This is a genomic window from Glycomyces endophyticus, assembly GCF_039531525.1.
GTDB classification, from domain to species: domain Bacteria; phylum Actinomycetota; class Actinomycetes; order Mycobacteriales; family Micromonosporaceae; genus Glycomyces; species Glycomyces endophyticus.
Genome location: NZ_BAAAQF010000002.1, coordinates 167,465 through 222,052, shown reverse-complemented (window position 1 = coordinate 222,052; position 54,588 = coordinate 167,465). Strand labels below are relative to the sequence as shown.

57 protein-coding genes and 3 tRNA genes (1 of these 60 running past the window's edge) are annotated in these 54,588 nt (G+C 71.9%); 37 read left to right on the top strand and 23 right to left on the bottom strand.

Features of this window, described 5'->3' with window-relative positions:
- A protein-coding gene (locus ABD419_RS01810) for an RNA degradosome polyphosphate kinase (RefSeq protein ID WP_344481012.1) crosses the window boundary here: on the bottom strand, window positions 1-126 show its 5' portion. 1,923 nt of this gene lie to the left of the window's left edge; the window shows 126 of its 2,049 coding nt (coding positions 1-126); it begins with the start codon at window positions 124-126; its stop codon lies beyond the left edge, outside the window.
- 187 nt (window positions 127-313) lie between these two features.
- Between ABD419_RS01810 and ABD419_RS01805 the strand changes: the two genes are divergently transcribed.
- Window positions 314-559, top strand: coding sequence for a hypothetical protein (locus ABD419_RS01805; protein ID WP_344481480.1), 246 nt, complete (start codon window positions 314-316; stop codon window positions 557-559).
- Between the two features lie 112 nt (window positions 560-671).
- Here ABD419_RS01805 and ABD419_RS01800 read toward each other — a convergent pair.
- A tRNA-Asp gene (locus tag ABD419_RS01800) sits at window positions 672-746 on the bottom strand.
- A gap of 89 nt (window positions 747-835) precedes the next feature.
- Window positions 836-908: transfer RNA gene (locus ABD419_RS01795), tRNA-Glu, on the bottom strand.
- A gap of 215 nt (window positions 909-1,123) precedes the next feature.
- Between ABD419_RS01795 and pheA the strand changes: the two genes are divergently transcribed.
- From pheA to ABD419_RS01775, 4 genes are all read left to right on the top strand, one after another.
- Window positions 1,124-2,041, top strand: a complete 918-nt coding sequence (gene pheA / locus ABD419_RS01790) for a prephenate dehydratase (protein ID WP_344481010.1) — start codon at window positions 1,124-1,126, stop codon at window positions 2,039-2,041.
- Between the two features lie 36 nt (window positions 2,042-2,077).
- Window positions 2,078-2,713: a GOLPH3/VPS74 family protein gene (locus ABD419_RS01785; protein WP_344481007.1), complete on the top strand. Its 636-nt coding sequence runs from the start codon at window positions 2,078-2,080 to the stop codon at window positions 2,711-2,713.
- Window positions 2,714-2,768: 55 nt separating this feature from the next.
- Complete coding sequence (locus ABD419_RS01780) at window positions 2,769-3,551, top strand: ArsR/SmtB family transcription factor (RefSeq protein WP_344481004.1); 783 nt, start codon at window positions 2,769-2,771, stop codon at window positions 3,549-3,551.
- Between the two features lie 111 nt (window positions 3,552-3,662).
- Window positions 3,663-4,985, top strand: coding sequence for an MFS transporter (locus tag ABD419_RS01775; protein WP_344481001.1), 1,323 nt, complete (start codon window positions 3,663-3,665; stop codon window positions 4,983-4,985).
- Window positions 4,986-5,078: 93 nt separating this feature from the next.
- On the opposite strand, the gene ABD419_RS01770 is transcribed toward ABD419_RS01775, so the two are convergent.
- The 5 genes from ABD419_RS01770 to ABD419_RS01750 all read right to left on the bottom strand — a co-directional run bounded on the left by ABD419_RS01770 (window position 5,079) and on the right by ABD419_RS01750 (window position 8,954).
- Complete coding sequence (locus ABD419_RS01770) at window positions 5,079-6,152, bottom strand: ABC transporter ATP-binding protein (protein ID WP_344480998.1); 1,074 nt, start codon at window positions 6,150-6,152, stop codon at window positions 5,079-5,081.
- Window positions 6,149-6,949, bottom strand: a complete 801-nt coding sequence (locus ABD419_RS01765; protein ID WP_344480995.1) for an ABC transporter permease — start codon at window positions 6,947-6,949, stop codon at window positions 6,149-6,151. The genes ABD419_RS01770 and ABD419_RS01765 overlap by 4 nt, the downstream gene beginning before the upstream one ends.
- Before the next feature lie 30 nt (window positions 6,950-6,979).
- A complete protein-coding gene (gene modA / locus ABD419_RS01760) occupies window positions 6,980-7,741 on the bottom strand; it encodes a molybdate ABC transporter substrate-binding protein (protein WP_344480994.1) in 762 nt (253 codons plus the stop codon).
- A 161-nt stretch (window positions 7,742-7,902) separates the two neighbouring features.
- Window positions 7,903-8,286, bottom strand: coding sequence for a TOBE domain-containing protein (locus ABD419_RS01755; RefSeq protein WP_344480991.1), 384 nt, complete (start codon window positions 8,284-8,286; stop codon window positions 7,903-7,905).
- Between the two features lie 326 nt (window positions 8,287-8,612).
- The gene (locus ABD419_RS01750; protein ID WP_425555876.1) at window positions 8,613-8,954 is read right to left on the bottom strand and encodes a metallopeptidase family protein; all 342 of its coding nucleotides are present in this window, start codon (window positions 8,952-8,954) and stop codon (window positions 8,613-8,615) included.
- A gap of 65 nt (window positions 8,955-9,019) precedes the next feature.
- On the opposite strand from ABD419_RS01750, the gene serS reads away from it, so the two are divergent.
- On the top strand, window positions 9,020-10,279 hold the full coding sequence (gene serS, locus ABD419_RS01745) for a serine--tRNA ligase (protein WP_344480989.1): 1,260 nt from the start codon (window positions 9,020-9,022) through the stop codon (window positions 10,277-10,279).
- A 128-nt stretch (window positions 10,280-10,407) separates the two neighbouring features.
- Here serS and ABD419_RS01740 read toward each other — a convergent pair whose 3' ends face one another.
- Window positions 10,408-10,773 (bottom strand): DUF488 domain-containing protein, encoded by a 366-nt coding sequence (locus ABD419_RS01740; protein WP_344480987.1) that lies wholly within the window; start codon window positions 10,771-10,773, stop codon window positions 10,408-10,410.
- Between the two features lie 130 nt (window positions 10,774-10,903).
- On the opposite strand from ABD419_RS01740, the gene ABD419_RS01735 reads away from it, so the two are divergent.
- The 4 genes from ABD419_RS01735 to ABD419_RS01720 all read left to right on the top strand — a co-directional run bounded on the left by ABD419_RS01735 (window position 10,904) and on the right by ABD419_RS01720 (window position 14,171).
- Window positions 10,904-11,755: an HAD family hydrolase gene (locus ABD419_RS01735; RefSeq protein WP_344480984.1), complete on the top strand. Its 852-nt coding sequence runs from the start codon at window positions 10,904-10,906 to the stop codon at window positions 11,753-11,755.
- Between the two features lie 61 nt (window positions 11,756-11,816).
- Window positions 11,817-12,644, top strand: a complete 828-nt coding sequence (locus tag ABD419_RS01730; protein ID WP_344480982.1) for an HAD family hydrolase — start codon at window positions 11,817-11,819, stop codon at window positions 12,642-12,644.
- Between the two features lie 152 nt (window positions 12,645-12,796).
- Window positions 12,797-13,969: a cytochrome P450 gene (locus ABD419_RS01725; protein WP_344480980.1), complete on the top strand. Its 1,173-nt coding sequence runs from the start codon at window positions 12,797-12,799 to the stop codon at window positions 13,967-13,969.
- A gap of 7 nt (window positions 13,970-13,976) precedes the next feature.
- On the top strand, window positions 13,977-14,171 hold the full coding sequence (locus ABD419_RS01720; RefSeq protein WP_344480977.1) for a ferredoxin: 195 nt from the start codon (window positions 13,977-13,979) through the stop codon (window positions 14,169-14,171).
- A 64-nt stretch (window positions 14,172-14,235) separates the two neighbouring features.
- Here the strand turns inward: ABD419_RS01720 and ABD419_RS01715 are convergent, their stop codons facing one another.
- On the bottom strand, window positions 14,236-15,894 hold the full coding sequence (locus tag ABD419_RS01715; RefSeq protein WP_344480975.1) for an ABC-F family ATP-binding cassette domain-containing protein: 1,659 nt from the start codon (window positions 15,892-15,894) through the stop codon (window positions 14,236-14,238).
- A gap of 32 nt (window positions 15,895-15,926) precedes the next feature.
- The gene (locus ABD419_RS01710) at window positions 15,927-16,598 is read right to left on the bottom strand and encodes an NAD(P)H oxidoreductase (protein ID WP_344480973.1); all 672 of its coding nucleotides are present in this window, start codon (window positions 16,596-16,598) and stop codon (window positions 15,927-15,929) included.
- Between the two features lie 108 nt (window positions 16,599-16,706).
- Here ABD419_RS01710 and ABD419_RS01705 point away from each other — a divergent pair, with 108 nt between their 5' ends.
- Window positions 16,707-17,630, top strand: coding sequence for an AraC family transcriptional regulator (locus ABD419_RS01705; RefSeq protein ID WP_344480970.1), 924 nt, complete (start codon window positions 16,707-16,709; stop codon window positions 17,628-17,630).
- A 148-nt stretch (window positions 17,631-17,778) separates the two neighbouring features.
- On the opposite strand, the gene ABD419_RS01700 is transcribed toward ABD419_RS01705, so the two are convergent.
- Window positions 17,779-18,705 carry an SAM-dependent methyltransferase gene (locus ABD419_RS01700; RefSeq protein WP_344480968.1) on the bottom strand — a complete coding sequence of 309 codons (927 nt, stop codon included), beginning with the start codon at window positions 18,703-18,705 and terminating at the stop codon, window positions 17,779-17,781.
- Window positions 18,706-18,829: 124 nt separating this feature from the next.
- Between ABD419_RS01700 and ABD419_RS01695 the strand changes: the two genes are divergently transcribed.
- The 11 genes from ABD419_RS01695 to ABD419_RS01645 all read left to right on the top strand — a co-directional run bounded on the left by ABD419_RS01695 (window position 18,830) and on the right by ABD419_RS01645 (window position 30,200).
- Entirely contained in the window at window positions 18,830-19,732 is a 903-nt protein-coding gene (locus ABD419_RS01695; RefSeq protein WP_344481458.1) for a Rossmann-like and DUF2520 domain-containing protein, read from the top strand.
- On the top strand, window positions 19,729-20,616 hold the full coding sequence (gene panC, locus ABD419_RS01690; RefSeq protein WP_344480967.1) for a pantoate--beta-alanine ligase: 888 nt from the start codon (window positions 19,729-19,731) through the stop codon (window positions 20,614-20,616). Before ABD419_RS01695 ends, panC begins: the two co-directional genes overlap by 4 nt.
- Window positions 20,609-21,031 (top strand): aspartate 1-decarboxylase, encoded by a 423-nt coding sequence (gene panD, locus ABD419_RS01685; protein ID WP_344480965.1) that lies wholly within the window; start codon window positions 20,609-20,611, stop codon window positions 21,029-21,031. The genes panC and panD overlap by 8 nt, the downstream gene beginning before the upstream one ends.
- A gap of 11 nt (window positions 21,032-21,042) precedes the next feature.
- The gene (locus ABD419_RS01680) at window positions 21,043-22,524 is read left to right on the top strand and encodes a S10 family peptidase (RefSeq protein ID WP_344480964.1); all 1,482 of its coding nucleotides are present in this window, start codon (window positions 21,043-21,045) and stop codon (window positions 22,522-22,524) included.
- 657 nt (window positions 22,525-23,181) lie between these two features.
- Window positions 23,182-24,945, top strand: a complete 1,764-nt coding sequence (locus ABD419_RS01675) for an L-aspartate oxidase (protein WP_344480962.1) — start codon at window positions 23,182-23,184, stop codon at window positions 24,943-24,945.
- Window positions 24,942-25,841, top strand: a complete 900-nt coding sequence (gene nadC, locus ABD419_RS01670) for a carboxylating nicotinate-nucleotide diphosphorylase (protein ID WP_344480960.1) — start codon at window positions 24,942-24,944, stop codon at window positions 25,839-25,841. The genes ABD419_RS01675 and nadC overlap by 4 nt, the downstream gene beginning before the upstream one ends.
- Window positions 25,842-25,844: 3 nt before the next feature.
- Window positions 25,845-26,606: a type III pantothenate kinase gene (locus ABD419_RS01665; RefSeq protein ID WP_344480957.1), complete on the top strand. Its 762-nt coding sequence runs from the start codon at window positions 25,845-25,847 to the stop codon at window positions 26,604-26,606.
- Between the two features lie 236 nt (window positions 26,607-26,842).
- Window positions 26,843-27,235, top strand: coding sequence for a hypothetical protein (locus tag ABD419_RS01660; RefSeq protein ID WP_344480955.1), 393 nt, complete (start codon window positions 26,843-26,845; stop codon window positions 27,233-27,235).
- Window positions 27,236-27,239: 4 nt separating this feature from the next.
- Window positions 27,240-28,907 carry an alpha/beta hydrolase gene (locus ABD419_RS01655; RefSeq protein ID WP_344480953.1) on the top strand — a complete coding sequence of 556 codons (1,668 nt, stop codon included), beginning with the start codon at window positions 27,240-27,242 and terminating at the stop codon, window positions 28,905-28,907.
- Between the two features lie 62 nt (window positions 28,908-28,969).
- On the top strand, window positions 28,970-29,608 hold the full coding sequence (locus ABD419_RS01650) for a hypothetical protein (protein ID WP_344480950.1): 639 nt from the start codon (window positions 28,970-28,972) through the stop codon (window positions 29,606-29,608).
- 199 nt (window positions 29,609-29,807) lie between these two features.
- Window positions 29,808-30,200 (top strand): hypothetical protein, encoded by a 393-nt coding sequence (locus ABD419_RS01645; protein ID WP_344480949.1) that lies wholly within the window; start codon window positions 29,808-29,810, stop codon window positions 30,198-30,200.
- Window positions 30,201-30,526: 326 nt separating this feature from the next.
- Here the strand turns inward: ABD419_RS01645 and ABD419_RS01640 are convergent, their stop codons facing one another.
- The 5 genes from ABD419_RS01640 to ABD419_RS01620 all read right to left on the bottom strand — a co-directional run bounded on the left by ABD419_RS01640 (window position 30,527) and on the right by ABD419_RS01620 (window position 37,375).
- The gene (locus tag ABD419_RS01640; protein WP_344480946.1) at window positions 30,527-33,214 is read right to left on the bottom strand and encodes an AfsR/SARP family transcriptional regulator; all 2,688 of its coding nucleotides are present in this window, start codon (window positions 33,212-33,214) and stop codon (window positions 30,527-30,529) included.
- A gap of 193 nt (window positions 33,215-33,407) precedes the next feature.
- On the bottom strand, window positions 33,408-34,340 hold the full coding sequence (locus ABD419_RS01635; RefSeq protein ID WP_344480944.1) for a 4-(cytidine 5'-diphospho)-2-C-methyl-D-erythritol kinase: 933 nt from the start codon (window positions 34,338-34,340) through the stop codon (window positions 33,408-33,410).
- A 10-nt stretch (window positions 34,341-34,350) separates the two neighbouring features.
- Entirely contained in the window at window positions 34,351-35,208 is an 858-nt protein-coding gene (rsmA, locus tag ABD419_RS01630) for a 16S rRNA (adenine(1518)-N(6)/adenine(1519)-N(6))-dimethyltransferase RsmA (RefSeq protein ID WP_344480942.1), read from the bottom strand.
- The gene (locus ABD419_RS01625) at window positions 35,208-36,839 is read right to left on the bottom strand and encodes a peptide chain release factor 3 (RefSeq protein ID WP_344480940.1); all 1,632 of its coding nucleotides are present in this window, start codon (window positions 36,837-36,839) and stop codon (window positions 35,208-35,210) included. Before ABD419_RS01625 ends, rsmA begins: the two co-directional genes overlap by 1 nt.
- An 80-nt stretch (window positions 36,840-36,919) precedes the next feature.
- Window positions 36,920-37,375 carry a GatB/YqeY domain-containing protein gene (locus ABD419_RS01620; protein WP_344480938.1) on the bottom strand — a complete coding sequence of 152 codons (456 nt, stop codon included), beginning with the start codon at window positions 37,373-37,375 and terminating at the stop codon, window positions 36,920-36,922.
- Window positions 37,376-37,400: 25 nt separating this feature from the next.
- On the opposite strand from ABD419_RS01620, the gene ABD419_RS01615 reads away from it, so the two are divergent.
- Complete coding sequence (locus ABD419_RS01615; protein ID WP_344480935.1) at window positions 37,401-38,297, top strand: metallophosphoesterase; 897 nt, start codon at window positions 37,401-37,403, stop codon at window positions 38,295-38,297.
- Window positions 38,298-38,420: 123 nt separating this feature from the next.
- A tRNA-Pro gene (locus tag ABD419_RS01610) sits at window positions 38,421-38,497 on the top strand.
- Between the two features lie 131 nt (window positions 38,498-38,628).
- Here ABD419_RS01610 and ABD419_RS24930 read toward each other — a convergent pair.
- Window positions 38,629-38,724, bottom strand: a complete 96-nt coding sequence (locus ABD419_RS24930) for an HNH endonuclease (protein WP_425555871.1) — start codon at window positions 38,722-38,724, stop codon at window positions 38,629-38,631.
- 7 nt (window positions 38,725-38,731) lie between these two features.
- Window positions 38,732-39,934 carry a sensor histidine kinase gene (locus ABD419_RS01605; RefSeq protein WP_344480933.1) on the bottom strand — a complete coding sequence of 401 codons (1,203 nt, stop codon included), beginning with the start codon at window positions 39,932-39,934 and terminating at the stop codon, window positions 38,732-38,734.
- A gap of 137 nt (window positions 39,935-40,071) precedes the next feature.
- On the opposite strand from ABD419_RS01605, the gene ABD419_RS01600 reads away from it, so the two are divergent.
- From ABD419_RS01600 to ABD419_RS01570, 7 genes are all read left to right on the top strand, one after another.
- Window positions 40,072-40,929, top strand: coding sequence for a CPBP family intramembrane glutamic endopeptidase (locus tag ABD419_RS01600; protein WP_344480931.1), 858 nt, complete (start codon window positions 40,072-40,074; stop codon window positions 40,927-40,929).
- Window positions 40,930-40,977: 48 nt separating this feature from the next.
- Entirely contained in the window at window positions 40,978-41,649 is a 672-nt protein-coding gene (locus ABD419_RS01595; RefSeq protein WP_344480928.1) for a response regulator transcription factor, read from the top strand.
- 91 nt (window positions 41,650-41,740) lie between these two features.
- On the top strand, window positions 41,741-41,932 hold the full coding sequence (locus tag ABD419_RS01590) for an excalibur calcium-binding domain-containing protein (RefSeq protein ID WP_344480926.1): 192 nt from the start codon (window positions 41,741-41,743) through the stop codon (window positions 41,930-41,932).
- Between the two features lie 10 nt (window positions 41,933-41,942).
- The gene (locus tag ABD419_RS01585) at window positions 41,943-43,217 is read left to right on the top strand and encodes a sensor histidine kinase (RefSeq protein ID WP_344480924.1); all 1,275 of its coding nucleotides are present in this window, start codon (window positions 41,943-41,945) and stop codon (window positions 43,215-43,217) included.
- The gene (locus ABD419_RS01580) at window positions 43,205-43,864 is read left to right on the top strand and encodes a response regulator transcription factor (RefSeq protein WP_344480922.1); all 660 of its coding nucleotides are present in this window, start codon (window positions 43,205-43,207) and stop codon (window positions 43,862-43,864) included. The genes ABD419_RS01585 and ABD419_RS01580 overlap by 13 nt, the downstream gene beginning before the upstream one ends.
- Complete coding sequence (locus ABD419_RS01575) at window positions 43,861-44,661, top strand: DUF4097 family beta strand repeat-containing protein (RefSeq protein WP_344480920.1); 801 nt, start codon at window positions 43,861-43,863, stop codon at window positions 44,659-44,661. The genes ABD419_RS01580 and ABD419_RS01575 overlap by 4 nt, the downstream gene beginning before the upstream one ends.
- A gap of 376 nt (window positions 44,662-45,037) precedes the next feature.
- Window positions 45,038-45,613 (top strand): hypothetical protein, encoded by a 576-nt coding sequence (locus ABD419_RS01570; RefSeq protein ID WP_344480918.1) that lies wholly within the window; start codon window positions 45,038-45,040, stop codon window positions 45,611-45,613.
- An 82-nt stretch (window positions 45,614-45,695) separates the two neighbouring features.
- Here the strand turns inward: ABD419_RS01570 and ABD419_RS01565 are convergent, their stop codons facing one another.
- Window positions 45,696-48,749, bottom strand: coding sequence for an ATP-binding protein (locus ABD419_RS01565; RefSeq protein ID WP_344480916.1), 3,054 nt, complete (start codon window positions 48,747-48,749; stop codon window positions 45,696-45,698).
- Between the two features lie 1,033 nt (window positions 48,750-49,782).
- Here ABD419_RS01565 and ABD419_RS01560 point away from each other — a divergent pair.
- Together ABD419_RS01560 and ABD419_RS01555 are read left to right on the top strand one after the other, a co-directional pair.
- Window positions 49,783-49,998 carry a hypothetical protein gene (locus tag ABD419_RS01560; protein ID WP_344480914.1) on the top strand — a complete coding sequence of 72 codons (216 nt, stop codon included), beginning with the start codon at window positions 49,783-49,785 and terminating at the stop codon, window positions 49,996-49,998.
- Window positions 49,999-50,166: 168 nt separating this feature from the next.
- On the top strand, window positions 50,167-50,493 hold the full coding sequence (locus ABD419_RS01555) for a MoaF-related domain-containing protein (RefSeq protein ID WP_091054074.1): 327 nt from the start codon (window positions 50,167-50,169) through the stop codon (window positions 50,491-50,493).
- A gap of 7 nt (window positions 50,494-50,500) precedes the next feature.
- Here the strand turns inward: ABD419_RS01555 and ABD419_RS01550 are convergent, their stop codons facing one another.
- Entirely contained in the window at window positions 50,501-51,163 is a 663-nt protein-coding gene (locus ABD419_RS01550; RefSeq protein WP_344480909.1) for a pentapeptide repeat-containing protein, read from the bottom strand.
- 121 nt (window positions 51,164-51,284) lie between these two features.
- On the opposite strand from ABD419_RS01550, the gene ABD419_RS01545 reads away from it, so the two are divergent.
- A complete protein-coding gene (locus tag ABD419_RS01545) occupies window positions 51,285-51,701 on the top strand; it encodes an ArsR/SmtB family transcription factor (RefSeq protein WP_344480907.1) in 417 nt (138 codons plus the stop codon).
- A gap of 2 nt (window positions 51,702-51,703) precedes the next feature.
- Entirely contained in the window at window positions 51,704-51,943 is a 240-nt protein-coding gene (locus ABD419_RS01540; RefSeq protein ID WP_344480905.1) for a hypothetical protein, read from the top strand.
- A gap of 481 nt (window positions 51,944-52,424) precedes the next feature.
- On the opposite strand, the gene ABD419_RS01535 is transcribed toward ABD419_RS01540, so the two are convergent.
- On the bottom strand, window positions 52,425-52,778 hold the full coding sequence (locus ABD419_RS01535) for a DUF397 domain-containing protein (RefSeq protein WP_344480903.1): 354 nt from the start codon (window positions 52,776-52,778) through the stop codon (window positions 52,425-52,427).
- Window positions 52,741-53,580 carry a Scr1 family TA system antitoxin-like transcriptional regulator gene (locus ABD419_RS01530; RefSeq protein ID WP_344480901.1) on the bottom strand — a complete coding sequence of 280 codons (840 nt, stop codon included), beginning with the start codon at window positions 53,578-53,580 and terminating at the stop codon, window positions 52,741-52,743. Before ABD419_RS01530 ends, ABD419_RS01535 begins: the two co-directional genes overlap by 38 nt.
- Before the next feature lie 253 nt (window positions 53,581-53,833).
- On the opposite strand from ABD419_RS01530, the gene ABD419_RS01525 reads away from it, so the two are divergent.
- A complete protein-coding gene (locus ABD419_RS01525; RefSeq protein ID WP_344480899.1) occupies window positions 53,834-54,166 on the top strand; it encodes a hypothetical protein in 333 nt (110 codons plus the stop codon).
- A gap of 67 nt (window positions 54,167-54,233) precedes the next feature.
- Window positions 54,234-54,443: a hypothetical protein gene (locus ABD419_RS01520; RefSeq protein ID WP_344480897.1), complete on the top strand. Its 210-nt coding sequence runs from the start codon at window positions 54,234-54,236 to the stop codon at window positions 54,441-54,443.
- Window positions 54,444-54,588: the final 145 nt, after the last annotated feature.

Here is a 54,588-nt window from a genome sequence, read left to right as displayed (position 1 = left end):
CAGCTCAGGGGACTGCGCCAGGCGCAGGACGCGCCCGTTGAACCGCAGCCAGCTCTCCTCGCGGTCGAGGAACCGGTCGGGTGGCAAACCGGCGTCAACGAGCGGAACAGGGTCGCTAATCGTCATACATCACAAGGTTAACGAAGAAAATGAACTCGCGGTGAACGCGCTTTGAAATCCGCTCATGATCGTGAGGTCACCGACCGTGACCACAGAGGAGGCCCCCAGGTGGGCGGCCCGCCGCCGTCTCGCGCGAACCCGTGCGCGGGAGCCCGACTCGGGGAACACTGGGCGCGAGAGCGAAGGAGGCGCCATGTCCGACGGCAACGATCCCTACGGGTACATCGACGACGGCGAGGAGGAGGACGAGGAGGTCGAAGCGGACATCCTCGACGCCCGCGACTACAGCGAGGCCGACCGGTGGGGCATGACCGCCGAGGAGGAGCGCCGCGGCGCCCCGCTCGCCGAGGAGCTGGCCGCCGAGGAGCCCGACGTCGGCGCCGGCGACGACCGCCCCGGACCCGGCGACCCGATCCCGGACGACCCGCCGTCCTGGTGACGCCCGGTCCCGCAGGCGCCGAGGAGGCGGATCGGGAACTGCGGACCGGGGGCAGCGAGCCGGGGACGACGAAAAAGGCCCGCCGACGAATCGGCGGGCCTTTCCTTCACTGCGGTCCCGACGGGATTTGAACCCGCGACCTCCACCTTGACAGGGTGGCGAGCACTCCTAGCTGCTCTACGGGACCTTGGTCGAACCCGTTCGGGCTCTGCAAGGTCGCAAGACCTCTTCATTTATACCATCCGCGTCCGTGTGACCGGGACCGCGTCTGGGTCGTACCCCCAACGGGATTCGAACCCGTGTTACCGCCTTGAAAGGGCGGCGTCCTAGGCCACTAGACGATGGGGGCGCACGGTGATCCTGGCACGCGACAACGAATGTCGCACTCCGTTTTCTCCGGCTCACCACCGCGGAATTCCGCTTGGGCTCGACAAGCATACGTGACCCCGGCAGGGCCCCGGAGGGAGGGTGGCCGTTGAGACCGCGGTCTCAACAGGGCCCGCCGCAGCGCCCCGGACGTGCTGCTCGCGGCCGCGCGGCGGCCCTCCTTGCTAGCGTTGGACCATGGAGTTCGCCTATCTGGGACCGCGCGGGACCTTCACCGAGGCCGCGCTCCGCCGGCTGCCCGCCGCCAAGGGCGCCGCCACCGTGCCCACCGCCTCGATCCCCGAGATCCTCGACGCCGTCCGCCGCGGCGAGGTCGACGCCGGCTTCGTGCCCATCGAGAACTCCCAGGAGGGCACCGTCACCCTCACCGTCGACGAACTCGTCGGCGGCGACCCCCTCGTCATCGCCGGCGAGGTCGTCCTCCCGGTCACCTTCGTGCTCGCCTCCGCCAAGGCCCCCGCCGCGATCGCCACTGTCGCCTCCCACCCCCACGCGATCGCCCAGACCCGCGGCTTCCTCCGCCGCGAACTCCCGCACGCCGTCGTCCACCAGGCCCTCTCCACCGCCCAGGCCGCCCAGCGCGTCGCCGACGGCGAGTTCGACGCCTGCGTGTGCGCCCCCTTCACCGCCGAGGCCGCCGGACTCCCCGTGCAGGCCTTCGACATCGGCGACAACTCCGGGGCCGAGACCCGCTTCGTCCACGTCGTGCGCCCCACCGCGCCCCCCGAGCCCACCGGCAACGACATCACCTCCCTCGTCGTCTACATCGACCACGACCGGGTCGGCGCGCTCCTCGCCGTCCTCACCGAGCTGGCGAGCCGCGGCATCAACCTCACCCGCATCGAGTCCCGCCCCACCGGCGAGGGCCTGGGACGCTACGCGTTCTTCCTCGACTGCACCGGCCACCTCGCCGAGGCCCGCATGGGCGAGGCCCTCACCGGCCTGCGCCGCGTCTGCGCCGACGTCCGCTACCTCGGCTCCTACCCCCGCGACCACTCCGACCGGCCCGTCCCGCCCCCCGCCGGGCTGAGCGACGCCGACTTCGCCGACGCCGCCGCCTGGCTCGACCGGCTCCGCTCCGGCGGCACCGCCTGAGACCCGCGCCGGGCCGGCCGCGCCTACGCTGAGGGCATGCCCGGACTCCCCGCCGCCCTCGCCCTCCTCGCGCACGACCCGGCCACCGGCCGCGACCGCAGCGGCGGCTACCTCGACCTCGGCCTCTCCGGTGCCGTCCTGTTCGAACTCGCGCTCGCCGGCCGGATCGACCTCGACGCCAAGAAGGTCCGCGTCCTCGACCCGGCCCCCACCGGGGACCCGCTCCTCGACGCCCGCCTCGCCGCCCTCGCCGCCGACCGGCCGCGCGCCCCGCACGCCGCCGTCGACCGCGGCGCGAAAGGCCTCACCAGGACCGTCCGGGACCTCCTCGTCGAAACCGGGGACCTCCGCCGCGAGCGCGGCAGGGCCCTCGGGATCTTCCCCGTCGACCGGTACCTGCCCCGCCGCGGCGCCGCCGACGACGCCCGCACCCGCCTCGCCTCCGCGTACCGGACCGGCCGCTCCCACGACGAGCGCACCGACGCCCTCCTTACCCTCGTCGCGGCCGTCCGCCTCGAGAAGGCCGTGTTCCCCGACCGGGACGCCCGACCGGACCGCAAGCGGCTCAAGGCGCTCGCCGAGGCCCACTGGGTCGGCGCCGCCGTCCGGAAGGCGATCGCGAACCGCCAGGGCGCTACCGCCGCCGCGGCCTCCGGCGGCGGCGGGGGCTGACCTCCTTCGCGCGGTCCTGGATGCGGCCGCCGCCGCGGCGTGGTTAGCTTGGGGCATGTCTGAAACATCTGCTTCGCATCCGGACGAGGAGCCTCCGCCGATCCCGCTCGTCCCGGGCCTCCCGCAGCCGCCCGTCCCGCCCGTGCCCGGCGCACCGGGCGTCCCCGCCATCCCGGTCCCGCCCGGCGTCGAGCTCCCGGACCTGCCGGTCCCGCCCGTGCCGCCGGAGCCGCCGCGGAAGCTCGACATGGACCACGTCAAGATCACCGACCCCGAGCGGATGAAGGCGCTGGCGCACCCGGCCCGCATGGCCGTGTTCGACTACCTGGCCAAGCGCCGGGCCGCGGGCTTCGACGGCGCGACGGCCACGGAGATCGCCGAGGTCGCGGGGATGACGCCGAGCGCGATGAGCTACCACCTGCGGACGCTTGCGAAGGCCGGGTTCATCGAGGAGGCCCCGAACCGCGGCGACGCCCGCGAGCGGGTGTGGCGGATGCTGCTGCACAGCTTCTCGATCTCGGCCGAGGAGGGCGCTCCGGAGAGCCACAAGGTGATCGAGCGGACCATGGGCGAGGCGTTCCGGGCGCAGCAGGAGCAGAACTACATGCGCTGGGTCGAGCAGGCGCCGACCGTCGAGCCGGCGCTGCGGCGAACGGCCATGACCCAGCAGGGCCACATGCGGCTGACGCCGGAGGAGGCCGCGGAGTTCACGCGCCGGTTCATGGAACTGGAGCAGGAGTACGTGGACCTGGGGGTGAAGCGGTCCGAGGAGGGCGCGGACCCCGAGGACGGGACGCACGTGTTCAGCGTGCTGTTCCGGTTCTTCCCCCGGATCTGACCTGCGGCGGGGCGGGCCCGGGAGGCGGGCCCGCCGGAAGCGTGAAAGAAGAACTTCAAAAAATCTGAAAAACCTCTTTCGCATCGAGGTGTGAAAGTGTATCTTCGAAATATGTCTTTCACATCCTTCGCCGACGGGACCCGCTGGTCCGACGTCTACACCTCCGCCGCCTGCGCCTTCCTCGCCGGCACGGCCATGTTCACGGCCGACTTCGCCCTCACCCTCCGCCTCCAGACCGACGGCTACGGCGCCTTCGCCATCGCCGCGCTCATCATCTGCGCCACCCTCCCGCTCGTCCTCCTCTCCCCGGTCACCGGCCGCATGGCCGACCGCTTCGACAGCCGCGCGCTCATGGCGACCTCCGGGCTCCTGCAGGCGGCCTCGATCGTCGCGATGGCGTTCACCGACGACCTCCTGGCGCTCTACGGCCTGGTGATCCTGAACGCCTGCGGCACCGCGATCAACCAGCCGGTCGTCAGCGCGCTGGTCCCGCTCATGTCCCGCCGCGAGGACCTCCCGCACGCGGTGGCGATGGTCCAGACCGGCACCCTCGTCGGCCTCGCCGCCGGCCCCGCGATCGCCGGGTTCGTCATCGGCGCCCACTCCGCCGGCGCGGCCCTCATGCTCGCCGCCGGCTGCGCGCTCCTGCGGGTCCTGTGCTGCCTCGACATCCGCACCCGCCGCGGCGGCATCCGCCGCGACCTCACCGCGGCGGCCGCGACCGCCAAGGCCGCGTGGAGCCTGCGCGGGGACCGCCTGCTCACCGCCATGGTCTTCGGCCTCGGCGCCGTCATCGCCGCGATGTGCGCCGTGAACGTCCTCAGCGTCTTCCTCGTCCGCGAGGTCTACGACGCCACCGAGAGCATGTACGGCCTCATCAAGGCCTGCTGGACCCTCGGCATGGTCGGCGGCGCCTGGATCGCGGCCGCCGTCATCCGCCGCCTCGACCGCGACGTGCAGCTCGCCTGGATGCTCATGGCGTGCCTCGCCGGCGTCGGCCTCATGTGCTTCGGGCAGGGCCTGCCGCTCTTCTCGGTCCTGCTCATGGTGCCGCTCAACCTCATCGGCGGCATCTTCAACGCCGGCGAGAACTCCGCGCTCGGCATCGCCCTGGCCCGCCGGGTCCCCGAGGCCTTCCGGGGCCGCGCCAACGCCGCGGTCAACGGCCGGGTCAACGCGGCCCAGCTCATCGGGTTCCTGCTCGGCGGCGCGATCTCCACGGTCATGGACGTCCAGACCGCGTTCCTCGCGGTCGGGGTCGTCTCGATCGCGATCGTCCTGGCCTGCCTCCCGGTCATCCGCCGGGCGGCCCGCGCCGACGAGACCGACGCGGCCGCGAAGGCCGACCTGGCCGCCGCCGAGGCCGCCCCCGCCGCGAAGCGCGAACTCGCGGGCGCGGCCGCGTTACACAGGATCCCTCCCCGCGGATGGTGAACCCGCGAACGGGAGGCGAAGCCCGCGACCGGGAAACCGAGGCCGGAGGCGCTGTGCGCCTCCGGCCTTCGCCGTCGCGCGCGCAGTACAGGGTCACGCCGGGTAGGCGCGGATCTCCGCGGCCTTCACCGCGGCCCAGACCTCCTGGCCCGGTTCGAGTCCGAGCTGGGCCGCGGCCGCGGGGGTGACGTCGGCGGCCGCGCGGAGCGGGCCGTCGAGCTGGACCCGCAGGTGGTCGCCGTGCCGGTGGACCCCGGCGACGACCGCCCGCCACGTGTTCCGCGGGCTGCCGTCCGGTTCGGTCCGGAACAGCGCCACCGCACTCGGCGCGAACGCCGCGAACGAGTCCCCCTCGAGCGCCTCCGCGGTCGCGAGCACCTCGCCCGAGGCGAGCCGGACCGTGCGGCCCGACGCCGAGCCCCGGTACAGGTTCAGGCCCACCAGGCGCGCGATGTAGTCGGTGCGCGGCCGGGCCGTGACGGACTCGCCGTCGCCCTCCTGCACCGCGCGGCCGTCCTCGACGACGACGAGGCGGTCGGCGAGCATGAGCGCGTCCACCGGGTCGTGCGTCACCAGCACCGCCGGGCCCGCGAGCCCCGCGAGGTGCCGGTGGAGCTCCACGCGCGTATCGAGCCGGGTGCGGGCGTCGAGGGCCGCGAGCGGCTCGTCGAGGAGCAGCAGCGCCGGATCGGTGGCGAGCGCCCGCGCCAGGGCGACGCGCTGCGCCTGCCCGCCCGAGAGCTGCCCGGGGCGGCGCTTCGCGAACTCGCCCAGGCCGACCCGGTCGAGCCAGTCCGCCGCGAGCGCCCGCGCCTCGGCCCGGCCGAGTCCGCGTCGGCGCGGACCGAACGCGATGTTGTCGGCCGCGTTCAGATGCGGGAACAGCAGGTAGTCCTGGAAGACGACGCCGATGCGCCGGTGCTCGGGCGGCGTCCACCTCCCGCCGGTGCCCGGCCGGTCGAGGAGGACGCCGTCGAGCGCGATGTGCCCTTCGGTGAGGGCCTCCAGGCCCGCGAGGGCCCGCAGGGCGGTGGTCTTCCCGGCGCCGTTGGGGCCCAGGAGCGCCACGGTCTCGCCGGGGGCCGCCCGGAGGCGCAGGTCGAGGCGGAACCCGCCGCGGTCGACCACGAGGTGCGCGTCGAGTCCGTGCGCCGCTGCGGTGCTCATGCGACCGCCGTCCAGCGCTCGCGCAGCGACGCGAGCACGACCACGGACACCGCGAGCAGGATCAGGCTGAGCACGATCGCGGCCTCCAGGTCGGACTGCAGGGCGAGGTAGACCGCGAGCGGCATGGTCTGGGTGCGGCCGGGGAAGTTGCCCGCGAACGTGATCGTGGCGCCGAACTCGCCGAGGGCGCGCGCCCAGCAGAGCACCGCGCCGGCGAGGACGCCGGGGGCGATCATGGGCAGCGTCACGCGCGTGAACACGGTCCAGCGGCCCGCGCCGAGGGTCGCGGCGGCCTCTTCGAACCGCACGTCGGCGCCGCGGAGCGCGCCTTCGACGGCGACGACGAGGAACGGCATCGACACGAAGGTCATGGCGAGGACGACCGCGGTGGTGGTGAACGGGATGGTGACGTCGAACCGCTCGTGGAGCCAGGAGCCGATGATCCCGCTGCGCCCGAACACGAGCAGGAGCGCGACGCCGCCGACGACCGGGGGGAGCACGAGCGGCACCGTGACGAGCGCGCGCAGGACGCTGCGCCCGGGGAAGTCGCCGCGGGCGAGCAGCCACGCGATCGGCACGCCGAAGAGCAGCGACAGGGCCGTCGCGAGGGTCGCGGTGAGGAGGGAGAGGCGGAGGGCGTCGAGCATGGCCGGCTCGGCGAGGCGGGCGGGCAGCTCGGTCCACGGGGCGCGGGCGAGGAGGCCCGCGAGGGGGAGGATGAGGAACGCGAGCCCGATGACCGCGGGCGCCAGGAGCGCGGCCGGGACGCGGCGGCGGCGGTTTCGGTTGGCGGGCATGGCGTTCCTCATCCTAGGCGTTCGGGTCCGTCAGGGGCGCTGGAATCCGGCGGCTTCGAGGACGGTCCAGGCGTCGTCGCCGAGGACGTACGCGGTGAACTCGGCGGCGAGGTCGGGTGCGGCGGCGTCGGCGAGGGCGGTGACCGGGTAGGTGTTCACCGCTTCGGCGGACTCGGGGAACTCGACGGCGTCGACCTCGTCCTGGGCGGCGATGGCGTCGGTGCGGTAGACGAGGGCGGCGTCGACTTCGCCGAGGGTGAGCTTCTGGAGGGTGGACTTGACGTCGGCCTCGTACGTGACGGGGGTGACCGCGGTGCCGGAGGCGTCGATCGCGGTCTGGGCGGCGGCGCCGCAGGGGACCTCGGCGGCGCAGGCGGCGAAGTCGAGGCCTGCGAGGTCGGCGAGGCCGGTGACGCCGTCGGGGTTGCCGGCGGGGACGGCGATGACGAGCTGGTTGAGCGCGAACGGCTGCGGGTCGACGGCGGCGCCGGCGTCGACGACCTTGTCCATGTTCTTCTGGTCGGCGGAGGCGAAGACGTCGGCGGGGGCGCCTTCGGTGATCTGCGCGGCGAGGTCGGAGGAGGCGGCGAAGCTCAGCTCGACGTCGACGCCGTCGTGCTCGGCCTCGAACCGCTCGCCGATCTCGGTGAACGCCTCGGTGAGGGAGGCGGCGGCGAGCACGGTGAGCGTGGTCGGCTCGGTCTCGGCGCCGGTGTCGTCGCCGCTGCCGCAGGCGGTGAGCGCGGCGAGCGCGAGGGCGGCGGTGAGGGCGAGGGCGGGTCTGGTGCGCATGTGGTGCTCCCGGAGTTCGGTCCGGCGCCATCGCGTCGCGATGCCGTCCGGTGGCGGCGGCGGTGTCGTGGCCCGGCGGCGCTACCGCTCGGCGGTGCTACTGCCCGGCGGTGCTACTGCCCGGCCGTGCTGCTGCTCGGCGGTGCTGCTGCTCGGCGGTGCTACTGCTCAACCACGACGTTGGTGGACTTGACGACCGCGGTCGCGAGGGAGCCGACTTCGAGGCCGAGTTCGTCGACGGCTTCGCGGCTCATGAGGGAGACGACCCGGAACGGGCCGACCTGGAGGTCGACCTGGGCCATGACCTGGTCCTTGACGATCGCGGTGACGATGCCCCGCAACCGGTTCCGCGCCGAGGAGTTCCCGGTGCCGTCCGGCGCGGCGGCCCGGTCGCGCGCGAACGCGGCAAGGTCGGCGCCGGTGATCGCCCGGTGCCCGTGCTCGTCGCGGTCGGCGGCGAGCCTGCCGGCGTCGATCCAGCGGCGGAGGGTGTCTGAGGAGACCCCGAGGAGCTCGGCGGCCTCGCCGATGCGAAACGTCGTCACCTGTCGAGCATAACCTTGCGAATGCGATGACAGTGTTGATGAACGCTTGCATTTGCGAACCCGATTCCGTGAATTCCTCGCGAATGCCGATCCGGGAACTGTCGGACCCGTATGGCACGGTTCTTGAACCGGGGGCCCGCGGATTGGGCGGTGCGCCCGGCGAAACAGCGGCTTGGCGTGCCCGCGAAACGCCCGCCCGGGCAGCGCGAGCAGCCCTCGCTTCCAGCGGAAACGTCGGACCCGTGTGGCATGGTTCTTGAACCGGGGGCCCGTGGATTGGGCGGTGCGCCCGGCGAAAAAGCGGTTTGGTGCGCCCTCCGGGCGGCTCAGCCCCAGCCGAGTTCGTGGAGGCGCTCCTCCTCGATGCCGAAGTGGTGGGCGATCTCGTGGACCACGGTCACGGCGACCTCCTCGACGACCTCCTCGGGGGTCGAGCACATGCGCAGGGTCGGGCCCCGGTAGATCGTGATCGTGTCGGGGAGGACCCCGCCGTACTCCCAGCCCCGGTCGGTCAGGGCCGTGCCCTGGTACAGGCCGAGGAGCTCCTTGTCGGGGCCCTCGGGCTCGTCGTCGACCAGGATCACCACGTTGTCGAGCATCGCCATCAGCTCGGCCGGCACCGAGTCGAGCGCGTCGGCGACCGCCGCCTCGAAGTCCGCCTCGTCCATATCCACCACCACACGCCCACAATATGCGCTGGGGAGCCCGCGGGCCCGGCCGGTAATCTGTGGACGTGATTGATCTGCGAGCACTGCGAGAGCACCCTGACGCCTACCGCGACAGCCAGCGCAAGAGGGGCGCGTCTCCGGACGCCGTCGACGCCCTCCTCTCCGCCGACGCCGACCACCGCAGTGCCCTCCAGTCCTTCGAGTCCCTCCGCGCGGAGCAGAAGGGCCTGGGGAAGAAGATCGCCGGCGCCGCCGCCGACGAGAAGCAGGAGCTGCTCGAGCGCACCAAGTCGCTCGCGGCCGAGGTCAAGGAGGCCGAGTCGCGGGTGACCGCGACGGCCGCGGCGTTCGACGCGGCCGGGAAGGCCATCCCGAACCTGGTCGCCGACGGCGCCCCGGCGGGCGGCGAGGACGACTACGTCGTGCTGCGCGAGGTCGGCGAGCGCACCGAGATCGAGGACCCGAAGGACCACCTGGAGCTCGGCACCGCGCTGGGTCTGCTCGACACCGAGCGGGGGGCGAAGGTCTCGGGCTCGCGGTTCTACTACCTGACCGGCGACGGCGCGCTGCTCCAGCTGGCGATGCTGAACCTGGCGATGCAGCAGGCGGTGGAGACGGGCTTCATGCCGATGATCCCGCCGGTGCTGGTGCGCCCCGACGCCATGGAGGGCACGGGGTTCCTCGGCGAGCACGCCGACGAGATCTACTACCTGGAGCGTGACGAGCAGTACCTGGTCGGGACCTCCGAGGTGCCCCTCGCCGCGTACCACTCGGGCGAGAACCTGGGCGAGCTGACGCGGCCGCGCCGGTACGCCGGCTGGTCGTCGTGCTTCCGCCGCGAGGCGGGCTCGTACGGGAAGGACACCCGGGGGATCATCCGGGTGCACCAGTTCGACAAGGTCGAGATGTTCTCCTACTGCCGGCCGGAGGACGCGGCCGCCGAGCACGAGAAGCTCCTGTCCTATGAGGAGCAGATGCTGCAGAAGATGGAGCTGCCGTACCGGGTCATCGACGTCGCCGCGGGCGACCTCGGGACCTCGGCGTCGCGGAAGTTCGACTGCGAGGCGTGGGTGCCCACGCAGGGCCGGTACCGGGAGCTGACCTCGACCTCGAACTGCACGACGTTCCAGGCCCGCCGCCTGAACGTGAAGTACCGGGACGAGCAGGGCCGCAACGCGGTCGCCGCGACCCTGAACGGGACGCTCGCGACGACCCGCTGGATCGTGGCGATCCTGGAGAACCACCAGCTCCCCGACGGGACGGTGCGGGTGCCGAAGGCGCTGCAGCCGTATCTCGGCAAGGAGCTCCTGGAGCCCCGGAAGTAGCGAGTGTNCGCCGACTCGTGGTCGGCGGCCCGCTTGCGGTTCGAAGGCAGGAGTCGAGCCGCCGGAGGCCGGGTTCCGGGCCTCCGGTGCACCACCCTGGCACGGGGGTCCGACACTCCCGGCCGGGGTTACGTCTCGAGCTGTGCTTCCAGCCAGGCCTTGAGGACGAGGGCGTGGTTGACCTCGGTGTCCTTGGCGGCGTAGAGGAGCGTGACCGGTCCGCGGCGGGCGGCGGCGAGGAGGGGTTCGGCGCGCTCGGGGTGGCCGTCGAGTTCGCCGCGGTAGCGGCTGGTGAACTCGTCGAAGCGGTCGGCGGTGTGGCCGAACCAGATGCGCAGGTTCGGCGAGGGCGCCGCGTCCTGGGCCCACTCGACGCCGTCGAGGTCCTCCTTGGCGACGCCGCGCGGCCACAGCCGGTCGACCAGGAACACCGCGCCTTCGCGGTGCGGGTCCTGGCGGTAGTCGTAGACGCGTTCGATCGTGATGTCGGACATGTACGCACGGTATGCCCCCGCGCCCCGCGATGGGTGGGTTTGGTGCGATTGCAGCTTTCATGAGGCCGGCCACGTGAGTTCAGCCGCTCGACACCCCGCCGTTCACCCCGGTGGGGCTACCGTTGAAGGCGTGTCAGACATCGCCCCGCCCCGATTGAGAGAGCAGCCTCCGAAGCTCGTCGCCGTCGACCTGGACGGCACCGTCGTCGACTACCACGACGAGCAGCTCACCACGCCTTCCAAGGCCGTGATCGAGGCGGTCGCGCGGGTCCGCGCGGCGGGCGTGCCCGTCGCCGTCGTCACCGGCCGGGCCCTGTGGGGCACCGTCCGCACGGCCGCCGACCTCGGCCTGGACGAGGGGTTCGCGTCCGCGAACCACGGCGCGGCCGAGTACGACCTGGGGCTCGGCGAGGTCTCGCACGAGGCGGTCGTCGACGTGAAGGCGGCGGTCGAGGCGTTCCTCGCCTCCGACCCGGCGGTCGAGTTCGCCGTCGCGCACGGCCTCGACGGCTGGTGGCACACCAAGGGCTTCAAGCGCGACTTCCACGCGAAGTGGGCCGGGGTCATCGACCTCGACGACATCCTGGACCGCCCCGCGGCCCGGATCGTCGCCCGCGTCGCCTCCGACAACAGGTACGGCGGCGCCTCGCGCTGCCCGCACGCGATGCGGCTCGCGCAGGGCGCCGGGCTCGACCCGCTCTCGTACCACGTCGAAGTCGGCTACAACGGCTGGGTCGACATCGGACCGCCCGGGGTCAGCAAGGCCACCGGCATCGCCCGCATCGCCGAGCGCTACGGCGTATCATCGGCCGACACCGTGGTCTTCGGCGACGCCCACAACGACCTGACCATGTTCGCGTGGGCCGGTCACGCCGTCGCCATGGGGCAGGCCGACCCGGACGTGCGCGCGGCCGCCGACGAGGTCGCGCCGTCGGTCTGGGAGGACGGCGTCGCGAAGGTGCTGTCCCGCTGGTTCCCCTGAGCCCGGCGGGAGTTCGACGAACGAGATGCGCGGCGGCGGTCGCGGTTACCGAGGAGGACGCATGATCCAACTGGCCCGGCTCCCGAGACTCGTCGCCACCGACCTCGACGGGACCGTCGTCCGCTCGGACGAGTCCGTCTCCCCCCGGACCATGGCCGCGCTCAAGCGCCTGGCCGCCTCCGGGGTCATCCTCGTCGGCGCCACCGGCCGCGGGCCGCGCCTGCTGGACCTGTGCCGCAACGACGTGCCCTCCGCGGACTTCCTCGTCATGGCGCAGGGCGCGTTCGTGTACGAGTGCCGCTACGACGACACCGTCGTCGAGCTCGCCGACCGGTCCGTGGACGGCTCGATCCTCCACGAGGCCCTGCGGCTCATCGAGGCCGAGGTGGGGCCGCTGCGCGCGATCGCCGAGCCCGCCGACCCCGACCGGGCCCTCACCGGCGACGCGATGCCCGACTGGCCGTGGACCGCGGTCCGCCTGGAGACCGCGCCGCGGGACGTGGCGTTCACCGGCCCGATGGTCAAGGGCTACTTCGTGTCCGACAGCTTCACCGGCCCGGAGCTGCTGGTGGCCGCGCAGGACGTGGTCGACCCCGGCCTGGTCACCGTCACCGAGTCCGGCGTGGGGATGCTCGAGGTGTGCCCGGTCGGCGTCACCAAGGCCGCCGGGATCCAGGTCGTCCTCGACAAGTTCGGTATCGACTGGTCCGACGTGCTCGTCTTCGGCGACGCCACCAACGACCTCTCCATGATCAAGGCCGCCGGGCACTCCGTGGCGATGCCCAACGGCCACCCGTGGGTCCAGGCCGCGGCCAGCGAGATCGCGCCCGCGGGCAACAACGACGACGGCGTCGCGCAGTACGTGGAGGAGCTCCTCGAACTGCTCTAGCGCCCGTGTCGGATCTAGGACACCGCGACTACTGAGCGTTGCGCCTGGTCGGGATCGGACCTAGGCTCCCTTGTGGTGGGGACCGAACTGGCCGAATCACGTTCGCGCACAGGAGCCGCCGCATGTCCCGATCCGAAGAACCGCCCTATGGCATGCCCTACGACAGAGAGACCCGGTACGACCCGCCCTCGGCGCTCCTGGAGCTCCAGGACCAGCCGGTGCGGCGCATCAGGTACTACCCCGACGGTGTCGAGGGGTGGCTCGTCACCGGCCACGCCGAGGGGCGAAGGGTCCTCGCCGACCCGCGCTTCGTGACCGGCGAGCGGTTCGTCCACTCGCCCACCGAGCTCCCGCACGTCTTCGTGTCCATCTCGGAGCAGGTGCCGCCCGGGTTCTTCCTGTTCTACGACCCGCCCGAGCACACCCGGCTGCGCCGCAAGGTCACCGGCGTGTTCACCGTCAAGCGGATGCGGGAGCTGGAGCCGCGCATCGCCGACATCGTCGACGCCCGCGTCGAGGCCCTGCGCGAGGCCGGGCCCGGCGCGGACCTGGTGCGCGAGTTCGCGCTCCCCGTGCCCGCGCTCGTCATCTGCGAGATGCTCGGCGTCCCGTACGAGGACCGCGACGCGTTCCAGCGCAACTCCGCCGACATGCTCGACCTGGCCCGCTCCGTCGAGGACCGCAACAAGTCCATGGCCGAGCTGTTCGGGTACCTCATGCAGCTCGTCCCCGCCAAGCGCGCCGAACCCGGCGAGGACATGCTCAGCGCCCTCGCCGCCGACGACGAGGTCCACGACGTCGAGGCCGCCGGCATGGGGCTCATCCTCCTCGTCGCCGGCCACGAGACCACCGCGAACATGCTCGCGCTCGGCACGATGGCGCTCCTCGAGCACCCCGACCAGCTCGCCCGGCTCACCGGCGCGCCCGTCCTGTGGCCCGCCGCGGTCGAGGAGCTCCTGCGGTACCTCACCGTCGCCCACAACGGCGTCATGCGGATCGTCAAGGAGGACGCCGAGATCGACGGCCGCCGGTTCCGCGCCGGCGAGCACGTCACCGTCGCCCTCCAGGCCGCCAACCGCGACCCCGGCAAGTACGAGCGGCCCGGCGACCTCGACGTCGAACGCGACGCCCAGGGCCACATGGCGTTCGGACACGGCCTGCACCAGTGCGTGGGCCAGCAGCTCGCACGCGTGGAGATGCGCATCGGCTTCGCGAAGCTGTTCGCGGCCTTCCCCGGCCTGCGCCTCGCCGTCCCCTCCGAACAGATCCCCATGCGCAGCGACATGGCCGTGTACGGGGTCCACACCCTGCCCGTCGAGTGGTAAGGCGCCCATGAGGATCGCGGCCGACCGGGAGGTCTGCACGAGCGCCGGCATGTGCGCGCTCACCGCGCCCGGCCGGTTCGACCAGGACGAGGCCGACGGCCGCGTCGTGCTCCTCGACGCCGACGCGCCCGACGGCGACCCGGAGGCCCTGGCGGCCGCCGAGCTGTGCCCCTCCGGCGCCATCACCCTGACCGACCTCTAAGGACGGTCTCCGAGACGCGCGGCCGGGACCGCCCGCCACCAGTGCGGTCCCGGCCGCGCCCGTTTCAGCGCACGTCCCAGACGGGCACGTCCGACTCGACGACCTCGCCGTCGTTCTGGAACACCACGAACCGGTCGAAGCCGCGCGTGAACCAGCGGTCGTGCGTCACGGCGATCACGGTGCCATCGAACGACTTCAGGCCCTCTTCGAGGGCCTCGGCGCTGGCGAGGTCGAGGTTGTCCGTCGGCTCGTCCAGCAGCAGGCACGTCGCGCCCGACAGCTCCAGCAGCAGCACCATGAACCGCGCCTGCTGCCCGCCCGAGAGCGTCCCGAAGTCCTGTTCGGACTGGTGGTTCAGCTCGTAGCGCGACAGGGCGCTCATCGCCTTCGACCGCTCCAGCGAGGGCCGGTCCCGGTCGCCCTCCCAGAGGATCTCGCGGAGCGTGCGCCCGGCGAACTCCGGGTGCTCGTGCGTCTGCGAGAAGTGCCCGGGGTGGACGCGGGCGCCGAGTCGCGCCGTTCCGCTGTGCCGCACCGGGTCCAGCGCCACGACCACGCCCGGCCGCACCCCCGGATCCGGGTCGGTGCCGCCTCGGGCGAGCAGGCGCAGGAAGTGCGACTTGCCGGTGCCGTTGGCGCCCAGCACCGCGACCCGGTCGCCGTACCAGACCTCCAGGTCGAACGGGAACGTCAGGTCCTCCAGCTCCAGCTGCTCGCACACGACCGCGCGCTTCCCGGTGCGCCCGCCCGCGAGCTGCACCCGGATGTCCTGGTCGCGCGGCGGCTCGGGCGGCGGCCCGGCCTCCTCGAACTTCCGCAGCCGCGTCTGCGCGGCCCGGTACCGGGAGGCCATGTCGGAGTTGAAGGCCGCCTTGTTCTTGTACATGAGCATGAGCTCGCGCAGCTTGTGGTGCTCCTCGTCCCAGCGGCGCCGCAGCTCCTCGAACCGCTCGTGCCGGGCCGCCCGCGCCTCGTGCCAGGTCCCGAACCCGCCCCCGTGCGTCCAGGCCGTGCCCGCCTCGAGCGTGACGATCCGGTCGGCCGCGTTCGCGAGGACCTCCCGGTCGTGCGAGACGAACAGGATCGACTTCTCCGACTCGCGGATCGCCTGCTCCAGTTCGCGTTTCGCGGGGACGTCGAGGAAGTTGTCCGGTTCGTCGAGCACCAGCACCTCGTCGCGGCCCCGCAGCAGCAGGTGCAGCGCGAACCGCTTCTGCTCCCCGCCCGAGAGGGTGCGCAGCGGCCGCTGCTCGACCGCCGTCCACGGCAGGCCGAGGACCGCGACCGCGACGGTGTCGCACACGACCTCGAACTCGTACCCGCCGGCCTCGCCCCAGTCGGCGAGCGCCTGCGCGTACGCGAGCTGGTCGCGCTCGGTGCCGCCGTCGCCCGCCGCCATGCGCTGCTCGGCCCTGCGCCGCCGCTCCCAGACCGCGTGCAGGCGCGGCGGCCCGAGCTCGACCGCGAGGTCGCGCAGGGGCCGCTCGCCTTCGCGCATGCCCACGAGCTGGCGCATGACGCCGAGCCCGCCGGCGTGCGACACGGTGCCGCCCTCCGGCTTCAGGTCCCCGGTGACGATCCGCAGCAGCGTCGTCTTCCCCGTCCCGTTCGCGCCGATGAGGGCGACCTTCGCGCCCTCGCCGACGCGGAACGACACGTCCGAGAACAGGGTCCTCCCGTCCCCGAGCACGTACCCCACGCCTGACAGGTCCACGAATCCCATCCCGCGATTGTGGTCGGCCGGGCGGCCCCGCGTCAAAGCGTTTGCGCCGGTCCCAGGCCGAGGAACGCCTCCAGGCGGGTCTCGGCGCGGCGGTCGAGGGCCTCGTAGTGGGCGGTGCGGGCGGCGCCGAGGAGGGGCGCGCCCTGGTCGAAGTTCCCCGCGGCGTCGACGGTCTGGGACTCGCCCTCGGCGTCGTGGAGGACCGCGACGGCGGCGTCGGTGATCCCGCAGTAGAACGAGACGCCCTCGCGCAGCACCCGGTCGAGGGTCTCGTGCATCCACGCCGCGAACTCGTCGCCGTCGCCCGCGCCGGCCAGGCCGAGCCACAGCATCCGCTTCCCGGCGAGGCGGGGCCTGCTGCGGCCGTAGGCGGTGCCGTAGTTCCACACCCGGTCGATCCAGCCCTTGAGCAGGGCCGGGACGCCGTTCCAGTAGACGGGGAAGACCGGCACGATCACGTCGGCGGCGAGGAGGCGCGCCATGTGCGCCCGCACCTCCGGGGAGTACGCCTTGTCGCGGTCGCCCCAGTCGGGCTGGTCGGCCTCGGTCATGCGCGGGTCGAAGCCCTCGGCGCGCAGGTCGAGGAGGTCGACCTCGTACCCGGCCTCCTTGAGGCGCGCGGCGGCGACGTCGCCGACGTGGGCGGTGAGCGAGTCGGCGCGGTGGTGGGCGACGACGACGAGGGCGGTCGGGACGGCGTTCATGCTGGCCTCCAAGGAGTCTCGGTGCGTTGGAACCAGTACAGCCGCATTCGTGTGGACGGGCGATGACCGAGGCGCTCCGATCCATGCGAATGCGTCTACCATCGAGGGATGGACCCGCTCAGTGAACTCCTCAGTGGCATCCGCGCCGAAGGCGCGATCCTCTCCGACGCGATGCTCAAGGCGCCCTGGGTGGTCGGCTTCGACGACCGGGCCCCGCTCACCATGGTCACCGTCGCCCGCGGCGGCGGCGTGCTCCTCCTCGCCGACGGCTCCGAGGTCCCCGTCAAGGCCGGCCAGACCGCGATCGTGCGCGGCCACGAGCCGTTCCGCATGGCCGACAGTCCGGCCTCCGTCGAACGCCCCCACCTGGAGTACTGGCTCACCTGCTTCGACCCCGAGGCGTGCGGGCCCGAGGGGAACCCCGCGCACCCCGGCGGCCCCGGCGAGGCCACCGACCTGTTCGTGGGCGCCTACCGGGCCTCCGGCCGCCGCCACGAGCGGCTCCTGCGCGCCCTCCCGCCCGCGCTCGTCATCGACGACCGCACCGAGGTGTGCGTCATGCTCGACGCCTGCACCGAGGACTTCGCCTCCCGCAAGCTCGGTACGCAGGCGTTCATCGACCGCCTCTTCGACTGGGGCCTCGTGTGCACCCTCCGCACCTGGTTCGATCAGCAGGCCGAGCAGGCCCCCGCCTGGTACCGCGGGTTCGCCGACCCCGTCGCCGGACCGGCCCTGGAGGCCATCCACACCCGCCTCGCCGCGCCGTGGACGGTGGCGGGCCTCGCCACCCAGGCGGGCGTCTCCCGGGCCCTGCTCGCCAAGCGGTTCAACGAGATCATGGGCGAGCCGCCCCTGACGTACCTGACCGAGCGGCGCATGGAGCTCGCCGAGGAGCTCCTCGGCGACCCGGACCTGACGGTCGCCCAGGTCGCCCGCAGCGTCGGCTACGCCGACCAGTTCGGCTTCAGCAACGCCTTCAAGCGCCGCAAGGGCGCGAGCCCCACCGCGTACCGGGCGAAGGCCGCCGTCTGAGCACGGCGCGGGCCCGGTGACGGACGGCCCCGTCTTCAGCTCTCGTTCAGGTACTCCGCGCTAGCGTCGAGGCCGGGGGCCCTCCCCGCGGCTTCGGCCGGCTCTCGCCGTGCCGCCGGACCGGAACCCGGGCCCTTCCGCCGGTCCCTTACCGGTCGGTGCGCATCCACAAGTGCCCGCCGAGCCCCGCCGGGTCGGTGAGGCGGGCCGCCTCGCCCGCCTTCGCCAGCGCCAGCGCGTACTCGACGGGTGCGCGGTGCGCGAGCCCGATCGGGGGCCGCTCGGCGCGCACCCCGAGGGCGAGGAGCGCGTCGCGCTGGCGTTCGACGCGGTCGGCGCCGACCGCGTCGACGGCGACGTGCGCGGTGAGGTCGCAGGCGCCGTCGGGGACGGGGGCGGTGTCGCGGCCGTCGCGGAATCCGGTGAGGGTGCCGCCTTCGGGGCGCGCGGTCCTGGTGTGGCCGTAGTCGACCGCGAGGGCGGTGCCGTGGTCGAGGCGGGCGGTGAGGTCGCGCCAGGCCGCGTCGCGGGGGCGGCCGATCTCGGCGCGTGCGCCCGGTTCCCTGACGGGCCACCACCGGTCGAGCCATTGCTCGTCGGCCTCGTCGAGGCGCGCGCCGGTCCTGGTGGCCCCTCGGGCGTCGACCTCCTCGTAGCGGCGTTCGCCGACCGGGTCGACGACGGCGACGTCGCAGGGGACGTTGTCGAGGAGTTCGCAGGCGAGGAGGAGCCCGGTCCACCGGTCGGGGGGTTCGGGGAGCCACTCGATCCGTGCGGGGAGCCCGGCGGGGCGGGGGCGGAGTTCGACGGCCGCGAGGCGGATGCGTGCGGGCAGAAGCGCGGCGAGGTGGGCGAGGAGGTCGCCGCCGCCGGCGCCGACGTCGACGATCGTGAATGCGTCGGGGTGTCCGAGGCGGGTGTCGGTGTGGTCGGCGAGGACGGCGACGGCGGCGGCGAAGGCGCGGGTCTGGGCGCTGGTGGCGAAGTGGTGGGCGGGGAGTTCGCGCCGGTAGAAGCCCTGCGGGCCGTAGAGGGCGCGGGTCATGGCGGTGCTCCACCGCTCGAACGCGCTCATGCGTCGACCCTAGGCGGTCAGTGAGAATCGCCACTCGGAGGCTCCCGGACTGGCGTTGCCGATTCGGAGACGCACAATTAACGCGTAAGCAATGACCGGTACCTTCGAGGACTGGATCAGCATCATGGATCAGCAGCGCAGCGGCGCGTCGCAGCGGCCGGCCTCACGGCTCGCGGTCGGCGTCGTCTCCGCGGGTCGTGTCGGCTCCGTCGTCGGGGCGGCCCTCACCCGCGCCGGCCACCGCGTGGTGGCCGCCTCCGCCGTATCCGAGGACTCCCGCAGGCGCGCCGCCCGGCACCTGCCCGGTGCGGAGATCCTCTCTCCTCCTGACGTGGTCGCGGCCGCCGACCTGGTGCTCGTGGCCGTCCCCGACGACGCGATCGCCCCGCTGGTGGCCTCCCTGCCGGTGCGGCCCGGCCAGATCTGGGTCCACACCTCCGGCGCGCTCGGCGTCGCGGCCCTGCGGCCCGCGCGGGACGCCGGGGCGCTCACCGTGGCGCTCGCGCCCGCGATGACGTTCACCGGCCGCGACGAGGACCTGGAGCGCCTGAACGGCGTCTCGTGGGCGATCACCGGCGAGGCCGAGGCCCGCTTCGTGGGCGAGGCCCTGGTCCTGGAGATGGGCGGTGAGCCCGAGCATGTGGACGAGGCCGACCGGGCCCGCTACCACGCCGCGCTCGTGTACGCCGCGAACCACCTCATGACCCTGGTCAACGACGCCGCGGACCAGCTGCGGGCCATCGGGGTCGCGAACCCCGAGCGGCTGATGGAGCCGCTGGTGTCGGCGTCCCTCGACAACGCCCTGCGCCACGGCGACGCGGCGCTGACCGGCCCGGTCTCCCGCGGTGACGCGGGCACCGTCGCCAGGCACCTGGAAGCCCTCGCGGGCACCGACATCGCCGAGACGTACCGGGCCATGGCCCGGCGCACCGCCGAGCGCGCCCTCGAGTCCGGACGCCTGAAGAGCGCCGACGCCGAGGGCCTGCTCGAGGTGCTCGCCCACCCCGACAAGGAGGAGACGCCGTGACGGCCCTCGTTCACACCAAGGCCGACCTGGCGAAGGCCCGCGCGGCCCTGCCCGGCCGCGTCGCGGTCGTCCCCACCATGGGGGCGCTCCACGACGGCCACCTGGCGCTCATTGAGCGCGCCGGTGAGATCGCCGATTCGGTGATCGTCACGGTGTTCGTGAACCCGCTCCAGTTCCGCCCGAACGAGGACCTGGACAAGTACCCGCGGACCCTCGACGCCGACGTCGCGAGGTGCGAGGCCGCGGGCGTCGACGTGGTGTTCGCGCCATCCGAGGAGGAGATCTACCCGGACGGGCGCGCCGATGTCACGAAGGTGCATCCGCGCGAGGGCGGCGAGATCCTTGAGGGCGAGTCCCGACCCGGGTTCTTCACCGGGGTGTTGACCGTCGTCGCGAAGCTGTTCCACCTGACCCGCCCCGATGTAGCGTGTTTCGGCGCCAAGGACTTCCAGCAGGTGGCGATGGTGCGCCGTATGGTTCGCGACCTGGACTTCCCGGTCGAGATCGAGACCGTGCCGACGGTCCGGGAGGCGGACGGGCTCGCGATGTCGAGCCGCAACGCCTATCTGTCGGCCTCGCAGCGGCGGACGGCGCTGGCGGTGCCGCGCGCGCTCCGCGCGGCGCAGGCCGAGGCGGTGGCCCTCGTCGGGGCCGGTGTCAGCGACCTGGACTACGCGAGGCGGATCCACGATGCCGCGCTCGCGGTCCTCGAGGCCGAGCCCGGGCTCGTGGTCGACTATGTCCGCCTGCGAAGCAACTTCTTCTCGGTTCCGTTCGTGCACAACAACATTGCGCGGATCCTCATCGCGGTGAAGGTGGGGGACACCCGCCTCATCGACAATGCCCTCGTGGTCGTCAAGAAAGGCTGGACCCCCGATGTTTAGGACCATGTTCAAGTCGAAGATCCACCGCGCCACCGTCACCCAGGCCGACCTGCACTACGTCGGCTCGGTGACCGTGGACGCGGACCTGCTCGACGCCGCCGACATCCTCGACGGCGAGCAGGTCGCGATCGTCGACATCACCAACGGCTCCCGCCTGGAGACCTACACGATCGCGGGCGAGCGCGGCACGGGCGTGATCGGGATCAACGGGGCGGCCGCCCGCCTCGTCGCCCCCGGTGATCTTGTGATCCTCATCTCATACGCGCAGATGGAGGACGCGGAGGCCCGCGCCTACTCGCCGACGGTCGTCCACGTGAACGAGCGCAACGAGATCATCGAGGTGAACGCCGACAAGGCCCGTCCGGCCCCCGGGACCGCGGGCCAGGTGGTGGCATCGCCACTAGCCGAGCGGTAAGTTACAGACTCATGAGCGAAGAACCCAAGAACGAGACCGCCGCGAACGGGACCGACGAGGGCAAGAAGGCCGACAAGCCCGAGCCCGCCGACGACCTGAAGACCACCCACCACACCCTCGGGGACCTCACGTACACCGCCACCACCGGGCGCATCGTGTTCCACGAGGAGGTCACCGAGAACGACAAGTTCAACGGCCGCACCCCCAAGGCCGAGGTCTCGGTCACGTACTACACCCTCGACGACGCCGACGTCACCGAGCGGCCGGTCACCTTCGCCTTCAACGGCGGCCCCGGCTCGTCCTCGATCTGGCTGCACGTCGGCCTGCTCGGCCCGCGCCGCGTCGACTCCGGCGACGCCGGGAACCTCACCCCGCCGCCCTACGGCCTCCTCGACAACGAGGAGACCCTCCTGCGCCACACCGACCTGGTGTTCATCGACCCGATCTCCACCGGCTGGTCGCGCGCGGTCGAGGGCGGCAATCCCCGCGACTACCACGGGTTCACCAAGGACATCGAGTCCGTCAGCGAGATCATCCGGCTGTGGACCACGCGGAACAACCGCTGGCTCTCGCCGAAGTTCCTCATCGGCGAGTCCTACGGCGGCACCCGCGGCGCCGGCATCGCCGAGTACCTGCTGACGCGGTTCGGCCTGGCGCTCAACGGCGTCATGTTTATCGCCCCGGCGTTCAACATGGAGACGCTGTTCCACACCAGCCGCTCCGACCTGCCGGGCCCGCTGTTCCTCCCGATGTACGCGGCCACCGCGCACTACCACGGGCTCCACCCCGACCGCGAGCTCGACGACCTGGTTGCGGAGGCCCGCGACTACGCCGACGAGTACCGCGCCGTCCTCGCCAAGGGCCAGAACCTGGACCCCGAGGCGCGCGCCGCCGCCGTCGCCAAGATCGCGTCGCTCACCGGCGTCTCCGAGGAGTACGTCGACGCTGCGAACCTGCGCCTGGAGCACACCCGCTTCTACGCGGAGCTGCTGCGCCACAAGCGCCTGGTCACCGGCCGCCTCGACACGCGCTTCACCGGCCCGGCCGACCACTACACGTACGAGCGGATGCCGTACGACCCGTTCCTGGTCGGCACCGACGGGCCGTACACGGCCGCGCTCCAGCACTACATGCGCGCCGAGCTCGAGTACGAGAACGACCACGTCTACGAGCGGCTCTCGCGCGCCGTGCACCCGTGGTCGTACAAGGAGTTCGAGGGCGAGGCCGTCGACGTCATCGGCAAGCTCGGCAACGCCATGCGCCTCAACCCGCACATGAAGGTCCACATCGCCATGGGCCGCTACGACGGCGGCGTCCCCGTCGAGGCCATCGAGTACACCCTCGACCACCTCGAGATCCCGCTGGAGGCCCGCGCCGCCATCGAGACGAAGACCTACCCGGCCGGCCACATGATGTACGTCCACGAGGAGTCGCGCGTGCGCCAGTCGGCCGACCTGGCCGACTTCGTCCAGCGCGCCTCGGCCCGGGGCTGACCGCACCCGTGACCACCGCGAACCCGGGCCCGGCCTGCACTGCCCACGGCAGCGCAGGCCGGGCCCGGCCGCACGACACGGCCACCCCGCCGGACCGGCGGCCGAACGGCCCCGCCGCTGCGCCGCGCCTTCACGACGGGAACACCCCCGCTGCCGTGCCCCGTCTTCCGGCCGCCCTGCCGCGCCCTCGCGGCCGAACCGCTTCCGCCCCCCTGCCGCGCCTTTCCGGCCGAACCGCTCCCGCTGCCGTGCCGCACCCTCCGGCCCCGATGCGCTTCCCTGCTTCGCCGCGGCCGCGCATCGGGATGATCCGCGCCGCCGCCGGGAACACCGCTTTCCTCGACGGCCAACCCGACACCGGGCCCGCGCCCTGCCCCAAGTCCCCTGTCGGACCCCTCGGGCACGCTTGCAAGCGGGGGCGACCGTGAACCCGCGAATCCCTCGTGTTCACGCCCGCAGTGCGCGCCGCGCCGCGGTGCACGGGCCCCGCACTCCCGGCGCTTCCTGTGACGCGATCGTCACGTCTGCTGGCGCGCGGGCGCGTTCGCGGGGCACAGTTGATCCGAACCGCGCGCGGGCCTCGGCCGGCGCGCACACCGAGCCGGACCCCGGGCGACCGGGCCGACGGGGCTAGAAGGGCTACGGCACGTGCCACCCGTGTTCACTGGGCCAAAGGCCGGGGCGCTCCCGCACCTTCCCCGCCTCCCGCGGCGCCTGCGCGCCGCCGCCCCGTCCTGGACCGAGACCACCGACGTGTGCGTGATCGGCTCCGGCGTCGCCGGCCTCACCTGCGCGCTCAACCTGCGCCGCGCCGGATTCCACGTCACCGTGGTCACCAAGGTCCACATCGACGACGGCTCCACGCGCTGGGCCCAGGGCGGCGTCGCCGCGGTCCTCGACCCGCACGACAGCCCGGCCGCGCACGCGCGCGACACCCAGATCGCCGGCGTCGGCCTCTGCGACCCCGCGGCCGTCGACGTCACCGTCACCGAAGGCCCCCAGCGCATCGCCGACCTCATCCACCTCGGCACCGAGTTCGACCGCGACCCCGACGGCGCGCTCCAGCTCACCCGCGAAGGCGGCCACCGGGCCCGCCGGATCGTGCACGCGGGCGGCGACGCCACCGGCGCGGAGATCCAGCGCGCGCTCCACACCGCGGTCCTGCGCGACCCGTGGATCCGCATCATCGAGAACGCCATGGTCCTCGACCTGCTCACCGACGCCCGCGGCCACGCGGCCGGCGTCAGCCTGCACGTCCTCGGCGCGGGCGTGGAGCACGGCGTCGGCGGTGTCGAGGCCCGCGCGGTCGTGCTCGCCACGGGCGGCCTCGGTCAGATCTTCCAGTCGACCACCAACCCCTCCGTGTCCATCGGCGACGGCGTGGCCCTGGCGCTGCGGGCCGGCGCGACCGTGACCGACCTCGAGTTCGTCCAGTTCCACCCGACCTCGCTGTACGTGCCCGGGACCCCCGGCCGCGGCGGCGGCTCCGCGGCCGGGGGCACCGAACCGGACCCCGACCGTATCCCCGGGGACCGACAGTCCGGCCCGGCCGCCCCGGCGCGGGTCGGCGGCGACCAGCAGCCGCTCATCTCTGAGGCGCTCCGCGGCGAGGGCGCCCACCTGCGCGACTTCTCCGGCGACCGGTTCATGACCGGCCGGCACGAGCTCGCCGAGCTCGCCCCGCGCGACGTCGTCGCCAAGGCCATCACCACCCGGATGATCGCCGAAGGCAGGCCGCACGTGTGGCTCGACGCCCGCCACCTCGGCCGCGACATGCTCGAGAACCGGTTCCCGACGATCACCGCGACCTGCCGCTCCCTCGGCGTCGACCCCGTCGCCGACATGATCCCCGTCGCGCCCGCCGCCCACTACTCGTCCGGCGGCGTCCGCACCGACCTGTACGGCCGCACCAGCGTCCCCGGCCTGTACGCCGCAGGCGAGGCCGCGTGCACCGGCCTCCACGGCGCCAACCGGCTCGCCTCCAACTCGCTGCTCGAAGCGCTCGTGTTCGCCCAGCGCATCGCCGACGACCTCGCCGAGCACAAGCCGAGCCCGGGCGTGCCCGAGCTCCCCGGCGGCGAGGGGACCGTGTGCTCCACGACCTCGCGCGCGCCCCTCCAGGAGGCGATGACCGCCGGCGCCGGCGTGCTCCGCTCCGAAGCGTCACTGGAGGCCACCGCAGCGTCGCTGACGGCTTTGGGAGACAATGTGTCCGGACGTCCTCGACCGGCCACTTGGGAGGCCACGAACCTCCTCACCGTCGCGGCCGCCGTCACCGCCGCGGCCCACCGCCGCCGCGAGACCCGGGGCAGCCACTGGCGCGAGGACCACCCCGAGGCCGCCGACGCCTGGCTCGGCCACCTGCACCTCTCCATCAGCTCCGACGGGGAGCTCGACACCACTTGGGAGCCCATCGCATGAGCAGATTCGCCGAAGTCCCCGGCGGGGCCGGACTGGACGAGCGGCTGCTCGCCTGCCGCCTCGACCCCGAGGACGTGTACGTCGCCGTCCAGGACTACCTGGACGAGGACCTCTCCCACGCGCGCCGCGACCTGACCTCCGAGTCGATCTTCGGCCCCGGCCACACCTCCACAGTGGCCGTCACCGCCCGCGCCGACGGCCTCCTCGCGGGCCTCCCGGTCGCCCACGCCGTCTTCCACGCCATGCCCGGCGACGTGACGTTCGAGTACCTCGCGAAGGAGGGCTCGCGCATCCGCGCCGGCCAGGTCCTCGCCCGCGTCACCGGCCCCACCCGGTCGCTCCTCGCCGCCGAGCGGACCGCCTTGAACCTGCTGTGCCGCATCAGCGGCGTCGCCACCCACACCCGCCGCTTCGCCGACGTCCTCGCCGACTGGCACACCACCGTCCTCGACACCCGCAAGACCACGCCCGGCCTGCGCGCCTTCGAGAAGTACGCGGTGCGCGCCGGCGGCGGCGACAACAAGCGCATGGGCCTGTACGACGTCGCCATGATCAAGGACAACCACAAGGAGGCCGCGGGCTCCATCAGCGAAGCCTTCGCCGCCGTCCGCTCCGCCGAGCCCGACGTCGACATCCAGGTCGAGGTCGAGACCCTCGAAGAGGCCCTCGAAGCGGTCGCCGCCGGCGCCGTGTTCCTCCTGTGCGACAACATGAGCCCCAAGGAGCTCGCCGAGGTCGTCGAGACCGTCGGCGAGCGCGCCGAGCTCGAGGCGACCGGGACGATCACCCTCGACACCGCCGTGGACTACGCCGCCACCGGGGTCGACTACATCTCGGTCGGGGCCCTCACCCACTCCTCGCCCATTCTGGACATCGGCCTGGACTTCGAGGAGTAGACCGTGCTGCTGTGCGTCGACATCGGGAACACCAACACGGTGCTGGCCGTGTTCGAGGGCGAGACCCTCAAGCACTCCTGGCGCATCCGCACCGACCCGCACGCCACCGCCGACGAACTGGGCCTGACGTTCCGGGCCCTGCTCTCCGGCGACGGCGTCGACCTGTCGGGGATCGCCTTGTCCTCCACCGTGCCCCAGCAGGGCGCGGAGGTCGCGAAGATGGCGCAGCGGTACTACCCGCACGCCGTCCTCGTCCAGATCGCGCCCGGCGTGAAGACCGGTGTGCGCCTGAGCATCGACAACCCGCGCGAGGCCGGGCCCGACCGCATCGCGAACACCTACGCGGCGTTCCACCTGTACGGCGGCCCGTGCATCACCGTCGACTTCGGGACCTCGACGAACATCGACGTCATCTCCGCGACCGGCGACTTCCTCGGCGGGGCCTTCGCCCCCGGCATCGAGATCTCCATCGACGCCCTCGCCTCGCGGGCCGCGAACCTGCTGAAGATCCCGCTCGTGAAGCCGCGCAGCGTCATCGGCAAGAACACGGTCGAGTGCCTCCAGTCCGGCATGGTCTACGGCACCGCCGCGCAGGTCGACGGCCTCGTACGGCGCATCACGGCCGAACTGGGCACGGACCCGACCGCGGTGGTCGCCACCGGGGGCCTCGCCCCGGTCGTCATCGAGCAGTGCGAGACCATCACCCACTACGAGCCGAACCTGACCCTGCACGGGCTCAGGATGATCTGGGACCGCAACTCCTGACGGCCGGGCATGACCCCGGGGCCGCCGCACGACCGGCTCGAAGCGGAGACGGCGGCCGGTCCGCGACGATGCGGTGCAAACGGATCATCCGGCGCACAAGCCCGCCGGATGATCCGCTGCTCTGAGTGAGCGACCGTGAACCCTACGGGCGGTTACATTCCGGTACCCTGAGGGGCCGTTTCCTGATTGACCTGGTTTGCCCCGGAGGTCCCCTGCCGTGTGCCAGCGTGCGCGCCATGACTGAGAACCGAACGATCGAACCCGACGCGCTCAATGAGGGCGCCAGACTGCTGTTCGACCTCGCCGAGGCCATGCGCGAGCAGTACCGGGGAGTCGGCGAAGACTACACCGCGACCGCAGACCGGTTCGCCGGCCTCCTCCCGGCAGGGTCGTCCGCGCTGTCGGACTTCGAGAAGCGTTGGAGCGGCTACGAATACAAGGACATGGTCGAGAACGTCACCGCGCTCGCCGAGTACCTGGCGGTGTTCGCCGCCGACGCCGAAGCGGTCGAGGACTATATCGCCGCCGACTTCAACCGGCTCGCCGATCCCGCCCTCTTCGGCACCGAGATCCGGGCGGCTGCGGTCGACACCCATTCGGCCGCAACCACGTATGACGGGCCGAGGTGACCTGATGCAGTGGTCAGACCTGGCCGGCGCCGACCTCGCCCCGCTGTCCGACCTTGCCGACAAGTGGCGCGGCTACACCGCTCACCTGGAGGAGTACGGAAGCGTCCTGGCCGAGGACGTCGCCAAGAAGCTCGGCGAGGACGTGTTCGAAGGCGCCGACGCCGCCGCCGCCCGCGACCGCGTCGCGAGACTGCGAGCGGTGATCACCGGCGACGTGCTCGAGCGGGCCGTCAGCGTCCGGGACGGACTCTCCACCGCCTACGAAGCGCTGCAGGCGGAACTGGAGGAGCACGCGGCCGTCGAGGCCGACGCGGGCGATCTCCGCTTGCGGATCCAGAACGACGGCGCGGTGGTCCGGATCGAGCAGACGGTCCTCGGCACCGACGCGGCGGCTGCGCTCAACCAGCAGATCACCACGCTCGCCCAGCGGGTCGCGGATTGCATGGGCCGCTTCGAGGCCGCCGACGCGAACCTGGCGCACCGGCTCCAGGGCGCGATCGAGGAGCCGTCCAAGCTGCCGCTTCCCATCGGCGAGAACCCCGACATCCGCGACATCCCCACCGGCCCCGGTCATGTGGCCGACTGGTGGGCCGGTCTCGACCCCATGGAGCAAGCCGCCTACCTGGAGGCCTTCCCGGAGTTCCTCGGCGGCCTCGACGGCATGCCCGCCGACGCCCGCAACACCGCCAACGAGGCGACCTTGGCGAGCGAGATCGACTCGCTCGATGCGGAGATCACCTCGATCGAGGCGCAGCTGGCGGCCCTCGAAGCGGGCGGCGACCACATGATGACGGCCGGTCGCGGCGAGACGATGGAGACCGAGGAGTACCGGGACCTTCAAGCGAGACTCGAAGAACTCCAAGGGAAGCGAGACGACGCCACCGGACTCCAGGAGAACATCGAGACCCTGGAGCGAGACGGCAGGGACGTCTACCTGCTCGACTACAGCCTGGATGACGACGGGCAGGCCGTGGTCGCGATCGGCAACCCGGACACCGCCGACAACACCGCGGTCCACGTGCCCGGGACCTACTCGGAACTGTCGAACTACAGCACCCAGCTCGATCGCGCCAGTGTGATGTACAAGGACGCGGAACGGGCGGCTCCCGGTGAGGAGACCGCGGTGATCGCCTGGCTGGGATACGACGCACCGGACGATCTGGCGCAGGCCTCGGACCCGCAGCAGGCGCACGACGCCACCGGCGACCTGAACTCCTTCATGAACGGCCTCGACGCGGCTCATCAGGGGGACGACTCCCATACCACCTTGATGGGACACTCCTATGGATCCACTGTCGCGGGAGACACGATCCGCAACTACGAAGGAGTTGCGGACGACCTGATCACAGTCGCCAGCCCGGGCACCACAGCCAACTCGGCAGAGGAGTTGAACCTCGCCGAGGATCACATCTGGTCCGCCACCGCCGAGGGCGATGCCATCGAACTCCCGCAGGACCTCGGTCTCCTCGGCCATGACTCGACCTCAGACGGATTCGGCGGCAATGCCGTCACCGCTGATGCCATCGGTGCAAGCGGCAGCGAGATTCACGGCGGCTACTGGAAGGACCTCGACGAGAACGGGGACGGAGTACCTGACCGGCCGAACTCGGCCCGCACGAACATCGCCAACATCATCACCGGTCAGTACGACGACGTGGAGACGGTCGGATGAATCGACGCGGCCTGCTCACCATTCTCAGCGCATTCGCTTTCGCACTAGGAGGCTGCACGGACATGCCCAAGGAAGCCGCCCCGCCGGAACGCGAGTTCGACAACGAGGAGGTGTACCCGCTCATGGAGCAACTCGTCGCCGATGCGGTGGAAGCTCTCCCGGAATTCCCCGGATTCGCGAGACGAGACGGCTTCCTCCACGGCTGTCCCGACCCGAAGGGGAATCCGATCGAAGGCTGGGTGACCATCGAGCTCACCTATGACTTCAGTACCGCCGTCTCCGAGACCCCACTGGTTCGGGAGGAGTACACGGACACCCTCCGCGAAGCGTGGATCGACGCCGGATACGAGATCACCTGGGATGAGGCCTCCCCTGACGAGGATCAGTACAACCTCTCGGCTTCCAGGTCCGACGGCATCACTCTGTGGTGGAGGGTGTGGGGTCTGACCGGCCTCACGATCCAGAGCGGCTGCGTCCCGATCAGCGGTGACGACAAGTACCCCGCGTATCTCCCACCAGCGGGCGGCGTCCCGCTCAACGCTGAAAGCGACCCGTTCGGCAACGCGCTCGACCCGTCCGTCTATGCCGCCGAAGCGTCGAGCGATGAGGCGACCGACGAAGCCGCCGTGCAACCGTTCGACAACGCAGTCGCGGCACACCACGCGCCGCTCGGCATCAACCCCTTCGGCAGCCAGCTCTGAACCCCGAAGAGAGGTCGCCCATGCGGCGATGGCAGGCGCTGGATCGAGGTGTCGTCCTCGTGCTCGCCCCCGCAGCGGAACGAGGACTCGGTCTCGGACGTGGCCGGCGAGGCGTTCAGGCCACCGGCTGAGCGGTGCGTGAGGCCGGGTTGAGCGCGAAGTAGGTGGCGCGTGAGCGCCGGTCCTTAGCGTTGTGCCCATGGCACAGACGAACAGCACCCCCCTTCGGCGCACCGCCGCCGCACTCGCGCGCACCGTCGCCGCCGGCTCGCTGGCGGCGTTCGCCGTGGGCGCCTTGGCGGCTCCCGCCCAGGCCAGCACCGACTGGACGCTCTCGGACGACGACAGCGTCCGGATCACCGGGGCGGACGGTTTCACGCCGCCGTACCCGAGCGTGCGGATCACCGGCGAGGACGGCTTCACGCCGCCCTACAGCGTCCGCATCACCGGCGACGAGGTCGACAACCGCGACTTCAGCGTCCGGATCACCGGCACCGACAACCGCGACTTCTCCGTGCGCATCACCGGCGCGCGCGACCTGGCCGACAGTGTCCGGATCACCAAGGACGGCACCGACAACCGGGACTTCTAGGTCCCGCCGCGGGCGACCGCGGACGATGACCTCGCCGCCGGCGGCGCAGTAAGCGGGCATGTGACAGTCCGCTCGGTGGGCCCGGAGCCGGGCCCGTGGGACCGATGCGCCGCTCCGGCGGCAAGGACGCCGCGAGGGTACGGCGTGGAACAGGGGCGCCCGGATGCTTCACCGGGCGCCCCGACCCGTCGGTGCGCCGAGCGCACCCGCCCTCGACGGGGCGACCGGGCGGCCGCCCGTTCCGAGAACGGGTCCACTCATCGCGGCGGCCGCCCTCCAGCACCAGTGACCATCGCGGCGGAACGCATCCGGGGATGCCGCCGCGGTCACTCCTCGATGAAGGCCCGGATCTCCCCGGCGCGCGGATCGCCCAGCTCGGACGCGAGGTCGAACGCCCGCTCCAGCGCCGCGGCCGCCTCGACCGGCCGGCCGTCGGCCCGCAGCGCCCGGCCCAGGGCGGTCAGGCTCGCCGACTCGTACCACCGGTCCCCGATGTCCGCGAACACCGCCGACGCGTCCCGCAGCCACCGCGCCGCGGCCCCGTGCTCCCCGAGGAGCCCGTGCGCGAACCCGATCGCCTCCATCGCCCGGCCCTCGCCGCGCCGGTGCCCCAGCTCGCGCAGCAGCTCAAGCGAGCGCCCCGCGGCCTCGACCGCCTCCGCCGCCCGGCCCGCGTCTATATAGGACCGTGCGAGGTTGAACAGCGTCACCGCCAGGTCGCCCGGGTCGCCCGAGGCCTCGTCCAGCACTGCGCAGCGGCGCAGGTGGTCGACGGCCTCCTCGTGCCGCCCCATGCTGCGGTAGATCATCCCGAGGTTGTTCAGCACCGTCGCCTGGCCGCCCGCGCTCCCCAGCTCCCGGTACAGGTCCAGGGCCTCCCGCTGCGACGCGAGGGCCTCCTCGAACCAGCCGAGGTGCCGCAGGCTCGCCGCCATCGTGAGCATCTCCGCCTCGCCGAGGCGGTCGCCCGCGCGCCGCGCCGCCGCCAGGCCCGCCTCGCCGAGCGCGGCGATCTCCGGCCAGGCCCGGCACCGGTCCAGGTGGGCCCACAGCAGGTGCACGAGCCGCCAGCAGTGCCGGTCGAGCCCCGCGTCGGCGGCCGCGCCGACCGCCGCGATCAGGTTCCCGTGCTCGGTCTCGAACCAGTCCAGGGCCTGCTGGGCGTCCCCGAACGCCAGCGGCACCGCCCCCGCGGGAGGCTCCTCCAGACCCGGGTCCACCGAGGTCGGCTGCAGGTGCGCCCGCGCGGCCAGGCCCGTCGCCACGTACCAGTCCAGCAGCCGCGGCAGCCCGCCGCCGCCCGCCGCCGCGGCCAGCTCGGCCGCGTACACCCGCAGCAGGTCGTGCAGCTCGTACCGGCCCGGCCGGGGACGCCGCACCAGGTTGTGGTCGACCAGGGACTCCAAGCGCCGCAACGCCTCCGGGACCGGCACGCCGGTGAGCGCGGCGACCGCCGCGGCCCCCGCACCGGTGCCCGGCAGCACGCCCAGCGCCCGGAACACCGCCGCCTCGCCCTCGGGCAGCGCCCGGTACGACCAGGCGAAGACCTTCCGCACGTCGTCGGTCCCGTCGCCGAGCGCGTCGAGGCGGGCCCCGCCGTCGCGCGCCTCCACGACCAGGTCCCGCAGCGGGATCCCGGTGTTGCGGACCCGCTCGGCCGCCAGGGCCACCGCCAGCGGCAGGTGCCCGCACAGGTCCGCGAGCTCCGCCACCGCGGCGCGGTCCCCGTCGCCCCCGAGGACGCCGGCCAGCAGCGCGGCCGACTCCGCGGGCGTGAACGGCTCGAGCTCCACCAGGTGCGCGCCCTCGCGGCGGCGCAGGCTCCGCAGCCGGTTCCGGCTCGTCGCCACGACCAGGCTGCCCGAGCCGGGCAGCAGCGGGCGCACCTGGTCGGCGTCGCGCACGTCGTCGAGGAGCAGCAGCACCCGCCGGCCCGCGAGCGCGGTGCGCAGCGTCGCCGACCGGCCGTCCGCGTCCGGCGGGATCCGCTCCGGCGGGACGCCCATCGACAGCAGGACCGTCATGAGCGCGGCGTCCGGGCGCCGCCCGGACAGGTTCAGGTGCAGCTGCCCGTCGGGGAACCGCTCGGCGACCCGGTGCGCCCAGTGGACGGCGAGGGTGGTCTTCCCGACCCCGGCCGGGCCGCTGATGACCGCGACCTGCGGGCCGCCCGCGTCCAGGAGCCGGTCGAGGTCGTCGAGCGCGCCCGCGCGGCCGGTGAACCCGGCGATGTCGGCGGCCAGCTGCCGCGGCGCGGGGACGGCGGCCCGGGGCGCGGCCGGCGGCGGGTCGGCGCCGCGCAGCACCTCGCGGTGGGCGCGCTGGAGCTCTTCGCCCGGGTCGACGCCGAGCCGGTCGGCCAGGAGCGTGCGCACCCGCTGGTACGCCTCCAGGGCCTCGGCCTGCCGCCCGGAGCGGTGCAGGGCGAGCATCAGCCGCGACCACGGGAACTCGCGGAGCGGATGGAGGGTCGTGAGCTCGCCGAGGCCGGCGATGAGCTCGGCGTGCCCGCCGGCGTCCATGACCAGGTCGACGCGGCGTTCGATCGCGCGCAGCCGCTCCTCCGCGAGCGCCGGGACGTGCGCGAGCGCGAGCCGCTCGGCCTCGACGTCGACGAGCGGTTCGCCGCGCCACAGGTCGAGGGCCCGGTTCAGGAGCGCGAGCTCGTCGGCCCCGTCGGCGCGCTTCGACTCGGCCACGAGGGCCCGGAACCGGTGCACGTCGACCGCGTTCGGCGGCAGCGCGAGCGTGTACTCGCCGGGTCCGGCGGTGACGGCGTCGGGGCCCACGACCTGGCGGAGGCGGTTGACGATGGCGTGCAGGCGGTGCCGTGCGGGCGGGACGTCCTCGCCCCACAGGAGCGCGGCGAGCGCGCTGCTGCGCACGGGCCGCCCGGCCGACAGGGCGAGGGCGGCGAGGACGGCGCGCTGGCGGCCGCCGGCGACGGACACCGGCGCCTCCCCGGAGGTGACCTGGAACGGGCCCAGCAACCCGATCCGCATCGGCTCTGTCATGGTCGGCAGCTCGCATCGGTCGTCGGTGGGGCCCGCGGGAGGCGGACCGGTCGCGCCGGACGGCGCTTGCGCGCGTCGTCCGGCGCCAACACTATCCCTCGCCGACCACAGTGACCGGTGGTCGTGGCGCCGTCGCTCCGGCCGGTCGAGCGGGCGGAGCGACGCCCGTGCCGTGCGGGTCCCGCACGGTCCGTTACGCGGCGGGGCCGGCCACCGGGCCGTGGGCGAGGTGGACGCTGCGGGCGCCGCCGCGCATGCGGATGCGGCGGGCCAGGGCGACCGAGTGCTTGACGTCGGTGGCGAGGAACAGGACCGTGGGCCCCGAGCCGGAGACGTGCGCGGCGAGCGCGCCCTCTTCGAGGCCGCCGTGCATGAGCGAGGCGAGCTGCGGGCGCAGGCTCACCGCGGCGGCCTCCATGTCGTTGACCAGGAGCCGTGCGAGCGAGTCGGCGTCGGCGCCGGCCTCGAAGGCCTGCACGATCGCGCCGACGTCAGAGGAGTAGCGGCCGATGCCGTCCTCGCGGAGCCGGTCGACCTCCTTGTAGCACTCCGGGGTCGCGATCTGCGTGTCCGTGGTGGCGACGACCCAGTGCCAGGACCCCTTGGCCCGCACCGGGGTCAGCTCCTCGCCGCGCCCGGTGCCGATGGCGGTGCCGCCCTTGAGGCAGAACGGGACGTCGGAGCCGAGCCCGGCCGCGAGGCGGTGCAGCTCGGCGTCGCCGATCTCCACGTCCCACAGGCGCGCGCAGGCGATCAGCGCACCGGCCGCGTCCGCGGAGCCCCCCGCGAGGCCCCCGGCGACGGGGATGCGCTTGTTCAGGTGCAGTTTGACGTCGGGTTCGATCCCGGCGTACAGGGCGATGAGCTTCGCGGCCTTGTGCGCGAGGTTGTCCTCGCCGGTCGGGAGCGTCCCGGCGCCCTCGCCGGAGATGGTGATCTCGATGCCGGGCTCCCCGCGCCGCTGCGCGGTCACGGTGTCGTGCAGCGAGATCGCCTGGTACACCGTGGACAGGGCGTGGTAGCCGTCGGCGCGGGGGTCGCCCACGCCGAGGTGCGGGTTGATCTTGGCGGGGACGTCGACGGATACGCCGGCGGGCGGTGCGGCCGGCGCGGTCTGTCCGGTCATTGGGGCCTCCTCAGGTCCGAGCGGTCCCGCCCAGCGCCTCCTTGGCGTCGGCGAGGGCGATGAACTCCGCTATGTCCAACGACTCACCCCGCCTGGTGGGTTCGATCCCGGACCGTTCGAGGACCGCGTCGGTGTCGTCGCCCGCCCAGGTCTTGAGGGACTGGCGCAGCATCTTGCGCCGCTGCCCGAACGCGGCGTCGACGGCGCCGAACACCTCGACGCGGTTCGCGTCGGGGCTCTGGATGCGCTCGAACGAGACGAGCGCGGAGGCGACGTTGGGCACGGGCCAGAACACGTTCGCCGACACCGATCCGGCGCGCTTCGCCTTCGCGTACCAGGCCATCTTGACGCTCGGGGAGCCGTAGATCTTGGAGCCGGGGCCCGCGGTGAGCCGGTCGCCGACCTCGGCCTGGACCATGACGAGGCCCTGCCGGAGGGTCGGGAAGTGCTCGAGGGCGTGCAGGACCACGGGCACGGCCACGTTGTAGGGGAGGTTCGCGACCAGGGCCGTGGGCGGCTCGGGGAGCTGCGCGGGGTCGAGGCGCACGGCGTCGGCCTCGACGACGACGAGCCGCTGGTGCTCCTCGGGGGCGCGGTGGGCGACCGTGGTGGGCAGGGCGAGGGCGAGCTTCGGGTCGATCTCGACGGCGATCACCTTGCGGGCGATCTCGATGAGCGCGAGGGTGAGCGAGCCGAGTCCGGGGCCGACCTCCATGACGACGTCGTCGGCGGAGAGCTTCGCGGCGGCGGCGATGCGCCGCACCGTGTTGGCGTCGACGACGAAGTTCTGGCCCCACTTCTTGGTGGGGGAGATGCCGAGGCCGCGCGAGAGCGTGCGGATGGCGCCCGAGGTCAGCAGCTGCGCCATCAGCCCTGGCCTCCGGCGAGCAGCGGTTCGAGGACGATGCCCGGGTAGTCGTTCTCGATGGTCTGGATGCGGTACTTGTTCGGCAGCGCCACCAGGAACGCGCCGTCGCGCGGGCGCGAGAACACCTCGACGCCCGGGGCGGTGCGCAGCCGGGCCGCGCCGTCGGCGTCGGTGAGGCGCGCGAGCTGGTACGGGAGCCGGTCGATGGTCGCGGGGACGTCGAACTCGGCCTGGAGCCGGGCCGTGGTCACCTCGAACTGGAGTGGGCCGACCGCGGCGAGCACGGGCGTGGCCTCGCCGCGCCGCTCGGAGTACAGGACCTGCACGACGCCTTCGGCGTCGAGCTGGGCGATGCCGCGGCGGAACCGCTTCGCCTTGGAGGTGTCGTGCATCTGGAGCGCCCCGAAGTGCTCGGGCGCGAACGCCGGCAGCGGCGGGTACTCGACGGCCTTGCCGGTGTAGATCGTGTCGCCCACCGACAGGCCGGTCGCGTTGACCAGGCCCACGATGTCGCCGGGCCAGGCCTCGTCGACGGTGTCGCGCGACGACCCGAACAGGGTCTGCGCGTACTTCGTCGACATGGTGCGCCCGCCCTGCGCCTGCGTGACCTGCATGCCGCGCTCGAACCGGCCCGAGCAGACGCGGATGAACGCGAGCTGGTCGCGGTGGGAGGCGTTCATGTTCGCCTGGGACTTGAACACGAACCCGGAGAAGCCCGTCTCCAGGTCGCGCGGCTCGCCCTTGGCGTCGTCGCGGGAGAACGGCGACGGCGCGATGTCCACGAGCAGGTCGAGGAGCTGCCCGACGCCGAAGTGGACGAGCGCGGCCCCGAACAGTGTCGGCGTGGTCTGCCCCGACTCGAACGTCTTCTGGTCGAAGTCGGCCTCGACCTCGCTGAGCAGCTCCGACTCCTCGCGGGCGCGCACGTAGTCGGCGCCGAACCGCTCGATCGACTCGTCCTCGCCGAGGACCTCCGCGATCGCGGACTGCTGCCCGCCGGGCGACCGCTCGTACCGGACCATGCCCGGGACCTGGGGTCCGGCCGCGCGGCGGCCGTCCCGCCACGTGCCGAACCCGATGCGCTCGATGACGCCGCGGAACTCGCCGCCGACGCCGACGGGCCAGGTGACGGGCGTCGGCTTGATGCCGATGCGGGTCTCGATCTCCTCGATCAGCTCGAGGGCGTCCTTCGCGGGCCGGTCCCACTTGTTGACGAACGTGATGACGGGGATGCGGCGGGCCCGGCACACCTCGAAGAGCTTCAGCGTCTGCGGCTCGAGGCCCTTCGCGGCGTCGAGGAGCATCACCGCGGCGTCGACCGCGGTGAGCACCCGGTACGTGTCCTCGGAGAAGTCGGCGTGGCCGGGGGTGTCGAGGAGGTTCACGACGCAGTCGCGGTACTCGAACTGGAGCGCCGCCGACGTGATCGAGATGCCGCGGTCCTGCTCCATGGACATCCAGTCGGAGACCACGCCCTTGCGGTCGCCCTTGCCGTGCACGGCGCCCGCGGCGGAGATGGCGCGGCCGTGCAGCGCCAGGGCCTCGGTGATCGTCGACTTGCCGGCGTCGGGGTGGGAGATCACCGCGAACGTGCGGCGGCGCGCGGCCTCCGCCGAGATGTGGCTGGACATGGATTCCTCAAGATGTCAAAAAATGTGCTTCGGGCCCGGTTCTCAACGATAGCCGTGCGCAGCGACACGGCCCGGGTCCGTCACTCCGCGAGTGCGGCCTTGACGATCCCGCTGACGAGCTTCCCGTCGGCGCGCCCGGCCGTCTGCGGGCCGATCGCCTTCATGACCTTGCCCATGTCCCGCGGGCCCGCGAACCCGCCTTCGGCGATCGCCGCCCGCACCAGCGCAGTGACTTCCGCCTCAGTGAGCTCCGTCGGCAGGTACCGCTTGATGACGGCCTCCTCGGCGAGCTCGTTCGCCGCCGACTCCTCCCGGCCCCCGGCCCGGAACGCCTCAGCCGCCTCACGCCGCTGCTTGGCCTGCTTGACCAGCACTTTCACGACCTCGGCATCGTCGAGCTCGCGCGCGGACTTCCCGGCGACCTCTTCGTTCCGAATCGCCGTGATGATCATGCGGAGCGTGCCCAGTGTCAGCTTGTCCTGTGCCTTGAGGGCGGCTCGCATATCGGTTTCCAACTGGGTCTTTAGCTCACTCATATCTCGACAATCTACCGTTGGGGGTATGAAGATCAGCCGTGGACTTGCCGCAGCAGCCGGTATCGGGGTCGGCGCGGGGGCGCTGGCGCTCGCCTACGCGTCCCTTTACGAGCGCGTCCAGTACACGCTCAGGCACTTCGCCGTGCCGGCGCTTCCCGAGGGAGCCGAGCCTATCCGGGTCCTGCACATCTCCGACCTGCACATGACGCCCGGTCAGGTGCGCAAGGCCCACTGGGTCGCGTCCCTGTCCGCGCTCGACCCGGACCTGGTGCTCCTGACCGGCGACAACCTCGCCCACCCGGACGCGGTCGACCTCGTCGCCAAGACGCTCCGGCCGCTGTTCCGCGCCCCCGGCGCGTTCGTGTTCGGCTCGAACGACTACTACGCGCCGGTGTTCAAGAACCCGCTTCAATACTTCAACAAGAACCACGAGCACAAGTACGGTGAGCCGCTCCCGACCGAGGAGCTGCGCAAGATCCTCGTCGACGGCGGCTGGCTCGACCTCAACAACGCCGCGGCCGACAAGGTCATCGCCGGCATGAACCTGCACTTCGCGGGCGTCGACGACCCGCACTTCGACCTCGACGACTACGAGCTCGTCGCCGGCCGCGTCCCCTCCAGCGCCGACCTGTCGATCGGCCTCACCCACTCGCCCGAGCCGCGCGTCCTCGACTCCTTCGAGGCCGACGGCTACGACTTCGTCGCCGCGGGCCACACCCACGGCGGCCAGGTCTGCGTGCCCGGCTACGGGGCCCTGGTCACCAACTGCGGCATCGACCGCGAGCGCGTCAAGGGCCTGCACCCGTGGGAGGACATGTGGCTGCACGTGTCCGCCGGCCTGGGCACGAGCCCGTTCGCGCCGGTGCGCTTCGCGTGCGCCCCGGAGGCCAGCCTCCTGACGTTCGTCCCCAAGGTCTTCTAGACGCGGCCCGGGGCCCGGATGTGACCGGGCCCCGCGCCCCCGACCCCGTTCGACGGCCCGCTCCGCGTTCAGGTAGCATTTCCAATCGAGCGTTCGCCCAGCGTGCGCGCGAAAACAGAACATCGGGTTGTGGCGCAGCTTGGTAGCGCACCTCGTTCGGGACGAGGGGGTCGCAGGTTCAAATCCTGTCAACCCGACCACAGAAATCCAGCTCAGGCTCCGTCTATGACGGGGCCTGACTGGTTTTCCTCATCGGTTCACCGGCAGCTGATCAGTGGAACGATGCGAGGTTTCAACCCGAGACCTTGTTGGACTCCGTGCGGTTGCAGCGTCAGCACAGCGTTTGAAGGTTCTCGTCGGTCGACGGGCCGTCCTTTGACACGGGAATGATGTGTGGTCGTCTTCTAGCAGCAGGCGCGGCGAACACGGTCGACTCACGGCCTCGCAGGGGCACGGAGCGGCAGTGTCGCTTGCAGCGTCCAGTCGGTACCTCCCTCCGTTCCGGCGGAGGCCTCCCCGCCGAGGAGCCTCACGCGTTCGGCGATGCCGGTCAGGCCTCGGCCGCGGGCACTGGGGCGGGTCGCGCCCGTGGACCGGTTCGTCACCCGCACGTGCAGGTGGTCTTCCGTGATGTCGAGGTGCACGCGGATCTCGGCATCCGGAGCATGGCGGAGCGCGTTGGTGACGCCCTCCTGGACGATGCGGTACGCCTCCTGGGAGATCGCCGCCGGCACCGAGCCGGGATCGCCGTCGAGGTGCACGCCGATGCCGGTGCCCGTCTGGGCGACGCGGTCGCGAAGCAGGTCGAGATCCGCGAGTGTCGGTTCGGGCCTCGCGGTCGCCGGTTCGCCGCGGAGGACGCCGAGCGCCCGGTCGAGGTCGTCCAGGGCCGCGCGGGAGGTGCCCTCGATGGCCTCGATCGCCCGGCGGGCGCTCTCAGGGTCGGATTCCATGGCCTGCTTGGCGACCGCGGCCTGGATGGTTGAGGCGGTCAAGGTGTGTCCGATCGAGTCGTGGAGGTCGCGGGCGAGCCGGTTGCGGGCTGCGGCCTCGTCGGCGTCGGCCTCGGCCGCCGCGAGCCGTTCGGCCAGGCCGGGGCCGAGCAGGAGTGCGGCGATCCTTCGCATGAGGGCTTCGTATCCGGCGCAGAGGTAGACGGCCGCGAGGGCGGCGCCCGCTGCCGCGGCGAGCGTCCAGGCGCCGTCGGCGCCCGGCGCGATCGCCACCTCCGATCCGAACATCACGGTGCCGCCCTCGTCCAGCCACACCGCCGGGAGTCCGAGGGTGAACAGCGCCAGGCTGACCGCGACCGCCAGGGTCCCGCCCGCGATCGTCCATGCGACCAGCCACGCCGCTGTGGCCGCTCGTCGCGGCCGCCGCGGGGCGGGGAGCCCGGTCGAGAGTAGGCCGTTGACGAGTCGCACGCTGGCCCGCCTGGTCGGGCGCAGCAACCCGATCGCGCCGGTGAGGACCAATGCGGCCGCGCCGAGCACGAGGGCGTGAATCCGCGTGGGCCAGAGGATCAGGAGGCCGGCGGCGACCAACGCCACTGATGCCGCCAGGACCACGCCGAGGAATGCGTGGACCGCGCCGCGGTACGGGCCGGTGGTGAAGGGAAGGCGGAGGAACTGTCGCATGGCGGCGAGTCTGCCAGGACCGCACCACGCCTGACTCCCTCGCAAGAGGGATCCGAAGACCACGATTTCGAGGGAGTCAGGAGACCGGCGCGGCAGCGACCGTTGGGGGCGAACCGCAATCGAAAGGACCCCCGCACATGACGACCCGCACCAAGGGCGTTCTCGTCTTCCTCCTCCTCGCGTTCGGCCTGTCCTGGGCCGGCATGTTCATCGCACGGCTCGGCTTCGGGCTGTCGCTGGTGAACCCGCTCGTCCAACTCGCCGGGATCGCGTTCACCCCCGCGATCGCTGCGTTCGTCGTCCGCAAATGGGTCACCCGCGAAGGCTTCGCCGACACCGGCATGAAGCCGCGCATCCGCCAGAACCTCGGCCTCTACCTTGCCGCCTGGCTCGGACCGCTCGCATTCGCCGCCATCGCGATCGGCATCGCGGTCGCCGTCGGCATGTGGGAGTTCGACGCCTCCGCCTTCGAACTCATCCCCGGCCGGCCCGCCTGGGTCGCCATCGGCGCACTCCTGCTCGTCGTCATCGTCCTGACCCCGATCTACTGGGGCGAGGAGTACGGCTGGACCAGCTACCTGCGGCTGCGCCTGTTCCCGGAGCGCCCCTTCGTCTCGACGCTCGCGACCGGCCTGATCTGGGCCGTCTGGCACTACCCGCTCGCGTTCCTCGGCTACATCGAGTTCGCGAACGTCACCCTCGGGCTGGCGGTGTGGACGCTGTCGTTCATGTTCCAGGAGGTCATCCTCACCTGGTTCCGCATGCGCAGCGGCTCGGTCTGGGCCGCCAGCCTCGCCCACGCAGGCAACAACATGGTCCTCGCGCTCCTCGTCGGCACCGCCCTCGGCGACGACCAGCCGATCGCCCAGACGCTGATCGGCACGGTGCCCATGGTTGTCCTCGCCATGTGGATCATCCTGAGCGGCCGCCTGGCCGCCGACCGCCCCGAGACGGCCGCTCCCGAACTGCGCCCGGCGCTGGCCGCTCGAAGCTGAGGCGGTGCAGTGGAACCCGTCGCGCCGGAGGGGTGGCATCATCGGGCGATGCCCACCCCACCGGTCTCGGTGCTCATCGCCGACGACGACCCGCTCGTGCGCACCGGTCTGCGTGCGCTCCTCGCTGCCAGGCCCGACGTCGACCCCGTCGCCGAGGCCGCCGGGGGCGACCAGGTGCTGCCCCTGGTGCGGCGGCACCGGCCCGACGTCGTCCTCATGGACGTGCGCATGCCGGGGATGGACGGGATCGAGGCGACCAAGTCCTTGCGTGCGGCGCTTGAGGAGCCGCCGAAGGTCCTGGTCATAACCACGTTCGAGAACGACGAGTACGTGTACCGGTCGCTGCGCGCGGGCGCGGCGGGCTTCATCCTCAAGCGCAGCGACATCGACCAGATCGCCCGCGCGATCCTCACCGTAGCCGCAGGCGACGGACTGCTGTTCCCGGAGGCGATTCGCACCCTCGCCGCCGAGCACGCCCCGCCGCCGGGCAACGCCCACGGCCCGATTGCCCTCACCAAGCGCGAAGCCGACGTCCTGCGCCGCATCGCCGAGGGCCTCTCGAACCAGGCTATCGCCGACCGCCTCTACCTGAGCCAGGAGACGGTGAAGACCCACGTCCGCAGCGTCCTCACCAAACTCGGCGCCGCCAACCGCACCGAAGCGGTCATCATCGCCTACGAATCAGGATTCGTCCGCCCACGCAACGATCCCCGACCCTGAACCCCGGCCACCGCGCCGACCACGATCCAGTCCAGGCCAGGAGCATCGCTCCTGGCCTGGTCCCGTTCACACGAACGAGGGAGTCTCTACGGTGGGCGAGAACTGCGACGCGGCCCGCGACGCGGGCGCCGCGCCCGTCCGTGAAGGCGAACCGGGCTACCGCAGCGGCCTCGACCGGGACGGCGACGGCGTCGGGTGCGAGTGGGTTCAGGGCCGGGGTAGAGAAAACCTCACCCTGAAGTCGGGCGCCTGCGGCAATGCCCGGAGCTGCGGATCTGCCTAGTGTTCTAGGCATGGACATCTCAGTGCCGCAGGCGCTCCCCTGGCGCCGAGCCCCCCGCGTGATCGCGGCGGGCCTGTGGGACGGCCGCACGTGGCTCGCCCTCGTACACCTGGTGACCGGGGGCATCGTGGGGACGCTCGGGGGGATCGTCATCGGCGTCCTCATCGGGACCGGGACGGCCGGGCTGGTGACGCTCGTGATCCCGGCCGCCGCGCTCGCCGCGATGCTGATCACCAGTGCCGCGCTCACCGCCGTGCAGCGCTCCAGGCACACGGCGTTCCTGGGCATCCGCTGGCCCGCCGACCACTCGCCGCCGGTGACCTTCACCTGGAGGTCGATCATCAGCGTCGTCGGCATGGCGAAGACGTGGCGGCAGTTCTCGTACCACGTGATCGCTGGCGTCTACGGCTGGTTCGCGGCGATCCTCGCGCTCGTGGCCTGGACGATCGCGCCCGCCATGATGGCCGCGCCGCTGCTCGGGCTCGGCACGGGCCTGGGGGTCCGGCACTGGCTGCTCCTCCTCGGCGGGATCATCCTCCTGCTCGCGGCACCGTGGATCACCCGCGGCCTGGCCGAGCTCGACGGGCTCATCGCCCGCCAGCTCCTGGTGGGCACCACCAGGGCCCAGCAGCTCGAACTGCGCGTCACCGACCTCACCGTCAGCCGCGACTCTACTGTGGACGCAGCGGACGCGGAACGCCGCCGCATCGAGCGGAACCTCCACGACGGCGCGCAGCAGCGCCTCACCTCCCTCGCCATGAACCTCGGCATCGCCCGCGCCACCCTCACCGACCTGCCCGACGACGCCAAGCGCGCCCTCGCCGACGCCCACGAGGAGTCCAAGCAGGTCCTCACCGACCTCCGCGACCTCGTGCGCGGCCTCCACCCCGCCGTCCTGGAGGACCGCGGCCTCGACGCCGCGCTCTCCGCGGTCGCCGCCAGGTCCCCGATCCCGGTGCGGCTCAAGGTCGACATGGAGCGGCGCGTGCCCCGCGACATCGAGGCGGTCGCGTACTTCGTGATCTCCGAGGCGCTCACGAACACCGCCCGCCACTCCGGCGCCGCGCACGCCGCCGTCGAGGTGGATCTCGTCGACGACGCCGAAGGCCGCGAGCTGCTGCGCCTGCGCGTCGTCGACGACGGACGCGGCGGCGCCGACCCCGAGTCCGGGACGGGCCTGCGCGGTCTCGCCGACCGGGTCCGCTCGGTCGACGGCCGGTTCACCCTGACCAGCCCGCTCGGCGGGCCCACCACCATCGAAGCGGAGCTGCCATGCGCGTCGTGATCGCCGAAGACTCGGTCCTCCTGCGCGAGGGCCTCGCCAGGCTCATGGAGATCGGCGGGATCGAGGTCCTCGACACCGTCGGCGACGCCGAGGCGCTGCTCCGCTCGGTCGAGCGCGACTGCCCCGACCTCGTCGTGGCCGACGTCAGGATGCCGCCCGACCAGAGCGACGAGGGCGTGCGCGCCGCGCTCGTCCTGCGCCGCCGCTACCCCGACCTCGCGATCCTCATGCTCTCCCAGTACGTCGAGGAGCGGTACGCGGTCGAGCTCCTCACCGGGCAGATGCGCGGTATCGGCTACCTGCTCAAGGACCGCGTCGCCGACGTCGAGGAGTTCCTCGACTCGCTGCGCCGCGTCGCCGGCGGCGGCACCGCCCTCGACCCCGAGGTCATCTCCCAGCTCCTGGTCCGCCGCGACGGCGACGAGCTCGACCGGCTCACCCGCCGGGAGCGGGAAGTCCTGTCGCACATGGCGGAAGGCCGCTCGAACGCCGGGATCGCGGGGGTCCTGTTCCTCTCCGAAGGCGCCGTCTCGAAGCACATCAACTCGATCTTCGCGAAGCTCGGGCTCCCGCCCACCGACAGCGGCAACCGCCGCGTCCTCGCCATTCTCAAGTTCCTGCAAGGCAATGCAAAGGACCGGTCATGATCGACACCCCCGTCAAGCCCGACGCCCCCGGCTCCCCCGACGAACCGGCCGCCTCCGCCCGCAGGGCGTGGTGGATCGTCGGCGGCTCCATCACCGGCGCCGCCCTCATCACCAGCCTCGCGATCTTCGGCGTCTGGGCCTGGACGATCTCCTCCACCGACGAGCACGACACCCGCACCCAGGAGTACGACCACCCGGTCAGCGCCGCTGACGTCAAGGCCGACATCGGCGACGTCCGCTTCGAGGCCGCCGACGGCACCGGCCTCGAGTTCCGCGTCAAGACCCGCTGGCTCGGCGCCGAACCCGACACCGCCGAGGACTGGGACGACGACGTCTTCACCGCCACCGGCGAATGCGCGCAGAGCCACTTCTTCGGCCTCGACGTCGACCAGTGCCAGACGAACTACACCCTCGGCCTGCCCGCCGGCGCCGACGCGGTCGCCGAGACCGGCCTCGGCGACATCACCTTCGACGGCCTCGACGCGATGATCGACGTCCAGACCGGCGTCGGCGACGTCGTCGGCGACAACCTCCGCGCCACCTCGACCACCGTCGAATCCGGTGTCGGCGACGTGTCCCTGGAGTTCGACCAGGTCCTCGGCGACATCGCCGTCGACGCCGGCACCGGCGACGTCGTCATCACCGTCCCCGACGACGGCACCACCTACGAGGTCCGCTACGACGGCGGCGTCGGCGACCGCAACATCGAGATCGCCACCGACCCCAGTGCCGAGGCCGACTACGTCATCGCCGTCACCAACGGCGTCGGCAGCCTCACCGTCCAGTACGGCATCTGAAGGCCCGCAGGCGACTCTGCTAGCAACACCGCAAGGAAACCCGCGCCGCCCGCGACCGCACCCGTCGCGGGCGGCGTCCGTGCCCCGGGGTGTCGGCGGTTGCGAGTGGCGGCGTCGAAGCTGCAGGGCGTCACAAGCCACGGGCAGCGGCGCCCTTCCTGCGGAATGTCGGCGCACGCGGGTGGCGACGACCGCCGTGTGGGGTGTCAGCGTTTGCGGGCGGCAACGCCCAAGCACCAGAGGATCAGCGACTGCGGCGGAGGCGTCTCTCCTGCGGAGTGTCAGCGTCGCATCAGGACCGTGTCAGCGCCTAGGTCGAACCTGAACTCACCGGCCGGGGAGGCCACTCCCGGGCAGACCTGAGAAGGAGCATCCGATGGACGCCGACCGCACCCCTCGCCCCACCGCCGTCAAACTCGCCGCCGCCGCCCACTTCGCCGTGGCGCTGGCCTTCGCCTCGATCCCGCTGGTTGGCTTGGCCTTCGGCGCTGACGTGCAGGCCGCCGCAGAGGCCGAGGTCGCCCGCCAGGGCCAGGAACCGTCCGTCCTCGCCTCCAACGGGCTGAGCTTCGACGAGCACGGTGTCGCGATCTGGGCCCCGTTCACCATCGCCGGCATCCTCGCCGTGCTCGGGTTCGCCGCCCTCGCGGGCAGCCGTATCGGCCGCATCTTCTCCTGGATCACGCTGCCCCTGGTCCTGGCCGCGAACGCGCTCATCATGGCCAGCAACGCGACCGCCTCCGACACACTCCAGGGCGCCTTCGACGGCTCCGACGACGCGGGCCTGCGCTCCCTCGACGCGACGGCACTGCTCGACGCCGCGTACGCCGCCTACCCCGACTGGCTGCCCGCCCTGGAGACCGGCCGCCTCGTGATCGTCCTCATCGGATGCGTCCTCGGCGTGGTCCTGCTGGCGGCGCGCCCGGCCCGCGAGTACTTCCGCAAGCAGTAGTGCGGCGAAGCGGCCCCGCGCAACGCGCGGGGCCGCTTCGTCAGTGCCGCTTCGTCAGTGCCGCTTCGTCAGTGCCGCTTCGTCAGTGCCGCTTCGACCTGCCGAGCAGCACCTCGACGGCGTCGTCGCGCCCCAGCGCCGCGCCCTTGTTGTACTCCTCCTGGAACGCCTTGTCGCCCAGCGCCTCCCGCGTCCGCTCCTCGGTACGCAGCGCTGCGTCGTACCCGCGCCCGTCGTCGATGCCCAGCATGGCCCGGGCGAAGCCGAGCTTGCGGGCCGCCGCGGCGGCGTCGCCGTCGGCGAGCGCGATCGCCGCCGAGACGCGGGAGGCCATGGCGAGGTCGGCGACGGCCGCGCCCACGACGTGCCGCTCTTCCAGCCCCGCAATGCCTTCGGGCCGCCCCTCGCCCCGTGCGAGCACCACGAGGTCCTTCAGCGACGAGCTCAGCACCCGCATCCGCTCGCCGAGGTTGATCGCCCCGTCAAGGGCCCCTTCGACACCGGGCAGTACTTCGAGCACCTCGTCATACCGGCCCAAGGTGAAGAGCACCGGCGCGCGGAACCAGCGCGCGTACGCGATGCTGTTGGGCTCGCGCACATCCTCGGCCAGGGCGATGCCGCGCTCCAGCGACCGCCACGCCTGGTCGGCCGCGCCGTTGCGGGCCTGCCACAGCGCGAGCTCCGCGTACGCCTCGCTCGCGTCGCCGAGGGTTCCGAGCTCGTCGAGGAGCCGGGCCGCCTCGGCCACCGCGTGCTCGGCCCCGGCGAGGTCGCCCTCCCAGCCGAGGCGTTCGGCCTTCACCCGGAGCGCCGAGGCCAGGCCCCAGCGCTCGCCGAGGCCGGCGAACACGGCTTCGGCGCGGTCGGCCTTCGCGGCTCCTTCGAGGCCCTGCAGCTGGCTGCCCGCGGCGGCCTCGATCAGCAGGGCGGTGCCGAGTTCCCAGCCCGCCAGGCCGCGGTCGTCGGCCGGCGGAGCGTCGGGGAGGAACGCGGGGCCCATCGACACGAGGAGCCGGCCGGGGGCGTCGGGGGCGATGTCGCGGCCGAGCGCGATTCCCTCCTTGATGTCGTCCTGGCCTGCGAGGTAACCGTTCCGGGCGGTCTCGGCGACCCCGGTCAGGATGAGGGCCGCCGACTGGAGGTGCTCGGGGATCTCGGCCGGAACGGCGAGCACGGCCTCGGTCCAATGCCGGAACTCGGAGTAGCTCCCGCGCAGCTGCCAGTACCAGAACAGGGCCGAGAGCATCTGGAGCCCGGTCCCGATGTCGGCGGTGGCGACGGCGCGGCCGATGACGGTGACGAGGTTGCCGTGCTCGGCGGTCAACCGGGACACGGCCGCGATTTGGGCGGCGGTGCGCAGCTCCAGGTCCGATCGCTCGGCGAGCGCGATGCAGTGCTTCGCCATCGCGTCGGCAACGGTCTCGGCGTCGCCGCTCTCCTCCAGGCGCGCAACGGCATAGGACCGGATCGTCTCCAGCATCCGGTAGCGTTCGCCGTCGCGGTCGACCAGTGATTTGTCGACGAGCCCGGCGAGGGCGTCGAGGTCGTCGATCGCCTCCAGCGCGAGGCCCGCCGGGTAGACGGACATGTGCATCGCAAGGGTCCGTTCGGGATCGGAGAGGAGTTCCCAGCTCCAGGCGATGACGGCGCTGAGGGTCCGGTGTCGAGCGGGCGCGGTGCGGTCGGAGCCGGCGAGGAGCGCGAACCGGTCGTCGAGGCGGGCCGCGATCTGCGCCGCGTCGAGTGCCCGCATGCGCGCGGCGGCCAGCTCCACTGCGAGTGGGAGGCCGTCGAGCCTGCGGCAGATCTCCACGACCGCTTCGGTGTTCGCGGCGTCGAGCTTGAACCCGGGGCGGACCGCGACGGCGCGCTCCACGAACAGCCGCACCGCGGGACTCGACGCCGGGTCCTCTTCGGACACCGCCAGTGGCGGGATCGGGTACAGCCGCTCGCCGCCGATCGCGATCGCCTCGCGGCTCGTGGCGATCACGCGCAGGCCCGGGCAGGCGCCGAGGAGGCGCGCGGCCAGGTCGGCGACGCCGTCGAGCTGGTGCTCGCAGTTGTCGAGCACGATGAGCGCGTTCTGGTCGGCGAAGTACTCCTCCAGGCGCGACGCGGCGTCGCGCGCGGACGGCTCCAGCAGGCCCGCCTCGCGGGCGCCGATGGCGCGCAGCACGGCCGGGGCCACGTCGGTGCCGTCGGTGGTCGACGCCAGCTCCACGAACCAGACGCCGTCGGGCGCGCTGCCGGTCGCGGCGATCCGCGCGGCGGTCTCGGTCGCGAGCCGGGTCTTCCCGGCCCCGCCCGGGCCGGTGACCGTGACCAGCCGCGCTCCTTCGACGGCCTCGACCAGCGCGGCGAGGTCGTCCTCGCGGCCGACGAAACTCGTCAACTGGGACTTCAGGTTCGAGCGCCGCACCGGCCGCTCGGCGGGCGCCGCGCTCTGGCGCAGGATCTGGAGGTGCAGGTCGGCGAGCTCGGAGGAGGGGTCTGCGCCGAGCTCGTCGGCGAGGCGCTCGCGGGTCCGCTCGTACACGTCGAGGGCCTCGGCGGGACGGCCGGTGGTGTAGAGCGCGCGCATGAGGAGGGCCTGCCAGCGCTCGTCGAGGGAGTGCGCGGCGGCGAGCGGTTCGAGTTCGGAGAGCACGTCGGTGCCGGTCGCGACCTCGAGCGCGAGCCGGTCGCGGGTGGTCTCGGCGCGGAGGCGTTCGAGTCGGACCGCCTCGTTCTGCGCGAACCGGTAGTCGAGGAGGTCGGCGAGCGCGGGGCCGCGCCACAGCCCGGCGGCCTCGCGGAGCGCGGCGAGGTCGCCGCCGCGGCGACCGGCCTCGGCAAGCCGCTCGAACCTGACCAGGTCCACGTCGCCGGGCTCGACGTCGAGCCGGTACCCGGCCGCGCCGCGCGCCACCTTGTCGGCGCCGATCGCCTTCCTGACGCGGGACACGAGCGCCTGGAGCGCGTTCGCCGAAGGTGCGTCGTCCTCCCAGATGGCGTCGGTCAGCGTATCGGCGGACACTTCGCGGCCGGCCTCGAACGCCAGCCGCGCCACGAGCGCCCGGAGCCGGGCCCCGGCGAGCTCGATCGGCTGGTCGTCGTCATCGCGGAGGTCGAACGATCCGAGAAGGAGTACACGCATGCGGGCAAGTGTGCCCTGCCCCGTCACCCGATGGTGAAGTCGGTACAGGCCGTCTTGACGCGCACTTGACGCCCGCCGCCCGTGAACACCATCACATATCACCCGTTCGGGGACGACGAGTCGAAAACTGTCGGTCCCCGCCGATAGGTTCGCGTCAGCAACTGAATACCGCGCCGAACCCGCGGGTGACGCGCGACAACTGAAGGACGGTGCGATGACGACGACCTCATCCAGCAGCTCCCGGAACCAGACGCGGCCCACGACTCCCGCCGCAGACCTCACCGCCGGGCCCCCGGGGCCCGAGGTGATGGCGGAGGCCCTCCCGTTCGACACGATCCCCACCGAGGTCCTCCGAGACCATTTCACCAAGTGGCTGATCGAATCCCTCGTCCACACCGCCCACCTCGCCACACTCGTGGCCAACCCGGCCGCCGCACCGCCGAATGCTTCCGTGGAGCCGCGACCAGCCGCCCGACGGTCTACAGCTTTCGTGGAGCCGCCTCCGGCTGCCGGGCGACCGAATCCTTCGGTGGAGCCGTCACCGGCCGCCGGGCGGCCGAGAGCTTCCGTGGAGCCGACTCCGGCCGCCGAGCCACCGGCCGCCAGGCGGACGGATGCTTCTGCGGAGCCGCCTCCGGCTACCAGGCAGCCGAATGCTTCCGCTGAACTGCCACCGGCCGCCGCTTCGGCGCCGCCGAAGCGCCCGAGAGCCAAGAACCGCCCACCCGGGCGAAAAGGCGACCGCCCGCGCTCCGGCGCGATGGAACCACCCGCGATCCCTCCGGTCGCACCCTCGGTCGGGCCACCGCAGCCGGATCCCGGCACCGAGGCCGATGTGCCACCGACTCCTTCACCGCGACCGCAGTATGTGCGGATCGGTGACCGGACGGTGTGGCTGACGAAGCCGATGCTGCGCTCGCGGGGCTGGACCGAGGCGGCGATTCGCGATTTCCTGCCCGGTCCTGAAGGGCTGAAACCGAATCCGCGGTTCGCGATCTCGGGAGCGCCGATGCCGGTCTGGAAGCCTGGGACCGTGGCAAAGGCCGAGGCCGACCCGAAATGGCGCGACTGGCTCGACCGCTCGCTCCAGCGCCGGCAGACCACGCTCGACGCGCTGGCCGGCACCGACGACCTGGAGTTCCGCAACCGGCTCGAACTCGCGGACCGGGCCATCAGGGACTGCTCCGCACCGCCGACGCTCCTCGACGCCCTCGAACCGGAGCGACCGCCCGCCACCCACCACAGCTGAGGAACCGGCCGTCGAACAGGGCGAGACCGACAGAGAGGAGGGAAGCGACGAGGGCGGGCAGCGGGGAATCGGCAAACCGGGGACTTGAGCGCGGGCCTGATCTTAGGTTGGAGGTCGGCCGGTGCGTGACAGATCCGGTCCGAGGCGACCGCTTGGAAGGGACTTGAGATGGGTGATTTCGCGTTTGCGGGGAAGACCTTCGTGATCCGGCTGGACAACGGAGTGACTACCCACAACATCTATGGCGCCGAGGGCAACAAGCTCCAGTACGCGGAGATCGACGGCGCCACGGAGAGCGCATCGGGAACGGTCGACCTCCATGTCGCGGAGGTCTCCCCCCGGGTCTACCTGCTCGGGTGGAACGAGGTCACCGGCGCTGCGGTCACCCATGTCATGAACTTCCACGACCACACCGTGACCGGCTTCTGGTCCTTCGACGAGGACGGCGGCCGCACCGGTGAGGTCCACTCCGGAACCTTCGAGGAACTCGGATAGACAACCTTCAGGCGAGCTTGAAGCCTGCCGCCACTGCGAGTTCGCCTGCGATCTCCACGGCCTGGTCTGCGGTGATCAAGGCGCCCTTGAGGCTCATCAGGCCGGTGATGCCGCCCAGTTCGGCGCGGCGGAGGTCGCAGCCCTTGGCGTTGGAGACCCGGGAGAAGTCCGCGCCCGAGAACGAGCAGTCGATGAACACCACCTTGGAGAGGTCGCCGAGGAAGGTCGCGTTCTTGAAGCGGCACCGCTCGAAGACCACCGGGCCCTTGGCCGAGCCGATCGAGATCCCCGCGAAGTCCGCCCGGGAGTCGGCGACGTACAGGTCCTGCACCAGTGCGAACTGCGCCTGCCAGCCCACGAGCTGGCTCTCGGTGATCTCGACCCGGCGCGCGGTCGTCTGCTCCCAGCGGGCGTTGGAGAGCATCGAGTGGTCCACGGTCACGTCGACGATCTGGAACGGCGACAGGACCGCCCCTGAGAGGTCGGCGTTCCGGATCGCCGACGACTCCAGGCTGCCGTCGCCGTGCGCGCCGGTCCAGTCGGCGCCCTCGATGAGCTTCTCGCTCCACTCGATGTCGTAGTCGAGGTCGTCCTCCGGCGGCTGCAACCGCTCGGTCTCCACCAGCGGCCTGCGCATCGACAGCTTGTCGTCGATCTTCCTGAACTTCACCCGGGTCCTCCTCGATAGACCCCGGCAGGCTACGCCCCGGCTCCGACAGCCGTCCCACGAGACTTGCCACCGATGTCTGACACATGTAAGGTTTTTCTTACACAAGATAAGGATGGTTGACATGCCGCCGCAGGAACCCCCCGCCGAGGATCTGACGGGTGCGGCGCTGCTCGCGGCCTGCTCGGCCCTGGCGAACCCGCTCCGGCTGCGCATCCTCGGCGAGCTGGCAGACGGGCGGCAGTACGTGAGCCTCCTCGCCCGCCGGCTCGGGATGAGCCGCCCGCTGCTTCACATGCACCTCCAGAAGCTCCAATCCGCGGGCCTGGTGACCGGCGAACTGGAGCTCTCCGAGGACGGCAAGGCCGTGAAGTACTTCGAGGCCGTTCCGTTCGCCCTGACGATCACCCCGCAGACCGTGAAGACGGCGCTGCCCACCCTGCCCGACACCGGTCGAGCCTCGACCGCCACGGAAACCACCCCGGAAGCCGATACGGGAACCGACACTGCAACCGACACAGAGAAGGACACCGAGAAATGAACATGGGACAAGCCGGAATGCTCTTCGCGTTCGGATTCCTTCTGCTGGTCACCGCGATCATCGTGGTCTCGATCATCACGCTCGCCGGAGCCTCGAAGGCGAAGGCGTCTGCCGCCCGGGAGGCGAACTACCGCGAACTCGCCGAGAAGGCGACCCTCGACGCGGCCGAGATCAAGTCCTCCCTCATCGAGATCAAGAGCCGCCTGGCTTCGGTCGAGCAGGTCCTGAAGACCATCGACTAGAAGTCCCCTGGACTCGACCTCGGCACCGCAATCTCCGAACCCGAGGCCTCTCGCGCATCACGCTCTGCCCCTGAGCTTTTGGGCGAGACGGCGTACCGCCTCCGTGATCGGGCCTCTGCGCGCGGGGCGTGGCCGGGGGTGGTGTGCCTGGGCGAGGGGCTCGGAGGATTCGAGGAACCTGTCCCAGGCGAGTTCGCGGAGTCGGTTGAAGGAGTCCGGGGCCTCGTACCTGCGGTGGCGACCGGTGCGGGTGTCCCGGCGGTAGCCGTTCTCGGTGCGCCAGAGCCAGGGACCCGGGTCGAAGCCGTCGTAAGGGCCGGTGCGAAGAACGTACCCAGATGGGTGGACGACCAGCTGTGTCGCACGGTTTTTGGGCGCAGTCGGCTGCGGTATCGTCGAACACGACATGGAAGTTTCCGCTTTCTTGTGTCGTGCCGCCCGGTGGTCAAAAGTTGGTAGCTCGTAGCCACTGGGCGGCGTTTTATATGGACGGACTAAAGAATGAAACACCGCCCACGGGATTGTCAACCCCATGTGACGGTGTGTCGCGAAGTCTTATGTGGAACTTGTTGGCGCGGCTGGATAAGCCCGCGGCCCGCAGGAGGCTCCTGAAGTCGGCAACGGCGAGGTCGAAGACCGGAGAATCGTTGCCCAGCTTGGAATCCCGCACGTGCATGCCGTCAGAGTCGTTGCAGGCGGCCAGTTCGACGCAGTCGGAGTTGTTGTCGCCCCCGCTGCGAGTGCTCTTGCGCCAGGCCCGACGAAGCTCGACGCAGTTAGAGTCGTTGTCGCCTCCGCTACGGGTGCTCTTGCGCCAAGCTGTCACGTCGGTCATCGAAGTGCTCCTTCAGAGTGATCGATTTCCCCAGGAGGGTCTTCCAAAGCCCATCGTATCGCCCGATGCGAGTGGTTTCCTCGATGCAGTAGGTGTCATCCCAGACCTCCGTGTACACGAAGGTCGGCCCGCCGAACTCGGCGCCGGCTGCGCGGTAGCGGTCAAAGGCGGTTGCGCCCTCCGGGTGTAGCGCGGAAACGATTCTGATCTCCCAGTTGGGGAGTGCGTCGAGATATCGCAGTCGGTCAAGCTGCTCCTGGCGGTCCGTCTCGTTGAGATATCGCAGGTTGTGCAGCGCGGTCTCGCTGATGAGGATCACGATCTTCGGTTGGTCGGTACGGGCCAGGAGTGATTCATATCGTTCGACCTTGAACTTCCAGCCTCGATTCAACTGTATGTCGGTGTAATCCTGGGTCCTCCCAACAAACTTGAAGTGGTACGCGCGCGTCTGCACGATGCCTGGCAACAGGTACGGCTCCCATTTACAGATCTCTCCCATGAACCGCTCGGCCATCTGGAGGCACAGGGCGTTGAATCGCCTGTTCGTCTGGAAGTTCTGCTGGGCCTCGTTGCGGGCGATCTCGATCATGTAGTCGCGCAGCTCTTCGCTGAGTTCGAGCTGGTCTGCCAAGGCGTAGCAGTCGCCGACCGAGGGGCAGGATTTGCCCCACTCCATCTTCGCGACCGTCTGGTAGTTCTTCCCGAGGAACTTGCCGACGTCGCTCTGGGTCAGCTTCTTCCTGGTCCGGCCGAGCCAGACCACTCGGCCCGGGAACCACTTGGCGAGCTTGGACTCAGTCATGGTGGGTGACTCCTTCGTCGGAGATGCGACCGTTCGACCACCAATGATGACACTGCGTTGCGGAGTCGCAATCATCTGTCTAGGAGCGTCATTGCGCAGCAATGACGCTCGAAGCGTCATTCAAAAAACGTCATTGTGCCGTCGTCACGCGGAACTCGGGAGGCGAAGGTCCTGGTCAAGGTCTTGCGCGGCACCTACATTCAGTGCATCGCGGGAAGGCCGAACCGCTCGCGACTTCCGGAATGGAGGAACAATGACCGACCGAGACCGCGTGCCGAGACTCGCTGATCCGTTGGAGCGCGGGCGATTCAGTGACGGGCACACCGATTACACGGTGCGGGCGTCGAGTGCAGTCGCCCCCGATTCGTTCCAGGTCTTCGCCGATGGGAATGCGGCGGACATCGTGCTGATCGTGTCCGGGATCAACAGCGGGCACCTGCATGCGACCTGGGGCGCTGCGTGGCGGGCCTTCGCCCCCGATTGGAAGGTGTGGGTCGAGGACGCCGCGTTCAAGGTCTTCTACACCGGGCACCGGATCGAGAAGCGGCACGGCGGCGGAGACGGGGTCCGGTTCTGTGAAGGCTGAGGCGGCGGCGCACCCGGACGATGACGGTTGGCTCGGCGACTTCCACAGGGGCCCTGCGGTCTTCGCGGTGTTCCGTGAGATGGACGGGGCGCATCCGCTGTCGCCGCCGGAGTACCGGATCGAGTGCAACGACGGGGCGGGGCCGCGGGTGGTGTGCCGGTTCGTCGACGAGCCCGAGGGAGTTCCGGAGTGGTTCGGCGCCTGGCGTGGCGACGACTGGTGCGAGTGGATCCTGAAGCGGGCGTTCGCCCTCGTGGAGCGACCGCGGAACCGCTGAGTGAAGCCGCTCCGCGGCCCGGCGACTGAACCTCGGGCGGGCCGCGGAGCTTCGGGAGGGAGGCGGCGGACCGGGTGCACAGGCCCGGTCGGCGGACCGGGTGCATTGGCCCGGCCGGCAGACCGGAGGTATAGGCCCGGTGGGT

Excerpts from the sequence above, each read along its gene's own strand:
- ABD419_RS01600 (WP_344480931.1), top strand. The coding sequence starts at position 40,072 with ATGACGACCCGCACCAAGGGCGTTCTCGTCTTCCTCCTCCTCGCGTTC.
- rsmA (WP_344480942.1), bottom strand. The coding sequence starts at position 35,208 with ATGGCGCAGCTGCTGACCTCGGGCGCCATCCGCACGCTCTCGCGCGGC.
- ABD419_RS01530 (WP_344480901.1), bottom strand. The coding sequence starts at position 53,580 with ATGACTGAGTCCAAGCTCGCCAAGTGGTTCCCGGGCCGAGTGGTCTGG.
- ABD419_RS01725 (WP_344480980.1), top strand. The coding sequence starts at position 12,797 with ATGCCCTACGACAGAGAGACCCGGTACGACCCGCCCTCGGCGCTCCTG.
- nadC (WP_344480960.1), top strand. The coding sequence starts at position 24,942 with ATGAGCAGATTCGCCGAAGTCCCCGGCGGGGCCGGACTGGACGAGCGG.
- ABD419_RS01555 (WP_091054074.1), top strand. The coding sequence starts at position 50,167 with ATGGGTGATTTCGCGTTTGCGGGGAAGACCTTCGTGATCCGGCTGGAC.
- ABD419_RS01775 (WP_344481001.1), top strand. The coding sequence starts at position 3,663 with ATGTCTTTCACATCCTTCGCCGACGGGACCCGCTGGTCCGACGTCTAC.
- ABD419_RS01545 (WP_344480907.1), top strand. The coding sequence starts at position 51,285 with ATGCCGCCGCAGGAACCCCCCGCCGAGGATCTGACGGGTGCGGCGCTG.
- ABD419_RS01605 (WP_344480933.1), bottom strand. The coding sequence starts at position 39,934 with ATGCGACAGTTCCTCCGCCTTCCCTTCACCACCGGCCCGTACCGCGGC.
- ABD419_RS01700 (WP_344480968.1), bottom strand. The coding sequence starts at position 18,705 with ATGAGCGCGTTCGAGCGGTGGAGCACCGCCATGACCCGCGCCCTCTAC.
- ABD419_RS01595 (WP_344480928.1), top strand. The coding sequence starts at position 40,978 with ATGCCCACCCCACCGGTCTCGGTGCTCATCGCCGACGACGACCCGCTC.
- ABD419_RS01765 (WP_344480995.1), bottom strand. The coding sequence starts at position 6,949 with ATGCCCGCCAACCGAAACCGCCGCCGCCGCGTCCCGGCCGCGCTCCTG.
- modA (WP_344480994.1), bottom strand. The coding sequence starts at position 7,741 with ATGCGCACCAGACCCGCCCTCGCCCTCACCGCCGCCCTCGCGCTCGCC.
- ABD419_RS01730 (WP_344480982.1), top strand. The coding sequence starts at position 11,817 with ATGATCCAACTGGCCCGGCTCCCGAGACTCGTCGCCACCGACCTCGAC.
- ABD419_RS01770 (WP_344480998.1), bottom strand. The coding sequence starts at position 6,152 with ATGAGCACCGCAGCGGCGCACGGACTCGACGCGCACCTCGTGGTCGAC.
- ABD419_RS01635 (WP_344480944.1), bottom strand. The coding sequence starts at position 34,340 with ATGACCGGACAGACCGCGCCGGCCGCACCGCCCGCCGGCGTATCCGTC.
- ABD419_RS01720 (WP_344480977.1), top strand. The coding sequence starts at position 13,977 with ATGAGGATCGCGGCCGACCGGGAGGTCTGCACGAGCGCCGGCATGTGC.
- ABD419_RS01805 (WP_344481480.1), top strand. The coding sequence starts at position 314 with ATGTCCGACGGCAACGATCCCTACGGGTACATCGACGACGGCGAGGAG.
- panD (WP_344480965.1), top strand. The coding sequence starts at position 20,609 with ATGTTTAGGACCATGTTCAAGTCGAAGATCCACCGCGCCACCGTCACC.
- ABD419_RS01615 (WP_344480935.1), top strand. The coding sequence starts at position 37,401 with ATGAAGATCAGCCGTGGACTTGCCGCAGCAGCCGGTATCGGGGTCGGC.
- ABD419_RS01585 (WP_344480924.1), top strand. The coding sequence starts at position 41,943 with ATGGACATCTCAGTGCCGCAGGCGCTCCCCTGGCGCCGAGCCCCCCGC.
- ABD419_RS01625 (WP_344480940.1), bottom strand. The coding sequence starts at position 36,839 with ATGTCCAGCCACATCTCGGCGGAGGCCGCGCGCCGCCGCACGTTCGCG.
- ABD419_RS01695 (WP_344481458.1), top strand. The coding sequence starts at position 18,830 with ATGGATCAGCAGCGCAGCGGCGCGTCGCAGCGGCCGGCCTCACGGCTC.
- ABD419_RS01535 (WP_344480903.1), bottom strand. The coding sequence starts at position 52,778 with ATGACCGACGTGACAGCTTGGCGCAAGAGCACCCGTAGCGGAGGCGAC.
- ABD419_RS01575 (WP_344480920.1), top strand. The coding sequence starts at position 43,861 with ATGATCGACACCCCCGTCAAGCCCGACGCCCCCGGCTCCCCCGACGAA.
- ABD419_RS01620 (WP_344480938.1), bottom strand. The coding sequence starts at position 37,375 with ATGAGTGAGCTAAAGACCCAGTTGGAAACCGATATGCGAGCCGCCCTC.
- ABD419_RS01655 (WP_344480953.1), top strand. The coding sequence starts at position 27,240 with ATGCAGTGGTCAGACCTGGCCGGCGCCGACCTCGCCCCGCTGTCCGAC.
- ABD419_RS01580 (WP_344480922.1), top strand. The coding sequence starts at position 43,205 with ATGCGCGTCGTGATCGCCGAAGACTCGGTCCTCCTGCGCGAGGGCCTC.
- ABD419_RS01750 (WP_425555876.1), bottom strand. The coding sequence starts at position 8,954 with ATGGACGAGGCGGACTTCGAGGCGGCGGTCGCCGACGCGCTCGACTCG.
- ABD419_RS01570 (WP_344480918.1), top strand. The coding sequence starts at position 45,038 with ATGGACGCCGACCGCACCCCTCGCCCCACCGCCGTCAAACTCGCCGCC.
- ABD419_RS01740 (WP_344480987.1), bottom strand. The coding sequence starts at position 10,773 with ATGTCCGACATCACGATCGAACGCGTCTACGACTACCGCCAGGACCCG.
- ABD419_RS01785 (WP_344481007.1), top strand. The coding sequence starts at position 2,078 with ATGCCCGGACTCCCCGCCGCCCTCGCCCTCCTCGCGCACGACCCGGCC.
- ABD419_RS01660 (WP_344480955.1), top strand. The coding sequence starts at position 26,843 with ATGACTGAGAACCGAACGATCGAACCCGACGCGCTCAATGAGGGCGCC.
- pheA (WP_344481010.1), top strand. The coding sequence starts at position 1,124 with ATGGAGTTCGCCTATCTGGGACCGCGCGGGACCTTCACCGAGGCCGCG.
- ABD419_RS01645 (WP_344480949.1), top strand. The coding sequence starts at position 29,808 with ATGGCACAGACGAACAGCACCCCCCTTCGGCGCACCGCCGCCGCACTC.
- ABD419_RS01680 (WP_344480964.1), top strand. The coding sequence starts at position 21,043 with ATGAGCGAAGAACCCAAGAACGAGACCGCCGCGAACGGGACCGACGAG.
- ABD419_RS01525 (WP_344480899.1), top strand. The coding sequence starts at position 53,834 with ATGACCGACCGAGACCGCGTGCCGAGACTCGCTGATCCGTTGGAGCGC.
- ABD419_RS01715 (WP_344480975.1), bottom strand. The coding sequence starts at position 15,894 with ATGGGATTCGTGGACCTGTCAGGCGTGGGGTACGTGCTCGGGGACGGG.
- ABD419_RS01640 (WP_344480946.1), bottom strand. The coding sequence starts at position 33,214 with ATGACAGAGCCGATGCGGATCGGGTTGCTGGGCCCGTTCCAGGTCACC.
- ABD419_RS01650 (WP_344480950.1), top strand. The coding sequence starts at position 28,970 with ATGCCCAAGGAAGCCGCCCCGCCGGAACGCGAGTTCGACAACGAGGAG.
- ABD419_RS01710 (WP_344480973.1), bottom strand. The coding sequence starts at position 16,598 with ATGAACGCCGTCCCGACCGCCCTCGTCGTCGTCGCCCACCACCGCGCC.
- ABD419_RS01705 (WP_344480970.1), top strand. The coding sequence starts at position 16,707 with ATGGACCCGCTCAGTGAACTCCTCAGTGGCATCCGCGCCGAAGGCGCG.
- ABD419_RS01565 (WP_344480916.1), bottom strand. The coding sequence starts at position 48,749 with ATGCGTGTACTCCTTCTCGGATCGTTCGACCTCCGCGATGACGACGAC.
- ABD419_RS01540 (WP_344480905.1), top strand. The coding sequence starts at position 51,704 with ATGGGACAAGCCGGAATGCTCTTCGCGTTCGGATTCCTTCTGCTGGTC.
- ABD419_RS01780 (WP_344481004.1), top strand. The coding sequence starts at position 2,769 with ATGTCTGAAACATCTGCTTCGCATCCGGACGAGGAGCCTCCGCCGATC.